The sequence below is a fragment of the Paenibacillus segetis genome, from assembly GCF_014639155.1.
GTDB classification, from domain to species: domain Bacteria; phylum Bacillota; class Bacilli; order Paenibacillales; family Paenibacillaceae; genus Fontibacillus; species Fontibacillus segetis.
Map to the genome: position 1 here is coordinate 1,960,833 of NZ_BMFT01000001.1, position 57,671 is coordinate 2,018,503.

Here is a 57,671-nt window from a genome sequence, read left to right on the forward strand (position 1 = left end):
TGGACATATGTGGATTCCAGCCGAATCCCTCCCCTTGTGGCAATACGCCATCTTGGTAGAAGTATACATAACCTTTCGGTATAGGCAACTCATAGAAGACTTTGAGATCCAGCTTCTCGAAAAGCGGTCCAGCAGGTTCCGGAGTAACGCTTGTATACATCCATCGGGCTTCCTCCAATGTGGCCGTATTGACGAACAAATCCCGAAACAATGTAAACGGAAGCATGATCGTATCATCCTTCGAGCTGGCCCTAAGTTGCTCGAATCCTTGTCTCGTTTGAGGCGGTAACTCGTCGGCAACAGATTCCCCATCTTTCAGTACGAAAGCGTCCCAGAAGACGAGTCGCTTGATGCGATCCGGTATCTGTTCTGCAACCTTTTGGATTACACTCCCACCGAAGCTGTGCCCGACGAGAACAATGTTGTGTAGATTGTGTCTCGTTATAAAATCAACGACGGACTTTGTGATCATCGCATGCGTGACATTTTTGTTCGGATCATTACCGTGACCTGCGTACTCCGGCGTATAGACGATATGCCCTTGACTACGTAGCACCTCCGCTACGCCGTCCCAGAAATGGGCATCAGCCCATGAACCATGCACAAGCACGAAGGTAAGCTGTTGCTCTGTGGGTAAACGGTAGCTTTCATCCGATTTGAGAGTACCGTTGTTCCAGAACCACCCTCCTTCATAATAAGGAGACTCATAATAACTGCGGGGCATACAACTATAAGCTGGATAAGGGAAATGATGAATATCTTGCTGATAAGGATACATATACCAGACATCCTCTCGAAGTAACATATATTATCAGCTTATGCCCATTGCATTTTAGAGGTTCTTGATTAGAACTAAACGACTCAAAATCGGTTCACAGCGGCCATTTTATATTACTCTTCTCTACTTGTATCTTCTAAAATTAATAATGATATTTTCGTGGCTATAGTCTCTTTGTCTAATGATGATTTATCAAAAGCCCATAAATAACCAGCCTCAAGAATAATGTTGGCGTAAATCGGTGCGTAAAAATTCTTCTCTACGTCTGTACATATGTTATCTAAACTTTTCGATAAATATCTTTTTAACTCAACTAACATTTTGTTCTTCAATTGCGGGATTAGACTTAAATAACTGGTACGACATTGAAAATTCGGTTGTTGATGATAGTCGCATACGGCTAGAACGAGCGCATGTATACTTTCTTTATCGAATTTCACAACACCTAATGTGCGGTTTTCGATGACTGTCGAAGCAGATTGATCAACAATATAGTCCAACATTTCGTACTTATCATTAAAGTGCGCGTAAAACGTAGCACGATTCACTTGAGCCCCTTTTGTTAAATCAGCAACTGTGATTTTATCAAAATCCTTTTCATTCACTAGATTAACAAAAGCATTAATCAAAGACTGCTTAGTTTGGGTCATACGTATATTCCTTACTTTTGTCCCCACTTCATTCTCTCCTTTAACAATTTCTCAATTTTGTTGTTATCGCAACATTCCCTACCTCATTGTTGGTTGTTTCGTTTAGATATTCGATGTATTTTTATTAAAGCAACACGTGTTTGTTTAATGTATCACGAAATGAGGAGAATAACTATGAAAACAATGCTTGTAACAGGTGGAACAGATGGAATCGGAAAAGGGATCGCTACTCACTTTTTAAAAAAAGGCGACCGTGTAATCGTTATCGGTAGTTCAACTATTAAAGGAGAACTTTTCTTAAATGAGGCTAGACAGTTAGGAGCAGAGGAACGAGCTGTTTTTATGCAAGCGAATCTTAGTCTAGTTAAAGAAAACAAGCGCATTATAGAAGAAGTGAAAAATCGGTTCTCTTGTTTAGATAGGGTTGTTTTTTGTGCAACCAATCACAAGACTAGAACAGAATATTCGGAAACTGAAGAAGGATTTGAATTTAATTTTGGGTTAGCTTATTTGAGCAGATTTGTACTTAGTTATGGCTTAACAGAGATTTTGGAGAAGGCTGACTATCCTGTTATTCTTAATGTTTGTGCACCTGGAATGAATGGAACGGTTAACTTACATGATATCCAGAACAAAAGTAACTACAAGGGTGCAAATGTAAAGTATCATGGAAGCCGATTAAACGATCTGCTAGGTGTTGGCTTTGCGCACAATAATGTTGTTGGAAAAATTAAATATATTCTCTTCAACCCTTGGGCTGTCCAAACCTCTGGAACCTTTGAAGCAATTGAAAATCCTTTGATGAAGAACATCATGAAGTTGATTTATAAAACAATAGGTAAACCTGTAGAAGAAGCAATTGTACCGATTATTGAGTTGTTGGAGAATCCACCTATCTCCTCTCTATCTGCTTACAAACAGAGAAAAGAAGTTAGTCTAGCAATGACAACTTTTGATAAAGATAATGCTCAAAAGCTTTATAACAAAACAGTTCAACTATTGAAATGACTTCAGCTTATATATAGGCAACATTTTGTGTGAACAATTGCGTGATAAATTTATATACCTTTTTTGCGGATGGAGAGGTGGTTTCGTAGGAAGGAATAGCAATGCCTATCGGGTTATTCGATGAAACTTGTTCTTGGTTCAACTTATCTTAAGGGGCTACCAATCACATAGATAGCGGCGGTGGGATTAAAGTGGCCGTTCGAAATCGTATATGCGTTATGTATCCTCAAACACGCCAAATTTACCGGGAGCGGTCGGCCATGTAGTGGAAACGTCTGCAGACCGATTTTGATTAACAGCATTAACATTCGTGATATTTCACCTTTATTAATGCGCGACATAGGCTATATGTAATGAACCATCAAGGAGGGTTATTATGATCTATCGTTGCCCCATATGTGGGAATTGGCGCAAAGATCGTACAATCATTGACGAATGGAGTACCGTCATCGCCCCACCTGCGCCCGAGTTAGCAGCAATCTGTATTGACCCATGTACTAGCGCGTTTCTAATCTTAGATATGGAGAATTCTATATGCAATAATTATCGTTGTATAGCTTCTATCTCTAAGATTAATGAACTATTGGCGAAAGCGCGTGAACATGGAATGTTAGTTGTCTATAGTCTTACACATACAGGAAATGTTGCTGATATTGCCCTTCAGCTAAGACCTTCTCAACATGACTTTGTTGTAAAATCTAATGTTGATAAATTCTACAGGACGGATTTAGAAAATATTTTACACGAACATTGTATAAAAACTGTTATCATTACTGGTTATGCTGCAAATGGTGCCGTCCTTCACACTTCCACCAGCGCTGCATTCCGCGGATTTGATGTTGTGATTCCTGTTGACGGTATGTCGGCTAGTAATCCATATGCGGAACAGTATACAGCTTGGCATATGCTAAATAGTCCTGGGACCCGAAACCGCGCAACCTTAACGAAGAAGGATTGGATTACTTTTTGCTAGTGCCCCCTCTTCTTTTACCCTAAAGCAATTGCGTGAAGTAGTCTTTTCACCTATTCATTTTCGTACCAAGGGTTTAAATGAACTAAAACTTCTTCTACCAGAGGATTTAAGTCTCTTACAGCCTCTTTAATTTTTTTGGAAATATCATGACCATCTTGAATAGTTAAATCTGCCGAAATTCCTACCCTGACATCGACAATTAAATAGTGACCATGTTCTCTAGCTCTAATACGGTCAATTCTCTTCACTTCCGGAATAGAACGGATTAACTGCAATATCTCGCCCATTCTTTCCTCGTCAATATTCTTCTCCATTAGTACATCAACTGAGCTCCGTCCAATATGAATTGCCAATTTGAGGACAAAATAAGCTACTATAATTCCTGCTAGAGGGTCGCCATACTTCAGTATTTGAATGTTATAATGTTCGCCCATCATTGCTAGGATGATTCCGATAACCGCTGCGAGAGAGGCATAGACATCAGCTAAATGATCATAAGCAGTTGCGATGAGTCCACTACTATTAGATTTTTTCCCAACTCGCATAGTATAAATATAAAGCCAAAACTTCCATATTAATGAGATACCAGCTGCGATAAGAACGAGTACAGATGACTTATGGGGTTGTTCCGTCAAGGCCAGTATAGAGTGATACCCCATGAAGATACTCGCCAATACTAAGACGATCGCGACGATCCCAGCTCCAATCACTTCTGCTTTTCCATGACCATAGGGGTGATCTTTATCCGGTGGTCGCTTTGATATTCTCATCGATACCAAAGCGGCAGCTGATGCAAATACATCTCCAGCATTATGAACTCCGTCCGCAATAAGTACCTGGCTATTAAAAAGTAGTCCGATAACTAGTTTAATTGCTGTTAATGCGACATTACTTATCAGGCTGATCAAAATTGCAAAATTTGAACGTTTATTTGTTAATTCCATTTAAGATGATCCTCCAGCCTGGTCCATAGTAATTATTTCTAGGATCATTATTATATATAACATTATTCGAGTGGGTCTAGAGAAACAGTCTTGCCATGTACAACGACTATTAATTACCACCAAAAGAGTTTGAACGTTTCAAATATGTTGCTTTTGTGCAACCCTATTATCACTGTTAGAGGTCTCTTCTTTGATCAACGCAAAAACCCGTCTAAATTTAGACGGGTTACTTTCATCTTAATAGCTATTCTTTATCCCATTCGATACAGCCGTTTTCGTACTTTCCTTCTTCTAATAGTTCCGATAAGTGAACTAGTTTCAACTGTTTATAAAAATCATTAAATCCATTATTAAATGCATTGATAATCTTTTGCTCACTTTGTTTAATATGCTCCTCATTACTAAACAAGTTACGTGCCAGTTCTTCCGATGTATATGTGAATTGTTTACTTTCAACGGCCTCATATAAATCAAACAATGTAATAGTTTCAATTGATTTAGCTAATTGATAACCACCATCTTTAGACGCGCTTGATTGTACAAGACCAGCAACAACTAACTGTCTTAATATTTTCTTTAAATACGAATCTGAAACTCCTAGTTTTGTGCTCAAAACACCACTTTTAACAGGAGTATGATTTTTTTGCAGAGCAAGCATTAATGTAACAAATACAGCTTGTTCTACACTTTTATTGATTTTCATAGTTTCACCCTTTACTTAGTGAGAAGTTGTGTTACGAGTGAGGATGCTACCTCTTCAACTTTCACTGGTTTCAATGATCCTGAGAAAAGACCTAGAAATTTAAATATAGGAACCATCTTCGATAAAGCATCATTGCGATCTGCACCATAAACAAGAGTTGGTTCAACATATTTTACAGGAATAGAGCTACCTTTTAACATCGAAATGATTTCTTTTTTTATAGATGTAAACGATTTGGGTCCTAATACACCGCCAACAAAACCCATTGCTTTTACCTGTTTTTCCTCGGCAATTGCTTTCATAATTTTAGCTGGTTCTATATTGATTTGTTTTAATTGATCTGCATCTTTTTCAGGACGCCCAACGAAATCGACAATGTAATCAATTTCTTCAGGTATTTGGTTTACAATATCCATCGATAAATCACTAACTTTTAAATTATGAATACGCGGATTATTTAATTTATTTGCACCTGAACGTGAAACGATATAAAAGTTAGCCTTCGGGTCTTTCTGTAACCATTCTTTTGTGACGGCTCTTCCAATATATCCATTCCCACCTAATAATACAACATTCATTGATATAGTCCCCTCCCTATTTTCAAACCACTTCATAGACAAATAATATCCATGGATAAATGATATCTTCGAATTATTTATTTGTCAATCTGTGAGAATTCATAGGGTTATCGTATGTGGTTCTACATCAGGATCATGATTCGCCAAGGCATCGATGCAGTTTTGCTGATTGGCCATTTCCTTTACCCATTTGAGAGATTGTAGGGCATGTTTTTTATTTATGCTAATGCCTGGAATAATTAGTTTTTTCCATGATTTTCTTGCATAACCTGTGTCAGCGACAAGTAGCACGTATTCGTCACATTCATTTCTTACCTTTAATGAAGTAAGACCTTTACTATGACCTGGTGTCCATATCAACTGTAGACTTCCGTCATTAAATAAATCAAAAGAACGTCCCATTGGTCCAATTCCAGAATTTTCGAAGTCAAAAGGTTGTAATTTAATGCCTTCCCAAAGCTTCGAATTGTATCTTATTGTTTTACTCCAGCCTTTGCTGGCTTCCAACTCTTCTCTACTGACTAGAACATTCTTCGCATCCTTGACCAGTTGCAGCCCACCGGCATGATCACCATCTAGGTGACTAAGTATGATGTAATCTAAATCTTTTGAAGTATACCCTAACGCTAATAGCTGTTCATCGATTGCTTTACCTGTCGGCAAATCAGCTACACTAATTTCACCAAATATGACATTTTTCTTCGCTTTCGTTACATTTCGAACAGAACTGCTCCATCCAGTATCGAACAAAATGAGTCCTTTAGGGTGCTCGATTAAATAGACCGACACCGGCATCCAAATTTTATGGTCCTCAGAACGGAAAATTCCTGTAAAGCCTAATGGATTTAAGGAGTTTGTATGAAACGGAAGTGCTTCATCAACTTTGACTTTTCCAGTTTGCAGAACATGAATTTTAATCTTTTGATGCATTTTTATTCCTCCACTAGGTAACTTATCATTGTTATCTACTACAAACTTCAATTATTTCTTGAGCTAACTGATATACTCTTATCGGGTTATACATCGATTTGACCGGTAGCTTACTCATCACTTCTATAATGGGAACTAATGCCTTAACTTCTGGTTATCACCATAAATTGGCTTGGTCTTAACTGTAGTAGACATGGTTTCATTACTCTTCCGAAACTGGACATTCATCTTGAAAATCAGTGATAAATGATTCTATATTATTGAAAAGGTTAATCAGGTTAAATATACCGCTCTTGGTAATATCTAAATAATAAAAATTCATGGTCCCCTCTCTATTCACTCCAATTAAATTTGCTTCTTTTAATACCTTCAGATGATGGGATACTGCTGGACGAGATAAATTAGTCTTTTTGGTTATTTCACCAACTCTTATTCCTTGTTCGCAGGTATTTTCACTATTCATGAGAGCTAGAATAATGGATTGACGCGTTTCATTACCAATTGCTGCTAAGGCTTTTTGAGTATCACTGAATTCCTGTGCTAACAATATCAACCTTTGTTGTCTTTCCATATTACACTCCTTGGTTTAATGGTTTAATTATTTAATCTAACTTACGAATCATAATACTATACAAATGAATAAAAATTTTATTGGTAAAGTAAATCGAGACGATTAATTTTACCCAGGTTGAACAGCAAAAAAAGGGCTTGTAAGCTAAAATCTAGCTCTCAAGCCCTTTTGATAAACGATACGATATTATTTGTTAATTGCTTTGTGCAGATGTAACGATGCCTATCGTATTTGTTTTTGCATCGAATGTAATTGTTATGCCAAGTGCGTCTGCAAGATCACGAAGCTTAAAGTAGTTGTTTCCACCAATCGTATATGCGGTAAGTTGAATCTCCTCATCATCAAGGAAAACTTTTGAAGTTGATAATGTTGCCTTCTTGTCTTTTGGATTTGAGGATACGGCCAGTTCTCCACCTTGGGCGGTATATGCTTCATCCGACGTCAGACTTATCGCATTATTCTCATTGTCAAAGCCCACTTCAAAGCTCTTAGCGGTTCCGTTCACTGCCATAGCAATGTCACGAAGCTTAAAGTAATTGCTATTGTTAATGTTATAAGCCTCAAAAGGAACTTGCTTGCCATCAATTACAACCTTCGATACAGAAGCTTTGGCTGTTGCTGTTACGAGTGGTTTAACTACAGGCTTTATAGTTGGTTCAGTAGGTTTCGTGGTAGGTTCTTCAGGTTTCGAGGCCGATTCAGCAGCGGAGTCCGAACTCGATGCAGATGAGTCATCGGAAACCTTGTAAATGAGAGAAGTGGATTTACCACCCTCACCAAAGCTAAATACGTAATAAAGATCACAAGTAAAGCCACCATATCTTTTGTAAAGTTTTACGGTTGCTGTTTTATTTGCGCCAACATCACTAACGCTTTGTTCTGAACCATCTATTGTCCAGGATAGAGCACCACCATAGCTTCCATCTTCCAAATAATAATTTACTACAGCAGGCATTTTTTCCTTAGGTGTAAATTTAATTTCAGCGCCTTCTTTAACGAGAACAATTTTATAATTTTGTTCGGCAAGAATATCTCTAAACTGTTGGTTATCATCATATTCTTCAATATCAATTTTTTTAGATTGCGAACCTGCTTCACCAGTTAATGAATATGTATACTTGTCTGTAGGAACCCCTGAAGCAAAAGCAGGAACTGAAGTGAATACCAACATGATGACTGAGAGCATTAGAGCTAAAGAAACAAAAGTCTTTTTCCTCATAAAACTACCTCCCATAAAATTGTAGTGTTGTTCATAAACACCACCATAATATGGTTGTCTTTCTCTCTTGGTCAATGACTATTACTTCATTCGAGTAAAAAATAGGTAGAAATTTGAATAATATGTGTATGCAAAAATATTATTTAATGTAAATAAAAGTGGTTATATGTAAACCATTTATTAATTAGCTTAATATTGGATTAGTTCTCGGAGGTTCTTAGGAAGGTTTTTGACAACCATATCGTAAGAGTGATCAATCATTACAAAAATATCAGACTCTGGCAAGGAGCCATCCAGTGTAATCGTATTCCAATGTTTTTTGTTCATGTGGTACCCTGGTCGAACGTTCTCATGTTGCTCTCGTAAATTTTCCGCAATCATGGGGTCACATTTCAGGTTTATGTAAGAATAGTTCTCTTTGTTCTCAAAAATAAGCGCGAACATTTTACCTGCAACTTTGATCACTAATGGATCGGGTCCGAAGGGATAATCCTTTGTTGCTCCTGTTTTCATTAAACAATATTCAATGATATTATCCATCAAATTAATACCTCACCTTCCCTGATAACATTTAAATACTTACACCTTTATTCATTATTATAACTTAATGTATCCGGATTCTTGATACTAAAAAAGCTGCCGGATCCAACCGACAGCTTCATTGAGATCGTTCATTAATCACCTGCTCAAATACATGCCTGTAAGTGAGTGTTCAGCACTTAAAAGCTGTCTTGGGGTGCCTTCAAAGATGACTTTACCACCATTTGTGCCACCTTCTGGCCCCATATCTATGATCCAATCCGCGTTCCTGATAACGTCTAGGTTATGCTCGATTACAATGACTGTATTTCCGGCATCGACTAGACGATTCATAATCTCCAGCAAATGGGTGATATCCGACATATGCAGTCCGGTCGTCGGCTCGTCCATGACGTAAATACTTCCCTTTTTATGGAGTTCACTGGCCAGTTTGATGCGTTGGCATTCACCGCCCGATAGCGTGCTGAGCGGCTGGCCGAGGGTCAGATAATTCAGTCCCACATCACTCATGGCTTGGAGCTTGCGGACAACTTCTTTGATATCAAAGAATTCGAGTGCTTGTTCAATGGTCATCTCCAGCACATCGGCAATCGATTTACCGTCCAATTTGTAAGCGAGTACCTCTTCTTTGAACCGTTTGCCGCCGCATACTTCGCAGGTTGTTTTTACACTATCCAAAAAAGCCACATCGGTATAAACAACACCAAGACCTTGGCAGTTTTCACAAGCACCCTTGGAATTGAAGCTGAACAAACCGGCATTCACTTTGTTGGCGGATGCAAAGGCCTTGCGCACATCATCCATAATGCCCGTGTAGGTGGCCGGGTTCGAGCGGGTCGAGACACCTACTGCCGACTGATCGATCACGATCGCATCAGGATGCTTTTGCAAGAACACCTCGTTAATTAATGTGCTTTTTCCAGAACCGGCAACGCCTGTCACTACTGTTAATACTCCGGTTGGAATATCTACGCTCACATTGTTCAAGTTATGCAGACTAGCGTTCACGACGGATAGTTTACCCGTGGCTTGTCGAAAATGCTCCTTAATTGGCATCGCCTGCTTCATATGATTACCCGTTAGTGTATCAGACTCTAGCAGCCCAGAAAAGCTGCCTTCGTACATAATGGTCCCACCTCGGCTCCCAGCATGAGGACCGACATCGACAATATGATCGGCCACTTGTATCACATCGGGGTCGTGTTCCACGACAATGACCGTATTGCCTTTATCACGTAATTTTTGCAGCAATTCATTAAGGCGGTGTACATCACGAGGATGTAAGCCAACGCTCGGCTCATCAAAAATATAGACCACATCCACCAGACTACCGCTCAGATGTTTGACCATTTTGACCCGCTGGGATTCTCCACCGGATAAAGTGTCAGTCTCACGGTCAAGACTGAGGTAATCCAGACCAATATCAACTAGGTGCTGCAATCTATCCGTCAATGCTTTAACTATAGGCGCGGCTACTGGATCATGAATATCCTTGATAACCCCAATCAACTGGCCTACTTCCATGGAAGAAAGTTCTGCAATATTGTTGCCGTTGATTTTACAGCTTAGAGTCGCTTGGCTGAGCCGAGCACCGTGGCAAAGGTGACAGGGTCCTTCGATGATAAACGGCTCTACCTTTTTCTGGGTGCGCTCCGACATCGATTTTACATCTCGCTTGATGTACTTGTTGGTAAACTTTTCGATGAAGCCTTCCACTGTAATATTGATGGTCTTCCCACCGAATTGCGTCCCCACTTTTTTGGCTTTGCCATAGAGTAGTTCATCTAGCTCCTCATCAGAAAAATCGCTCAGCTTCTTGTCTAGATCATAGGAGCCTGCCTGCACGGTCATGGTCCAATCCATACCGTTCACCGTAGCGTCCGGAAGCATGATTGCCCCTTCATTTAGCGATTTTGACATATCCACCGCCTTGCTCATATCTACGCCCATACTACGACCGATCCCGTTGCACTCGGGACACATACCTTGCGGATCGTTAAAGGAGAACATGTTCGCTTGGCCAACGTGTGGCTTACCCACGCGAGAGAAAAGAAGACGAAGAATGGGCGAAATATCTGTAATCGTACCCATGGTCGAGTGAGCACCGCCACCTAAGCGCTTTTGGTCAACGATCACGGCCATACTCAGGTTTTCAATCGCATCAGCATCCGGCTGCGGTACACGTGGCAGAAAGGTACGAACGAAAATGCTGAAGTTTTCGTTCAGCAGACGCTGGGATTCAGCGGCGATGGTATCGAAGACGATCGAGGATTTACCAGAACCGGATACGCCGGTAAAAATGGTGATTTTGCGCTTGGGAATGCGTAAGGATACATCTTTAAGGTTATTTTCCCGGGCACCACGTATTTCAATATACTCTTGGGTCATTTTGATATCATCCTATCCTTTAATTTTGGTATGTCCAATATATGATAAAAACAGATCACTTGGGCAATAGATACCATGAAGTGATCTGTTTTGTAGGGCATTCAAACCGTTTAATGTGACATTCATCATATGTACTATTTTCTGTCATGTCAACAACATTGTCAAATTCAAAATGGAGTAAATTGTTTAGCATTATCCCCATACATATCAGTTCTCCGTTCTCCCAAACTTGAGAGAATATTTAAAAATTTCATCCACTGCCTGAGAATAACCACCTGATTTGTGTAAGGATTCCTTAATAGAGCTAACAGCTACCTGGAAAGTTGAGTGATGTAGCACTTGCTCTACGGATTCACGAAGTTGATCAGCAGTCAAGTTGTGCATTTGTAAGGTAATCCCTGCCCCGATACGGGTGACTTGCTTCGCGATGATCGGTTGATCTGCACTTTGTGGGATGACGATTAGCGGAACGCCGTAATAGAGACCTTCATGAGTACTGTTCATTCCGCCATGGGTAATAAATAATTTCGTGTATTGCAACACATCCGTTTGCGGAACTACATGTTTGACGATGAAATTTTCAGGTATTTCTCCGAGATCAGAAATATGCGTGTTGTGCCCGATCGACATGAGCACTGTATGATCTCTGTTCCCCAATGCCTCCAAACAAAGCTTATAGAAATCTACCGCTCGGTTAAAAACTGTACCCAGTGAAATGTAGATGATCTTTTTCCCTTGGATTGCCGAAAGATCGAAATGTTCTTGATAACCTCGCGAAGAGATCGATGGCCCTACAAATTTATAGGTTGAATCGAATGCTTCGCCTTCAGGTTGAAACTCTCTTAAAGTATACACGATAGTAAGGGGTGCAGGATTACAATAGACCTCATAAGGAGATTGGATCTTCACATCATATTTATCCATGATACTTGCAGTTAGACTTAGAAATTTATCATGGATCGGTTGAACTATGTTTGCAGGAACCTCGGCATAAAATTGTTCCAAGAGACGATCGAATGACTCTTTTGATTGGGCAAAAGTACTACAAGAACTGATTGCAGGTAGCTGAAGTATTTGAGCCAAAATACGCCCACAACCAAACATCGAATCATGAATGATGTAATCAAATTTCTCACCTTCGATTTGTTCAAGGACACTTGGTATGATGATATCTGCCGTATGCAAAAGACCATTGATTCTTTCGAGCATATAATCTCTACCACCGGAGATAAAGGCTTGTATAAATTTGTGTTCGTCAAAGGTTCGTACAGTAGCTCCGGCATCTTCCATACGCTCCCGAAAAGCTTCGATACACAAGTACACGACCTCTTCCCCACGCGAAACAAGCTCTTGTACAACGCCAATCGTCGGATTGATATGACCCTCTGATCCACCATTTATGAATAACACACGTGCCATTTCTATCCCTCCTTAGGAATCTAAGATTGTTGTGTGATATATCACTTCGACTATTCCTCTTTTAAATTTTCCATGCTCTTTAGATTGTCCAATAACTAAGCATACAACTTTTCTCCAGATGATCCAAGCAACCGTTGGCTACTATCCCTGTTCCCCTTCATCAAGTCAAGGCACAGCTATTGATTTTATTTTCAGCGCAAAAAGACGCTGGGTTCCTGTATGACCTAGCGCCTTTTTGTTTTATATGAAACTGATACTTCACTACATCACCATTACCTGCATAAATCTAGCCATCCGTTCCAGCGCTTTCTCCAAATCGATGAGTGAGGTTGCATAAGAGCAACGAATATAACCCTCCCCACCCGATCCGAATACATGTCCTGGTACGACCGCCACCTTTGCTTCCTTCAGCATCCCAAGCGCAAACTGCTCAGATGACATGCCAGTACAAGTAATGGAAGGAAAGGTATAAAAAGCACCCTCAGGCTCGTGACAAGATAGCCCGATTGCGTTCAGCCCATCCACAAACAGCTTGCGGCGTTCATTGTAGCTAGCCATCATTTCATCCTTGGTATCCAAGCCATGGCGTAATGATTCGAGCGCGGCAATCTGTGCAATCGTGGGAGCGCACATGGCTGTGTATTGGTGGATTTTCAGCATGCCAGCGATCAATTCGCGCGGACCACAGGCATAGCCGATCCGCCAGCCCGTCATCGCGAATGCTTTAGAAAATCCGCTGATAACAATCGTACGTTCCTTCATGCCCGGCAAGGAGGCGATACTGACATGCTTTCTCCCATAAGTCAGTTCGGCATACACTTCATCCGAGATGACGACCAAATTATGTTTGATAATGAGATCAATAATCGGAAGCCAATCCTCTTCTGTCATCACTGTTCCGGTTGGATTACAAGGATAATTGATCATCAAAACCTTCGATTGAGGGGTAATCACCGCCTGTAATGCTTGCGGAGTTAGCTTGAAATTCTTCTCCGCCGCAGTCGGAACCTCCACGATTTCACCGCCATGTAGATGGGTAATTGGTTCATAAGCAATATAGCTAGGTGCCGGAACCAGTACCTCATCACCTGGATTGATCACTGCTCGTAGCGCTAGGTCGACAGCTTCACTGCTCCCTACGGTTACGATGATTTCCTGCTCGGGGTTGTAGGAGAGTGAGAAGCTACTGGACAAATAAACCGCAAGCTCTTCCCTCAGCTCCATCATGCCGGCATTTGAGGTATATTTCGTCTGCCCATCGCTTAATGCTTGAATGCAAGCTTTACGTACCTTTTGGGGCGTAACGAAATTGGGTTCTCCGACACCGAGAGCAATGATATCATCGTCTGCCGTATGCAGATCAAAAAAAGCGCGAATGCCTGATGGCCGAATATTCCGTACTAGCGAGGATAAAAACTGCCCTGAATCCGGTATACTATACATTTTGCACCATCCCCCATTCCTGTTTCCGCTCATGAAGAGAACTATCAATAATCCGGTCCAATAGCTGTGTAAAGCTCAGACCTGCTGCCGCTGCGCTCTTCGGAAGCAGACTGTTAGCGGTCATCCCCGGTAAGGTGTTTACTTCCAGTACGTATGGTACTTCCTGACATAGAATCATATCGACCCTTGCATAGACCTTGCACTGCAGAAGCCGATAGCTGGCAAGTGCAGCCTCGCGCACACGTTGCTCAATTGCAACTGGCAACTGAATCACTTTCTCCTCAGCACCGTTAACTTCATATTTTGCTTGATAGTTGAACCATTCCGAATGCGTGGAGCGAATGCCGATAATTGGTAATACTTCGCCATCCACGATCGAGCAGGTAAGTTCCGTCCCTTTCAAATAGGACTCAATCAAGATCACTTGATCCAAGCTGAATGCCTCCTGGACAGCTGGAAGCAACTCCTTCTCATTCTGTACAAGCTGGATGCCGATGCTTGATCCCCCCATATTCGGTTTTACTATGACCGGGTAGCCCAGCTGATCGACTTTCTTCGGATCATAATCGTCCATTCCTCGCCAACAAAGTCCTTCAGGTGTATACACACCTGCTGCTTTCAGCAGCATCTTGGACAGCAGCTTATTCATGCACAAACTACTTGCAAGTACACCGCTACCTGTATATGGAATGCCTAACGTCTCAAGTGTTCCTTGCACCGTTCCGTCCTCACCGTACTGACCATGCAGCGCTAGTAGGACAATATCGATGTCTGCTTGCTTCACCATTGCGATTAAATCTGCACGCTCTTCTATCACAATTGGAACGATCTCATACCGATTGCGATCCAAATAATGAATCATTTCTTGGCCTGTTTGTAGTGAAATCTCACGTTCAGAGGAAATGCCACCCATAATAACACCAATTTTCATCCTAACACCTCATTTTTATGAAAAATCGTTATGATTTCAAAAATTCACGCACTTGTTTACCGATAATTTGAATACCCTGCTCGATATTCTCATCCGTTACTCGTGAAAAGCCAAGCCGCAGTGTATTTATCCCTTCACCTTTTTGAATAAAAAATCTGTCTCCCGGTGTAAAAATAACACCTTGTTCTGTGCAAGCTTCCAGCAGCTGGTGTGTATTTACATCTGATGGGAAGGTGAGAAACACATGCAATCCCCCGTCGCCAGACAGCTGTGCTTCAGGGATATGCTTTTCACAGCATGCCTTTGTCAGTTCATACTTGCGCTTATACTCCGTACGTGCTTTTTTTATATACTTATCGAAGTTACCGTTCAGTAAATATTGATATAAAATCGATTGATCGATGGTTGAGGTATGGATAGTACGTGAACGTTTTATGCTTTCTAACGAATCTATCAGCGTTCGGTCTCCAAGCACCCAGCCAACTCGTAAGCCGGGGAACAGTACTTTGGAAAAGCTACCAATATAGATGACGCCGTTACCTTGGCCTGCCGTCGCTATTAAGGGTGCTACATGCGCTCCTGAATAGCGCAGTTCCTCATTGAATCCATCCTCGATCACTGGAATCTGATAGCGCATCATTAACTTCATAACGGAGATGCGTTTTTCTGGAGACATGACTATGCCAGTCGGATTGTGATAGGAAGGCATCAAATAAGCCACATCAAAGCTATTCGTCTGCAATATGTTCTCTAGGCGTTCCACATGAATACCATCACGATCCATTGGGATGCCGGTAATCTCGAATCCTTGCAGCTTCAAGTTTTTGAGCGCGGTATGATGGGTCGGATTCTCACAGATCGCCGCTCCACGGCGTGTGGAAGGTCGCAATGCCGACAGCACCATGTCAAAACCTTCTGTAAAACCACTTGTAATCAGCATATCCTTGCCTGATATATCAACGCCCTTGTTCTCCATATAATGCATCAGGTAATCAATCAGCGGTTTGTATCCCTTGGCATAGCCGTAGTTGAGCAACACTTGCCCTTCAATTGCCATCCGATCCATAAAAGCTCGCCTTACATCCGATAGATCAAAGAGTTGCTCATCTGGAGCAATGCTTGTGAAGGATATCGTACCTTTTGGGGCGCGAATCCCCTGTTTCATTAAATCCAACTCTACAGCTGATATAGCATATTCATTCATTCTTTCTTTCCAGTCGATCTGCCAGGAAGCTCCGCCATTATCTAATGCCAAATGGTTCACCTTTGAAGCTACATAACAGCCTTTTCCTGAAATGGTATAAGTAAATCCGTCATCCTCTAGACCTTCATAGGCTGAGATAACTGTATTGCGCCCCACCTTTAGCAGACCACTCATTTCTCGTGTGGAAGGTAGCTTCTGATCTGCTTGAAGCGCCCCTTTGATTATTAATCGTTTCACATATTCTTTCACTTGTATCGAAATCGGTCGATCACCGACAAGTATGAAATCCTGGAACATTCTTCATCGCCCCCAGCTATAATGATGGCACAGGAATGAAGATAAAAAAAGAACCACCGCTCTGGATTTTTCATCCGTCGGTGGTTCTTCCGTGTCAGGTGGGAGCCTTAATTGATTCCAAACGGCTCTGTTTGAGTACTCTTTACTACTTTTTTTGCGCTAGCATTTTCAACAACACAGTCACCGCTTCAGCTCTAGTCGTTTTTTCGCTTGGAGCAAATTGGTTCATGCCTTTGCCTTCAATAATGCCTAGATTTTTCATGGCTGCTACTGCGCCTTTCGCCCAGTCTGGAATGTACCTGTCGTCCTCAAATCCCGTTGCTGTCACTGACTCGAACGACTGAGCCAAAACTTTGGCAATCATCACTGCCATTTCCGGGCGTGTAATTTCGACATTCGGACGGAAAGTGTTGTCATCATAGCCAGTAATGAAGCCTGCATTCACCGCTTGCATAACCGATTTCTGAGCCCATGTGCCGATCTTTGTCTTATCGACGAACGTTAATGCCACTCCATCTCCTTGTGGCTTGAGAGCATTCATCAGCATGACCGCAAATTCGGCGCGTGTTATTGAATCGTTAGGCTTGAATGTGCCATCTGGATAGCCGCTGAGAATGCCAGCGCTTACCGCTTGTTTGATGTTCGCCTCCGCCCAGTGTCCTGAGATATCACTGAAATTTGTCGGTTGCTTCGTATTTTCAGTAGCATCTGAAGCTTGCCCAATTGCGAATACCGCATATTTCGTGAGGTGATTAACTTTTACGGTGATGGTATTGCCGTTTACCTCTCCACCGACTTTTACCCAAACTTGCTTCAATTCGTCATAGTAGAATACGACAGGCACTTGATTACCCTTTAAACTATTCGGATCGAAGGCAAAGGTCATCGTAATTTCCTTACTGAAATTCTCCGAGAAGTTCTTCAGTATTTCGAATATTGGGCTTGACAGAATATCGTTTTGAGTGAGCAGATTTTCTGTGTCTGCCACTTTTTCAATCGTTAAATTCAATTCTTTCCCAGCAGCATTGGCAGGAATCGAAATCTTGATCGCATCACCCAAGTTAACCTCACCGGTCTTACCGACGGGCAGTGTAAGTTTGCCGTTTGTCGAGGTAACGGTATCGCTTGAGGACGTCGATGATGAACTACCACCGCTACTAGCTGATGAGCCCCCGTCGTTACTTGAGGATGCCTGTGCGCGTGTTACTGTAACTGTATATGTTTTCGTTGTGCCATCTTGCGCCGTTACTACGATACTGATCAAGTTACTGCCTACATTTAAATGGATGGAGCCGCTTGCCTGACCACTTAAAACCGGCTCTCCGTTCACTGTCACCGTCGATAAGCTATCATAAGTGCTAGGCGTTACGATTATGCTGGATGTATTATTAGCGACATTAGCCTTGTAGGAAGTTGTGCCTGCTGAGAATACAGGAGTTAGCGTGCCGCTCGATAGTCTAATTCCGCTCAAACCCACATTATTCAGTGGGTTTAGCACGTTCAACGTCTGTGTCAGCGATACGCTATCCTTGATCATATCGGTGCCTCGATAAGCGGCTTGAAGCGTATACGATCCAACTGAAAGTTGAGGTAACTTAAAATAAACTCGACCATTTCCGTCAAGATCGGACGAAGCGACCGTCTGATTATCGATGATGATATCAACGGTACCTGTTGGCACGACATTGCCGAGCGTGACGACATCTACATCCGCCCCAAGTGCATCACCAACTATCGTAGATAGTGGGACTTTTACGTTAATTATGGACCCTATTTTATCCACGGATTGAAGTACGCTCTGTGAGGAAGCCGAATAATGACTGTCTCCACTGTAGTTCGCCGTAATGGTATGGCTTCCTACTGATAAAAGTGGTGCAGACCATTGAGCGGTACCATCTGTCCCAACAGGTACAATCCCTAATAGATTGGTTCCATCATTAAATGTTACGGTACCTGTGATAGGAATATTATTTATGGAAGGTACCTGAGCTGTGAATGTTACACCTGTACCGTAAGCTACTTGGCTTGAACTGGAGGTCAGACTCAGATTAGACAAGATGGCATTAACCGTATAATTTAATGGCGAGGATGTGCGAGATTCGAAGTTATCATCACCGGAGTAACTTGCAGTGATCTTATGAACACCAAGTGCAAGACTTGCCGTTGAATAGACTGCCGAGGTTATATTACTTCGCCCTACCTCTACTGTCCCATCGTAAAAAATGACTTCACCGGTAGGAACAAGACCGCTTACAGAGGGCACTACCGCTGTAAATGACGCACGCTCCCCATATACAGATGAGGCCACGCTGCTCGTCAATGACACGGTTGGAGCAGTTTTGGGGACATTGACTATAAATTCCAAAGATTCATTATCTGCATGTTGTTGGCTATCACTCGAAACATATTTCGCCTGAATGACATGACTCCCCACAGATAGAACTGGAGTCGTTAACGAAGCGGTGCTGTTAGCTGCTTTCAGGTAAGAGAAGCTTAACTCTTTTTCTTTATTACCCTGTCCCCAGAAAGTTACCATCTGGGTATTGTTATTCAGCGTGATATCATACAGGTATCGAAAATCCGAATCAACAATGTCTTGGTTGACAATGTTCCCTTTTCCATCATATTGAACAATATTAAAATTATTATTATTATCGTTATCACTGTATCCCCAAAATGTGTACTCTCCCCATTTCAGGACAGGACAATCAGGAGCTCCGACTGGATTATTATTTCTTCCGTCAATCATACATGCTTGTTTGTAACCACTTGGTACACTTCCAGGGGGAGATACTACTCTGATGATCTCAGGACTTTGCGGCACTAGTGATTGAGGTCCTATAATGACGGAGCCATTATCATAAAATGTAAGTGAACCCACAGGAACACGGTTGCTTCCTTCCGTATTATCCGTAACGGTCGATTTCAACGTTACACTTTGTCCATATGTAACCGTATTTGCGCTGCCAGTGAGAGATACTTCCACAGTATTAGCCGCAAAGGCCACTCCCGAAAAACTACTTATTAAAAATACGATACCAGATAAAAGGCAACACTGCGCATATAGCCTCTTTCTAGTAAATAAAGAACTCACTCCCATTTTCATTCCTCCAAATTTCATATGCCAAGCTCATTTCGACATATATTCGACAAAAATATGTGCACTTCCTGCCAAAAGATATATAGACAAATAAAAAACATTTCTAAAAACTTCATTCCCCAGAGCACGATCATATTCGGCTTCATGAATAAAATTTAATCAGGATTAGAAGTATATTTCATAAGATTAATTATCTCAATTTCATTTTACAAAGTACGACATTAACGTTAACAATCAACGAACAATGTATTGTTATGATAAAAATTCCGACTTACATATCTACAACCAAGAGGAGAGTACACAATGTTTATGAAGTTTAAAAAAGGGTCAGCAACAATTCTATCAGTTGCACTAGTTCTCGGTTTAGCCACTGTCCCATCAGCATTGCCTGCCTATGCTGAATCGTTAGGGAACACAAGTAATGAGATTAGTAAAATTACGGCTACATTTTATGGCGACACCACAAGTTCCAAAGGATTTACCTGGTATACTTCTAAAGTTTTTACAGGCAGCACAGTACAAGTAACAAAAAAAACGAGTTCTAATGCTGATTTTACGAATGCTATCGAATTTGAAGGTACATCCTCTCTATCGACCAATTCTGGAGAAGAGCTTGTTCATAAAGCAGTAGCTACAGGACTTGAAGCGAACACTACTTATTATTATCGTGTAGGTGACAAAGAGCGTGGGACATGGAGCGAAACAGGTACGTTCCTGACTGCTCCTAAGAGCGGTGAATTTACCTTTATCGATATAGCTGATACTCAAGCAAAAAGCGAAGATGAAGCCATATTGTCTGCAGAGACGCTCGAGAAAGCACTTCAAACTGTAGATAATGCTCAATTTGTCGTCCATAACGGAGATATCGTAGATACGGGTACGAAGGAAGAACAGTGGAACTGGCTACTGGGTCATTCACAAGAAAGTTTACTGAATACAACCATTGTTCCTTCAGCGGGTAATCACGAAGATGAGAACTACGCTTTTTATGAGCACTTTAATATTAACGCCCCTGCGGGCTCTGCTACAGAAACAGGAGCGTATTATTCCTATGATTACAGCAATACTCATTTTATCGTTCTGAACTCCAATGAGGATTCCGAGAAATACGCCAATTTCTCCGAAGATCAAGTTGAATGGTTAAAGAAAGATGCTATAGCAGCCAAAAAGGCTGGTGCAAAGTGGATCATTGTTAACATTCATAAAGGTCCCTACACTACGTCTAATCATGCATCAGATGATGACATCATGAATGACAACGGCGTTCGCAACCAAATTGCACCACTCATGGCCGAGCTTGATATCGACTTTGTTATGCAAGGTCACGATCATATTTATGCTCGAACCAAACCAATCGCACAAGATGGCAAAGCAACAACGCCATCAAAAGTAACTGAAACATTAAATGGAGAAACCATTGAATATAGTGTTGATCCTGATGGAAGTATTTATATTATTCCCGCAACGGCAGGACCCAAAGTTTACTACAAGAACCCAAGTGAAAAGCTTGGAGATAGCTACTACAACCTCTTTGAACGAGCTGAAGAGAATCATGCGGCACCCTATGGCCCAGATCCAAATGATGATCGTAGACCGAAACGTTCACAGATACAGAACTTTGTTGGCATCACCGTAGATGGAAACAAACTTACAGCCGTTACGTATGAAATCGATCAAAGTAAATATGATGCCAAGCCATATATTGTTGATCAATTCGGTATCATCAAACAAGATGCAGAAACGCCTCCAACGAGTGTAGAACCTACTGTGTCTCTGAAAGACATCTCCGGACATTGGGCGAAAAGTGCTATTGAGGCCGGTGTTGCTGCAGGATACATTTCAGGTTACAGTGATCAGTCATTTAAACCAAACGCGAAAATTAACCGTGCTGAGTTCATTTCGATGCTTGGTCGTGCTCTACAAATGAATGAAACAACGATTTCACTGACATTTACAGATTCAAAGAATATACCATCATGGGCAACCTCTTATATTTCTCAAGCTGTAGAAGCAGAAATTATTAGTGGCTATACAGATGGCACGTTCAGAGCAGATAAACAACTCAATCGTTCAGAGATTACAACATGGATGGTTCGTGCTGCGAAGCTTAAAGTCAATACAAAAGCACCGCTTTCCTTCTCCGATAAGAACTCTATCCCGACGTGGGCTGTACCTTATGTTGCGACAGCCGTTGAGGAAGGACTTGTGACTGGTGTTAGTCAGAACCGATTTGCCCCTGAGCTAATGGTTACTCGTGCAGAAGCAGCAGCCTTTATCTCAAAATTGTTGAAAGTAACAAACTAACTACGTTAACCATATATTTTTTACTGAAAGACCTCCCTCTCATTTGTGTATGAGAACGAGGTCTTTCTTTATTTTCCACTCACATGTTTGGTAAGTAGAATTTTTCGAATCTAACGTTTGTTGACTATAGTATCAAGTTTGTTGTCTAGAAGCACCCGCTTCTCCTCTTATACAATGAACTTAACAAGTTCAAAACAAGCGATAAAACACCATAAGGAGTGACAGATATGAGCTCTAAAGCCGAACAAAAAGAAAAACGTAAGCGCTTACCTTTCCGTTGGCATAAGCAAGATACGGAACTTACCCTCTTGGCATTGCCGACGACGATCTGGTACATCTTGTTTTGTTTCTTACCTATGTTCGGGATCATTATCGCCTTCAAAAACTTTAGAATTAGCGGCGGGTTCTTGAGCAATGTGTTTAAGAGTCCATGGGTAGGATTTAAAAACTTTGAGTTTCTATTCAAGTCAAATGATGCTTGGGTCATTATTCGTAACACCATTGGCTACAATATTATTTTTATCATTCTGGGTATTGTGCTCCCTGTTCTATTCGCTATTATGATCGGGCTACTCCACAGCCGTAAAGCAAGTAAAGTCTATCAGACGATGATGTTTCTCCCTTACTTCTTATCATGGGTCGTCGTATCTGCTGTGGGTTGGGCGTTCCTAAGTTTTGATAAAGGGATTGTCAATTCAATGCTCGTCAATATGGGAGGCGATCCTGTTAACTGGTATATGGAACCGTCATACTGGCCATTCTTTCTGATCTTCTTGAATGTCTGGAAAGGACTAGGCTATGGAATGGTTATTTATCTGGCAACCATCACAAGCCTTGATAGCACTTATTATGAAGCTGCAATTATTGATGGTGCTTCTATATGGCAGCAGACGAGATATATAACATTGCCAATGCTCAAACTAGTTATCGTCATGATGTTCATTTTATCAGTTGGACGTATATTCTACACCGATTTTGGTTTGTTCTATCAGGTTACACGAGATTCCAATTCTCTGTTCAACGTGGCTACCACCATCGATGTCATGGTCTATAAACAATTAAAAACCGCTACCGTGGGGATGGCATCAGCAGCCGCCTTTGTTCAGTCCGTACTAGGTTGTGCAACTATTCTAACCGCTAACTGGATCGTACGCAAAATTGATTCTGATAGCGCGATGATGTAAGGAGGTATGACGATGAGAATTAAAACTACTATTTCTGACTCTGGTCTTGAGAAATTTAACCGTACTAGCAATGTCACCAACCTCTTTTTCAATCTGGTCTTTATCTTCTTAGCGCTAGTCTGTGTCATTCCTGTAGTTGTTGTTCTCTCTATTTCATTTTCCAGTGAAGCTTCCATACGTGAGACAGGATATCATTTATTACCGACTGTTCTGTCAGGTGAAGCTTACGGCTATATTGTCAAGCAAGGAACGATGATTCTGCGGGCGCTCGGCGTATCCGCACTTGTAACAGTGGCTGGTACTGTACTCGGTGTATTCCTTACCACCTCCATGGGATATGTAATTTCTCGCCCAACATACAAGCTGAAGGGCTTTCTAACTTGGGTGGTATTCATCCCCATGGTATTCAATGGTGGTTTGGTATCCAGTTACTTCATTAATTCAAATCTATTAGGACTAAAGGATAGTGTCTGGGCACTTATTCTGCCGCTGGCTGTCTCATCGTTCAACGTTATCATTTGTAAGACCTTCTTCAAAAGTACGATTCCCGATGGGTTGGTTGAATCTGCTGAAATTGATGGCGCTAGCCAGCTACGAATCTTTTTCTCAATCATTCTACCGATCTCCTTACCGGTTATTGCTACAATTGGACTATTTCTCTGCTTCGGTTACTGGAATGACTGGTTCCAATCGATGCTCTATATAGACAACCAGAACCTATATTCTCTGCAAGCATTACTGAATAGCTTGATGAGCAATGTTGATGCACTCGCCAAGAATGCCGCAAGTATGGGCGTTAGTTACGCGGTACTCGTCGCAACGATGCCGAAGGAATCTGCCCGTATGGCTGTAGCCATTCTCATTGTTCTGCCTGTAGCTTTCGCCTACCCTTTCTTCCAGAAGTATTTTATTTCTGGTCTAACGGTCGGCGCTGTCAAAGGTTAATGACGAAATAAGCCAAGCAAACTTGGTTTATGATAAATCACTGTAGAACTATTACGGTGATATAACTTCAAAAGGGGGAAATCAAATGAAGAAATCTTGGAAGTTTATCTCTATGCTGTGTGTACTGACACTAATGTTGACTGCTTTAGCAGCCTGTGGTGGCTCGAATTCTGCTTCAACAACAGATGAATCTACGAAGGCAACAGACGCACCAAAGGACACAACAACGGTCAGTAAGGATATTCCGACTTTGGTCTGGTGGACCATCGGTGGTCAAGTACCTAATAACTTCAGTAAAGCTATTGATGCTATGAATGAATACACCGCTGAGAAAATTGGTGTGAAAATTGACATCAAGGTAGCCAGCTGGGGTGAATGGGATACAAAAATAAACACGATTGTGAATACTGGCGAACCCTTCGATATTATGTTCACGAACAGCGGTAAATACAGCAAACAAGTAGCTATGGGTGCTTTTGCCGATATCACGGATCTGGTTCAAAGTGAATCACCTGACTTATACAAAGCGATTCCTGAAAAAGTATGGGAAGGCACAAAAATTGGCGGTAAGTATTATTCCGTTCCTACCTACAAAGATTCAGCCCTAACACAGTATTGGGTATTCGATGATAAATATGTGCAAAAGTACAATATCGATATCAACAATATTAAAACACTTCAAGATCTTGAAAAGCCACTGCGCGCTATGAAGGCTGAAGGCAAGAATTTCTACCCAATGCCAATGACTCAAGGTGATGGCTTGAATGGTTTCTTTAACGAATATGACGATTTAACACTAGGCTTCCCTCCTATTGGCGTAAAAGCTGACGATGCATCGCGCACAGTTGTCTCTGTTCTCGAGCAGCCTGATATTATGAACAACCTAAAAATCTTGCATGGATTATATCAAGATGGCATCATCAACCCTGATGCTCCGACGAAAACGGAGAAAGATAAAGGCCAAGCATTCTTTTCAGCTCAGGCGTTTCCAGGTGCAGAAGTAAGCTGGCAAATCAATGATGCTGTAGAAAAGTATACTATGTTTCAGCACTATGGACCTATTTATACAACGAGTACAATTCAAGGCTCCCTCAATGCGATTTCTGCGAATTCAAAATATAAAAAAGAAGCCTTGAAATACCTTGAATTAGTCAACACAGACCCAAAATTGCGTAATATGCTAGCATTTGGTGAGTTAGGTGTAGACTACCAAAGTGTCGATGGTGAAAAGGTAATCGAGCGTACTTCCGATACTTGGCCACTAGCTGCCTACACACAAGGTACATTCTTTGATCTAGCGGTACAAAAAGGTGCCCCTGTCGATCAATGGGATCAAGTTAAGAAACTGAATGATGCAGCGACCTCTTCCTCTATACTTGGTTTCGCACTGGACATCAGCGATCTTCAGACTGAAGTAGCAAATTGCCAAGCTGTATGGGATAAATACAAATATGAAGTCATTACAGGCGCATCCGATCCGGAGAAAATGGTTCCGAAAATTACAGCTGAATTAAAATCCGCTGGTATGGACACGATTATGAAAGCTGCTCAAGAGCAAATTAATAATTACTTCAAGTAAGATTACATTCATGAGCATCCCCTATTGAGGTACTCGATACGGGATGCTTTTTTCATGCTATCTATGAAGCTTTGCGTAAATCTGTTAAAGTGGAATAGTAAGCGCTTACTTTAAGACGACCTATTGTAATTGAGGTGTCGTATGAGCTCTTTTTTACAGATCAAAATTTATCGTCACAAGTTTATTGCCTATGTCATCTTCGTTGTAACCATTGGTCTCGCGCTAGCCATTTTGACCTGTGCGATGCTGCTGAATCAATGGGTTGGTGATGCCCGTATAGAGGCTGCTAATGCTTTTGCTGGTGTAGAGAATGAGCTACAGTATGATGCCGATCGAATTGAGGCTTACATGCAGCGAATATACTCTAATCCTAGTCTGATGAATGATGCTCGTAGCTTTCTAAACAACAGTGCTGAAGACTACTTAACTAGTAGACTGCAAAACAGTCAATTCTCTCAGCCGTTGGTCTCCTTCCCAGAGGATATCAAAACCTATTTATACAGCTGGGCGCAAGGTGAAATTACACAGATTAGTCTGCATACCAACCAGTATGGGAATGTCGTACGTTTTAACGATAACGGAATTGAAAGTTTTATGTTCGGGCTTCCAAATACAGACGAAACCTTTCACGATACCATTCTAAAAGGATTCGTATATCGCAAGAAACTATCGGATGTGGCACAGGGTTCTCAAGAATTCGGGGAGCTACGTTTCTTAGTCAGTAGTGATCAAATCTTTAAATCCATACAAAATTATCGATTAGGTAAGGCTGCTGCAGTCAGTGCTTCCGGTGACATATACTTAATCGGTAATGGTCCAGCCCAAGAAATGAAGGAACTATCCCGACTTGCGGTGGAGAATGAACGCAGTCATGGTTTTATTTCGAAGGGTCTATTTAAGCACAACTATTTTGTCACCTTTCCCTCAACCAAGTTCAATTTCAAATTCGTTAGCATCATTGATTTATCTACGCTGATCCAACAGCATGCTAGGATGCTACAGACCATCTTTCTGATCGTATTAGCGACGATGATTTGTGTACTGCTACTCATAGTGTACAATTTGCGGGATGATGCCCTCTTCCTCCACCGCATTATTCAGTCGATTGGACGCGTGAAAACAGCCAATTTTACCCCTAATCGCCCTGCTCGTTATCGTCGAAATGAATACGGCATGATCGCAAGGGAATTAGACGATATGATTCAACAATTAGATAAGCATATACGTAACGAATATTTACTGAAGATTAAGCAGCAGGAAACTGAAATGAAAGCACTCCAACATCAAATTAACCCTCATTTTTTATACAATACGTTAGAGGTTATCCGCTCTACCGCTCTTGTTAACCAGGACAGGGATACGGCTGACGCAATTGCTACTTTAGGGGCGCTCTATCGTGAAATTGTCAAAAAGGAGAATATTATTTCGATTGCCAGTGAGCTGGAATTACTTCAAAAGTACTTAGAAATTATGGAGTTTAAGTATCCTGAACGTTTTTATTATCAAGTTAATGTAGAGCCTGCGTTACTTAAGGTCCCTACCGTGAAATTCTGGATGCAGCCTTTGGCTGAGAATTTTTTCGTCCATGGATTTAGCGCTAGTAATGAGTTTAATTTGTATGTAGTTAATGGCTGGGAAGCTGATGACCATTATGTATTGGAATTCGTGGATAATGGGCGTGGTATTCATGAAGAGCGTTTAAATACAATTCGAAGCACACTCTCTAACAATGATGATACTTCATCCAAAAGTATCGGTTTACGGAACGTCAACACGCGACTTCACTTCTTCTATGGGAACAGCTTTTCAATGAAGATTGAGAATAATGAGGAAGCTGGAGTAAAGATATCTGTAAAGATTTCAAAAGAGGTGACCTTAGAATGTACAAACTGCTGATAATGGATGATGAACCTCAGATTTTGGAAGGAATGAAGCGAATTCTGGACTGGGAACAATACGGCTTTGGTATGATCGAAACCTGTGAATCTACGGATGTGGCCATCTCAAAAGTTGTAGACTTGCTGCCAGATGTCGCAATTTTTGATGTCTGCGTTGGTCAGAATCTTGGATATGAAGCTATCCGTACACTCAACAAGCTCCATATCCCTACGAAATATGTCATTATGAGCGGCTATAGTGAATTCAAGTATGCCCAAGAAGCCATTCGCTGTGGTGTCAAAGACTATCTACTCAAGCCTCTAGAACGAACAAAGTTGCAGCAAGTTATTGAGAAGATTATTGTTGAAGATCTCCATGGTACGATAGGTAATATTAGCAGCGAGCATTTAAACAAGGATCCGGTTCTGGGTGTTAGCTATGACAGCTTATCCAAGCTGGTCAACCGCATTCTGCTGATGATCAAAACGGAGTATGCTCAGAATATTACCTTGAAATCAGTGGCTGAGCGCTTTCAGATGAACAGTACTTACCTTGGACAATTATTTCTTAAAGAAACTGAAATGAAATTTTCAGAATACCTCATGTCTTACCGTATGCTCCTTGCCCAAGAACGAATTCAATCGACAAGCGAGAAGATTTCTTATATCGCGTTTTCCGTTGGCTACAACAATCTCAATTATTTCTATACTCACTTTCATAGTTTCTTTGGAAAATCCCCCTCTGATCTTCGGGGAAAAGATTAACAACGAACTCGGTAGAAAGGAGAAAATTTCGATGCTAAAGCGCTCTAGACACAGATATATTTTCATGACAATCAGTCTTATTCTGTTACTCACAGCGAATATGACGGGTTGTTCCCGGGAGCCTAGCATAAATAATTATGATACATTTGGGGGTGAGCCTGTAAATCTAATTTATTACACGATTGGAGAGCCCGACAAAGATTTGCAGCTCGTAAACGATAAAATCAATGAAATCATGGCTCGTAAAATCGGTGTTACGATCACCTATATCAAGGTAGGTTGGCAAGAATATGAAGATCGGTTGAACACGCTTATCTCTGCAGGAAGTACTTTCGATATAGCTTTTGCATCCAATTATGCAACCACAGCTATGCGTGGGTCTTGGCTGAGACTTGATGATTACCTTACGAGTATGGGTAAAGATTTGTACAACAACGTTGACCCCATCTTTTGGCAAGGGGTACGAATGAACGATGGAAGTATTTACGGTGTACCCACCAATAAAGAGCTGGCCGTACGTGATCATTGGATGTACCCTGCTTCAATAGTGGAAAAGTATAATATCGACATTACAAAGTACAATACGTTAGAATCGCTCGATCCATTGCTCCGGATGATTAAACAGGAAGAACCTGCTTACATCCCTATGGAATTAGATCGGGATTCACACAATTTCTTCGCTCTCTATGGTTACGAATATATTGTAAACAATAAAATTCCCTTGATGGTTAAATCCCTTGACCCAAACGCCGAGGTCGTGAATATCTTCGAGACAAAGGAAGCTCGACAAGTATTAGACACTTTACGTCATTATTATAAGGAAGGCTACATTAACAAGGATGCAGCGCTACGAGAGCCAGGAGGACTTAAACGTGGGGCTAAAGTATTCTGGAAGTCCTCAAGTGGTGGCCCACTCCCGGAAACTTCATGGAGTAAAGATCGTGGCTACAAGGTTGTATCGAATCCCGTAACCCCTACCGTCGTTACTACGGAATCCGTCCGTGGAGGAATCATGGCAGTAAATGCCAACACCAAGCATCCTGTTGAGTGTATCAAGTTTCTAAATCTACTGAATACTGATCCTGAAATACGTAACTTATTTAATTACGGAATTGAAGGAGTGCACTACACACTGGATGAACAAGGGCAAGTAGCCCTAATTCCTACCAAAGATAGCCACGGTGACCTGATCCCTGATGCACCAGCTAGATATACAGGAGTACAATACACACAGGGTAACTGGTTTATTCTGAAAACCATGGGCGGTGATAACCCGGAACCCCTCGATAAATGGGATCAGTTCCGCAAATACAACGCCGATGTAATCAAGTCCACTGTGCTCGGATTTACACCTGATCTATCCAAGTTTACTGTCCAAACCGATAATTTCGAGATGATTTGGAAGAAATACTATCCAAGCCTTATGACGGGTTCCGTCGATGTTGATACGATCCTCCCCAAGTTTAACGAGGAGCTAAAGCAAGCAGGCATCGACGAGGTGCGACAAGAAGTGCAAACGCAGTTGGATGCGTGGCGGGACTTAAAGAGGTAAACGCAATAGCGGCTCCCTCTTCCCGCTAGCGTCTTTGTTCCCAGTGACTAGAATCTCTCACCCGCAAGATTATAGCGGAGCCCCCCACCTCTTCTTCCGCTCCGCCTACCTCTTATTTGGCGCTTAGCCGCCCCGTCCGAAACCGGGTTACGGAATACCCAACGTCTTCAACGTCTTCAATGCCCCCTTGAACTGTACCAACTTCTCCATATGACCCATCCACTTTGGAATTGATATGCTGTGATGGAAGAATAAATCATCTATAAGAATGCCACTATAATAATGGACAAGTTGCCTGGTTTAATTAGGAGGCTGAGGATAATAAAAACTAATATTTCGTTTGCTCAATCCATCATGATTATTATGCTAAGCACAGGACTTCTGAATCATGTCATCATCATTCCTATACTTCTGGATGCGGCAAAGCGAGATGCCTGGATCTCAGTGCTACTGGCTGGTGCATGTGCCTTGATTTGGATTGTGATTCTGCACATCGGGGTCACCAAAATCAATAAGCAACATCTATTCGAATGGCTAGGAAAAGCTTATCACCCCCTCGTGAGCCGTTTATTAGCAGCAGTCGCATGCGTTTATTTGTTAGTCATATGTACGATTACAACCAGAGACACCGTATATTGGGTTCATCTAACCTTCTCTCCCGAAACACCAATCCTTGTATTAGCTATCATACTGCTGCTAATTTCGGCAGTAAGTGCTTACTTGGGTATCCATTCCCTCGCCAATACCGCCGGTATTTTATTACCTTTCGTGATTATTTTGGGCTTTTTCATCATGTTTTCTAACACACCCCATAAAGATTATTCTTTATTGAGGCCGATACTTGAACATGGCATGCAGCCTGTTTGGGGAGGTGCTATGTACGCTGGAGCTGGTTTTGTTGAGGTCATCATGTTGTTCTTTTTACAACACCACATCAGGTCTCGTTTGTCATATCTGTCCTTCCTGATTATGATCTTACTTCTCATAGGTCTCACGATGGGGCCAATCATTGGTGCCATTGTTGAATTTGGACCGGATGAGGCTGATAAGCTCAGATTTCCTGCATATGAGGAATGGAGATTACTAACGATCGGTCGATACATTGAACATCTAGACTTTTTTAGCGTGTATCAATGGTTCAGTGGTGCATTTCTGAGAATTTCACTGACCATGTTCCTAATTCTCGATATATTTCAAATTCAAAGCAGAAAAGTGAAAATGCTAGTGCTTGGCTGCATTTTTTTAATCATCGTTGTGGTCACTGAAATTCCTTTTGGGGACCAATTATTTCTTAAAATACTGTCTTCCTATGTCCTTCCGTTTTCTTTGTGGGGAGTGCTAGTTTTTTCCTTAATTATTGCGGGGCTGATCAGCTTGGCTCACCGAAGGGGGAAAGTTACATCATGAAGAAGTCTGACCAGAAAGAATCTCCAAAGTTCGACGATTTGGTTTCGAGATTATTCGGTTCAAGTTCAGATATCAAGAGAAAGACCGTCCCTTTGTCGGATTCGAAATTTGCCGTACAACTGGTTTATTGCCAAGGGTTGTGTGATGTAATCAAAGTGGAGCAATTCATCATACCCGAATTGAAAAAAATTACGGAACCTCTCCTCTTATCGGATGAACTAGATCTTCAGCAAAAGGTTCCATTTCTGATGTCATCCCTCCAATCGGAGGAAATGGAAAGTTCGTTGAGGGAGGCCGTGTTGGGGGGGAATCTATTTCTTCGATTTACACCTTCGAATCAATGTTACTCCGTGGCATTGGCCGATCCTCCCAAACGACAACCGGAGGAACCGAATACGGAAGTGTCAACAAGAGGGCCTAGGGATGGTTTTACGGAAGAGTCATTTACCAATATTGCTCTTATTCGAAAACGGCTTAAGACCGATTTATTAGCGGTTGAAGAATTCACGATTGGATCCAAAACAGCTACTGGGGTTCATCTCCTATATCTCAAAGACACGATCAAGCCTCATGTTCTTCAGGAGATAAAGACTAGACTGTCCGGTATTCAAGTTAAAGGACTTGTGAGCAGCACTCAGCTTGAAGAAAGTCTGACCGGATTTTCCTTATTTCCATTATTTTCGTATACGGGAAGACCTGACTATGCTGTGAATTCACTGCTCCATGGCAAATTTGTGCTTTTGACAAGTGGATCACCTACAGTGATCATTGCACCGGTGAGCTTTAACTTTTTGCTAAATACTTCGGAAGATGTCCACATGGTGAATGTCTTTGTTGCTTTTACGAGATTATTAAGAGTATTTGGAGTGTTTCTTTCCCTCTATTTACCTGGATTTTGGATCGCGCTCACTACGTTTCATCAAGATCAAATCCCTTTTACGTTACTTGCTACCTTAGTTAATTCGCGACAGGGAGTACCACTTCCGGCGCCCCTAGAGGCAATTGTGATGCTGATCTTGTTTGAGATTTTCCGGGAAGCGGGTATGAGGTTACCTTCTTCTTTTGGCCAGACATTATCGGTAGTGGGAGGTCTAATTATCGGTCAGGCGGCCATTAGTGCAGGTATTGCTGGTCCAGGTACTATTGTGGTTATAGCGATTTCGGTACTGGCTACCTTTACTTTAGTGAATCAATCATTGGTCAGTATCGTCAGCCTGATTCGAATTATTGTACTCATAATCAGCGGATTTCTAGGACTATTTGGTACGATGGTAAGTTTACTTGCTTTGATACTCTTTATGGTCAATTTAAGATCTTTCGGCACCTACTATCTTGACCCGTTATCTCCGCCGCATTTCAAAGAAATGTATAAGATTCTGTTCAGAATGCCATGGGGTAAGGGAAAGTTCACTGAAAATTCAGGGATTAAAGGACGAGAACACGAATGAAATTGATCCGATGCATTCTTGTCACCGGTCTGCTCTCCATGCTGCTCACGGGTTGTTGGGGAGCAAAGGAAATCGAGCACATGATCTATGTGAATACAATGGGAGTCGATTATGTAAACGACAAAGTCGTTGTTTATATCCAAATGGTTAACTTTAGTGGTGTTGCCAAGAAAGAAGCAGGTCAGGCCCAAGAACAGAAAACATTTGTAGGTAAGGCTGAGGGTGAAACGTTTGATGCTGCGATATTCAATTTGTATGCTTCAAGCCCTCAAATGATCATATGGAGTAATGTGAAAACGATCGTATTTAGTGAAGCGGCTCTAAGGGAAGACGTAATCAAACAAGTATTGGAAGTGTGGGATCGATATTATGAATTTCGTTACACCGTCTGGACTATGGCGACCAAAGAACCTATGGAAAAACTGCTGAATACTACGTCGATCACCGATTTATCCGTGATTTACTCGCAACTAAACAGTCCGATGCGAACATATGAACAAAGCTCTATCATCGCTCCGCTCTATCTATATAAGTTTATATGGAAATGGAAAGAGAAAGGTGAGACGCTTCAATTACCTTATCTAAGAATTGTGTCAGGCTGGACTAATAATGAAAAGCCTTCTCCCAACGTTAGTATTTCCGGGATTTGTTTTCTGGATAATCAGCAATTTCGGGGCGCCCTTGAGGCGAAAGATATTTTAGGGCTTCGGTGGCTAGAAAAAAAGACGAAAAGAACACCCCTGGTTATCAAAGATGAAAATAAAGAAATCGCTTTGATGGTCATGAACAAAATTAAATCATCTATTCGTCCCAAGCTGAAGCATGACAAGCCCGTCTTCGACATTGAAGTGTCTATGCAGGCCACACTTACTGAGATGAGTACAGGCTTAAATAAGAAAGATTTTGAACTTCATGCGATAGAAGAAGTGAAAAAACAAATTATGGAGACTTACCTAAAGGGTCTTGATAAAAAAATTGATATATATGGTCTTTCGAGTATTTTCTATCGCGATATGCCAAATGAGTGGAACAAACTAAGTAACGCGGGAAGAATCCCTCTAGATTCAGACAGCATCGACCAGTTTGATATCAAAGTGAATTTAAATAGTGGTGGTATATCCAAGTTAAAGTAATATAAATAACAGGCGTCCTCAACTATGGAGGACGCCTGTTATTTTTTAAGCTTCGTTTACGAGCTATCCAATGTCATAAATCTTCTATTTACTCAATCTATGCTGATGTAGAACTTTGAAATTCTAAAATTCCTTTTTTCAGACGCTGTAATCCATCCTCTAGTCGCGCTTTAGGACAAGCATAGTTCAATCTAATGAAATAGTTACCGTTTCCACCAAACATGGCACCATCTGAAACATACAAACCAGTTTCTTTCCTTATGAATTCACATAAATATTTTGTGTCATTAGTCACAGTCCCACAATCAATCCATGCTAAATAAGTTGCTTCTGAGTGAATGACTTGAAGCTGTCATGTTCATTTCCTCCTTGATGATTGATACGTTTATACCTTACAACTTAAAGTTCACTTAAAGTCAAACGGTGGAAATCAATTTATATTGAGCTCTCATCCATCACAACTCTACTTTTGCATAAGTTCAGTTTCTTTCCCTAATAATTTTCCGTTGTAACCTTCAATTTTCCATTCTAATCTTTTAATTATTTTATCAATCTGCTTTCGTTTTTCTATTTGTTTTTCTCTTTCATCAGCCAGAATTTTTTTTCGGGCTTCTATGGTATGATCTCCTTCCATAAATAAAGTTGTATATTCAATTAATGCCTCTATCGATAATCCCGCATCTCGCATACATTTTATAAATTCTATCCAGTTGATATCATCTTGCTTGTAATCGCGTATACCACTTTGTGTTCGGTTAACCGGAGGTATCAAACCTATGCGTTCATAATATCTCAATGTTGAAGGTGCCACACCAAATTGGTTTGCTACTTGCGTAATATTCATGATCTTCACCTCTCTTATCTCTTGAAATGAATCTATCACTTAAAGTTGACTTTAAGTCAATGGCACACAAATCCATATCTTCTATATATTCATGATGACTTGCCTTAAAGTGTACTTTAAGGTCTATACTTCGTCTTGTACTAAAATAAAAATGGGTGGAGGTACTAAAAATATGGCTGAGAAACAAACAGCGGGACGAGACTTGCTAGGAGAATTTGCCCCGAAATTCGCAGAACTGAATGATGATGTCTTATTTGGTGAAGTATGGTCAAGGGAGAAGGAATTATCTCCTCGAGATCGCAGCATGATTACTGTCTCCGCATTAATTGCTGGTGGAAACTTCGAACAATTAACTCCACATCTTCAAAAAGCGAAGGCAAATGGAGTAACAAAAGATGAAATAGCGGAGATCATCACTCATCTTTCGTTCTATGCAGGATGGCCCAAAGCCTGGTCCGCATTTAACATCGCGAAAGAAATTTATAAAAATTAATCAGAAGAAGGTATATTCATATGGAAAATGAACATTTAAACAACAGCACAATCTTTCCACTTGGACAAAAAGTTGAAGCAAACTTTATCGGCGATGCATACCTGCAAATGGTGTTTACTGACCCGACACCACTAAATGCTCCCATCGGAAATGTGACTTTTACTCCAGGAGCACGTAATAACTGGCACTCTCATAAAATCGGACAAGTATTATTAGTTACAGGTGGTGAGGGCTGGTATCAACAAGAAGGAAAATCAGCTCAATTACTTAAAACTGGAGATGTAGTGAATATCCCTCCGAATATAAAGCATTGGCATGGCGCTACAAAAGACAGTTGGTTTGTACAGCTGGCCATATCACCGGGAGAAACAGAATGGTTAGAACCAGTTGATGATGAGCTTTATAATAAATTATAAAAGAATAACGCATCGAATCTATGGATTCGATGCGTTATTCTTTTATTAGATTATCTTGTTATCAATATTATTAGATATCATATTTAACATTACCAAGCCATTTCACCATATCAGGATCATTATGTGAGAAGAACATACTTTTTTTCGTATCCAATGCAGCAATCGATTCCATATCTTCTATGTTTAATTCAAAATCAAAGATATTGAAGTTTTCAATGATTCTTTCCTTTCGAACTGACTTAGGAATCACTACCACTCCCCTTTGTGTCAGCCAACGTAAAATTACCTGCGCTACAGACTTTTTATATTTTTCGGCAATAGATACTAATACTTCATTCGTGAAGATGTCGTTTCTTCCTTCCGCAAAAGGAGCCCAAGATTCAATCTGAACATGGTTCTCTTTCATAAGGTTAGCACTTTCAATTTGTTGACAAAAAGGATGAGTTTCAATCTGGTTTACTGCAGGAACGATTTCATTATGAGTAATGAGATCTACCAGACGATCCATTTGGAAGTTACTAACTCCGATCGCCTTGGTCTGTCCTTCACGGTACAATTCCTCCATAGCACGCCAAGAACCATACACATCACCAAATGGCTGATGAATTAAGTATAAGTCGATATATTCCACTTGCAGTCGTTTCAGTGATTTATCGAATGCTTTCTTTGTGCTCTCATAACCGGTATCTTGAATCCATAGTTTGGTAGTAATAAATATTTCTTCTCTTGGCACACCGCTCCGCTTGATTGCTCTACCAACCGCCTCTTCATTTCGATAAGCCGAAGCCGTATCAATCAAACGATAACCTGCCATAATAGCATCATAAACGCTCTGTTCACATTCATTTGCGTCTTCAATCTGGTAAACACCAAAACCAAGGATCGGCATCTCAACACCATTATTCAAAATTACATTTTGCATATGAAAACCTCCTATTTTGTAGTACGTGTCGGATTACTAGTGTTCATCCTATTTACAGCTTCTGTTGTTAGGATTACAATTATTAGCCTATCAGGTTCGAGTAACACGAAGTCAAGAGGAGACGAAGAATTTTGATATACAATTTCTGAGGAGGCTCTACAATGTATTCTGTGAAAGAAGTAGCAAAGCTGCTTAATCTGACCGAACATACCATTCGTTACTACACGGATAAGGGGTTAGTTCCAACTATCCAACGAGACAAAAATAATAATCGGCTTTTTGATGACGAATCAATCAATTGGCTAACAGGTGTAAAATATCTGAAACAATGTGGTATGTCCGTAGAAGCAATTAAAAACTATGTAGACTTGTGTTTGTCTGGCGATTCTACCATTCAGGAACGTTATCAGATCATTTTGGAACATAAAGCTACTGCTCTGGCTCAATTGGAGGAAGCAAAACTCAAAGCCAAATATATGGAAGACAAAGCAAAGCACTACCTAGACATTATCAATCATGTGATTCCAGATGATACGAATCCAGCGAAATGGGATAAACCGAAGCAGAATAACTCTATAAGGAATTGTGAATAATTAACGGGGAAATGGAGCAGAAAGGGAGTTGAACAGCTTAATGAAGTCATATTTTAATCATATACCTTATATAAGAGATAATTGGGGAGAATTACAAACCATGTTTACTGAGATTCAAGTTCCCCCAAAGACAATTCTTTTAAGAGAAGGAGAAATAGCGAGTCGTTTATACTTTATAAATCAAGGTTGCTTGAGATTATGGTTTAATGATGACGGAAGAGATATTACCTTTCAATTTTTCTTTGAACAACAAGAGGTATCTTCTTTTGAAAGCTTTTACAATAATGAGACGAGTTTATTTAACATAGAATCGGTTGAATGCTCACATCTTATAATAATTGAGAAAGAAAATTATCTAAAAATGCTCAAAATGATTCCTCAACTAAAGGAATATTCATCAGAAATATTAGCTGATAGATTTGTGAATTATACGAAACTATTTCTTTCTCGAATAAAAGATTCTCCTCAAAAGAGGTATATGGAGTTATGCTCACAAAACCCTCAACTTTTAGAACGCGTTCCTCACCATTATATTGCGTCGTATTTAGGTATAACATCTGTTTCTTTAAGCAGAATTCGCAATAGAATTTCAGCTGATATTAACAATGGTTAATGCGTCTTTCTGACATAGGGAGTTACAATCTCATAGTAAATATGAAATCATGAATTGGAGGATATTTATTATGAGAGTTGCCATTGTGTATAATCATCCTTATGAAGGAAGTTATTGTCATGCTATCTTAGACTCAGTTAAAAGGGGTCTTTATAAAGCAGGTCATGAATTTGACCTCATACATTTAGATCGTGATCAATTTAATCCAGTCATGACAGCAGAAGACTTATTAGCCTTTAGAAATAAAAAATCTATCGATTCACAAGCTCTGGAATATATACAGCGAATAAAAGCAGCAGAACATCTGGTTTTTATCTTCCCTATTTGGTGGGAATTGATGCCTGCTCTACTGAAAGGATTCATTGATAAAGTCATCTTTCCTGGAGAAACCTACGACTATACAAGCTCAGGTTACGGAATGGTTACTTTGCTAAATAATCTAAAATCTACAACTGTGATCACCACGATGAATACACCCTCAATTATGTATAAGTTAACGTATGGTAATGCTATAAAAAAGTCACTCATAAGAGGAACTCTAAAGAAATCAGGTATCAAAAATGTGAAATGGTTGAGCTTGAATATGGTAAAGTCCAGTTCTAGTGAAAAAAGAACAAAGTGGCTTGAAAAAATAGAAAAAAGATTTACAGGTTTAAAGTAGAACATGATTATAAGTGAAATACTCGCTTGGCTTGCAGTGATATTTACCGTTCTGTTAGCACTGAAATACATTGCACGCATTAGTAAACATCGTCAGTTAAACCGCCTATTCAGGAAATTCCACAAGCACTTGGGAATATTGATGATTACCACTGGCCTTCTGCATGGTATTCTGGCTGGCAACGAGGAAACTACAAACCTTTTTGATATGCAATTTATGTCTAAACTATTTACTCTTAATTTGGGTAGTGTCTGCCTCTTTGTCGCTATGCTTCTAGCGCTTACCTATATGTTTCGTAAAAAGTTAAAGAAGCGCTGGATGTTTTTACATCGGTTGTTGACGATAATCCTTCTAGTCCTTTTAGTACTCCATGTACATGAGGAGATTGATCGTCAACATCACAATAAAGAGGTCAACTTTCCCGAAATTTCAGAACAATCATTGAACCAATTATGGGATGTCTCCATGATTGATAAATAAATTATATAAAAGCTATCGTTTTGATCAACTTTATTCAAAACGATAGCTTTTTATATGCAGTAAAACTTCCCCCTCTATCTACTCAACCTCTGCTGGAGTATAACTGCCAGTTCTTCGACGGTATCCCAAACCATTGGCCGAATATCTTGTAGTTGCACAACAAGTTTATCGGCTTCGCTGCGGTTCACGGTCCATATCACAGGAATGTTCAATCCAAGCGCATATCCCGCCGTGAAATATACCCCTGGAGATTGGCCCGTTAAATCCGCAATAATCAGTTTATTATCCGCAATAAACTCCAAGGAATAATCCTCATAACTTTGCGTTTTTGAATGTGTAACTACACGTGGAAGATACCCGCACTGCTCTACTTTTGGCAACAGCTGCTCCATCCACTCCGTGCGTAAATCTTCATCATCTGAGATGAGAACAATACATGGTTTTAATTTTTTTCCTCCGGTGCTGGCAGCCGCTACACTCCATCCCTCATCCGTAAGCTTAAAGGTAATGCCTTCCCTGATAAGCAGCCGCTCGTTACTCAGCTTATCAATGATATACACCAGTTCTTGGAGATTTGGAGAATACGTTAAGTTATGGTTCCTAGACAGGGGTTGAATGACAATCGGTTCCCCAGGAGCATCGGAATGTCTGTACAGATATTGCAATAGACGGTTTCCTTTATCTTCAACGGTCACTGGAATATCCGGAGAATTTACTATGGATTCCAAATCATCCGCTGATAGAGTGACCTTTTCATCACAATCTGTCAACTCTCTTATATATGCGGATATTACATGGAGCATTTCACGTTTCTTTTGATGCGGTAGCAAATGAATAGGTTTATAACTGTCTCTCAGGAGGTTATAGTACCTGCCGGGTGAACAGGAACAGCCAATAAATCTATCGTAATCGCCATGCGCCTCAATGGAAACAATCTCATCGCAAAATAAACAATGTTTCTTAATCATGACAACTTCTCACCTCTTATCAAAGGATATCTCACTACCTTAACAATATTATTTTGAAAAGTAGACATGAAAATATTTCCTTATGCACTGAGAATGGACGTGAAATGATCAAGAAAAACTAAATACATACTAGACCGCTTCTCTATTCTTTTCGATATTGAAACCAATCATAATAAGCGGTTGTTCGATTTGCAGAGAAGTTATACATCCCAAAGAAAACTCCTGTAAAACCGCCCGCCACTTCAGTAGAGATCAAGTGTGTCTCAGCTTCGCCTAGTTGATGCCATAACTGATCGGCACCTCGATAGAAAAACATATATTTCTCTGGTAATGCTTGAATTCTTAAGTCTACAACTGTCCCTTCGAACGGCGGCGAATACTTCATGTCACTTATACTTCCCACCTGTCTGCGTACCGAGATAACATTTTCATCTTCAATCCGTGTTAACCCAATTGCGTAGTGATACTTCTGATCCATAAAAACGACAAGACCCGCTTCATCGCCTTCAAGTGGGTTAAATTCCAGTTTGGTGGAGATTTCACAATCCAAGTGCCGCTGCCTACAACCAATAAACGCAGGTGTTCCACTTTCACTTAATCTCACGTCAGCTCCACGTAATGCTAGCCATCCAGCTCGTTCCTGCAAAGACCAATCGACTTTTTTAGCATTGCGAAGAAAATTCCAGCTCATTCTTAAATCAGAGTGATTAAAATCGTCGGTCTCAGGCTCGTCTTCCCATAGCACAGGTGACGGTGTGTCAGCTTCCATTTCTAATCCGACGACTCCGTTATCTCCAATCATCGGCCATCCATCCTCGCTCCACAGGACCGGAGCCAGGAATGTTTCCCTGCCAAGATGATGACGGTAAGGATATCCTACTGGCCGATTTCCCAGAAAAACTGCCCACCAACTGCCATCCTGCGCTTCAACTAAATCGGCATGCCCGGTAGCTTGAATGGGGTAATCTGAGCTTCGATGGCTCAAAATCGGATTATACGGAGAAGATTCGTATGGCCCATAGGGTGTTCTACTTCTTGCAATTGTCTCCATATGTCCATATTCTGTCCCACCTTCAGCACACATCAAGTAATAGAAGCCATTTGCTTTATAAAGATGTGGTCCCTCAGGAAATTTTCCTCCACTACCTGTCCAGATCAAGTGTGTATCGCTCAGCTTCTGGCCGGTTTCGATATCAATCTCACTTTGGTAGATCCCAGTCCCCTGTGCAGTTCCAGTGCTTGTAAAATAAACCTTCCCATCATCAAAAAATAAGGATGGATCTATCCCTTCTTGATTCACATAGATTGGGTCCGACCATTCACCGGCAGGGTCAACCGTCCAAACATAAAAATGTCCACCCTTGTCCTGATTTGTTGTAACCATATAAAATCGACCGTTATTATATCGCAGGGTTGGTGCCCAAACACCTCCAGATACCACAGATTCATCAAATTGAAGCTGATTCTCACGAGTTAAGCAATATCCGAGCTGTTTCCAATGCACCAAGTCCTTGCTATGCCAAATGGGGATTCCAGGAGAATAGGCGAATGAACTGTTAACCAAAAAATAATCTTCACCCACTCTGCAAATGCTCGGATCTGGATAAAAACCAGGTAAAATTGGATTGCTATATTTCATGAAACATCCTCCTTTTCAACTACTTAAGACTGAACTTATTCAAGAATTATACTGCACGAACTGAACAGCAAGCCTTGATTATTCAGTCCAAAAATAGCATGATATAGACATTCATTTAGTCATGCTCGGAGGGTTACGAATTGAGTGAATTTTATTTAAAATGGTTTACATCTGATCGACAATTTCCATTTTTTATTCAATATGGCTATCACGACGAAGACACCGATCTGCATAGACATGTAGACTTTTCGGAGCTCGTCATCGTATTGAATGGTAAAGCTACACATATTGTTAATACCGAAGAATCGTTTATCAAGAAGGGAAATGTATTTGTGATTAACGGTTCAACCCCTCATGCTTTTAAAGATCCTCAGGATTTCAAAATCTGCAATATCATGTTTCAACCTGAAATGCTTTCGACAGCAGGAGCGGATTTGCGGACATCCAACGGCTTTCAAGCATTATTTGTATTGGAACCTCTATATCGTCATAGACATTCCTACGCAAGCAAACTCAGCTTGTCGATTCCTAATCTGGAGTATGTCTCATTGCTCATTGCCGGCATGATTGAAGAATATCATAACAAGCTACAGGGTTATCAGACGATGCTAGGTTCCAAGTTTATGGAACTCGTCGTTTATTTGTCCAGACATTATGACAAACAGGAGAAAGGATTTCAGGGAAATCATCTGATGCATTTGGCGAGCGCAATCTCTTATATGGAAGATCGATATCTTGAACCACTGACATTGGATCAAATCGCTAAATACTCCGATATATCGGTAAGACACCTAAATCGGATGTTTCGCTCTTACTATCAGACGACTCCAATCGCTTATCTCCATCGATTACGCCTTGAGCGGGCTTGCGGATTATTAAAGCATTCCAGCCTCAGTATTACTCAAATATCACATGAATGCGGGTTTAGTGATAGTAATTACTTTACCCGACAATTTACTAAATCCTATGGTACGTCACCAACTGCATATAGGAAAAAGCTTTAAAGAAAAAGTTTTGCACAACAAAAATCCCTCGTAACCGTAACGAGGGATTTTTGAATACTTATTAATTAAAACCAATGATTGGATGCGGTACATAAGGTTCTTCCAAGAAATCAATATCTTGAGGGGTTAACCTAATGGATAGTGCACCTACGGCATCTTCGAGATGAGATATTTTTGTAGCACCAATGATAGGAGCTGTCACCGGTTCTTTCTGCAGCAACCAGGCAAGAGCGATATGAATTCGTGGAACATCATATTTTTCGGCGATAGTAGCAACCCGTTCGACGACCAATCGATCCGTATCTGCAGTGCCATCATATTTAGATTTTTGAATCTGATCGGTTTCTGAACGAGGGGTTGTAACCGCCCAATCTCGAGTTAATCTTCCAGATGCCAGCGGACTATATGGAATAACACCGATTTTTTCTTCCTTACAAAGAGGCAACATCTCGCGCTCCTCTTCTCGGTAAATCAGATTGAGGTGATTCTGCATGGATACAAATCGGGTCCAACCATTCTTTTCCGCTACATATAACGCTTTTTGGAACTGCCAAGCATACATGGCGGAAGCACCAATGTATCTTACCTTACCCGCCTTAACAACATCATGAAGAGCTTCCATTGTTTCTTCGATTGGCGTGTGATAATCCCACCGATGTATCTGGTACAGATCCACATAATCTGTTCCTAATCTCTTGAGACTCTTATCAATCTCACTCATAATTGCTTTTCGGGATAACCCAGCTCCATTTGGTCCTTCATGCATACGATTAAAGACCTTCGTCGCGAGAACAATTTCATCTCGATTAGAATAATCCTTCAGCGCTCGTCCAACAATTTCCTCACTCGTTCCGTCTGAATACACATTCGCCGTATCAAAAAAATTAATTCCGAGTTCAAGCGCTTTTTTTATGATACCTCGGCTCTGCTCCTCATCAAGTACCCATTGATGAATCCATCGTTCAGCAACACCAAAGCTCATACAGCCTAGACACAGCCGTGATACATCCAGACCGGTATTTCCAAGTTTCGTATATTCCATATAGATTGACTCCTCTCAATCAAAATAAGTTATAGAGTTTAATGTTCATATTATTTCACTTAAAGTTAACTCTAAGTCAAGTGGTTTATGTAGGACAGCTTCAAACCCTGTTCATCCGCCTTTTTCCGGTATTACTTTTGCAAATACAAAAGAACGTGTACCCAGTTTCATTGAACTGGAAAATAGAAGACTACTAAGACTAAAGGAAGAAGCTGCTGTGTAGCTATGAATGGCTATTCTTCTTGTACTCCAACTTTAACCTAATAGATAGTAGCTTCACCAGGTCAAAGTGACGGACTTTCCACGCCATAATAAACTCTTACTTGATTTGTGCATGGATGAATCATCAATTGAAATTTGAGGTCATCACAAATAATAAATAACAGAAATTGGTATGCTATAGGTGATGAACGGCAATAGATTCAACATGGAGGGTACAAACATGCACAATAAATCAAAGATCATTCTGATTCTCTTGCTATCCATCCTGCTGCTAATATCAGGGTGTGGAAAAGGAACTACGAAACCGGAAAACAATGCCGGTACGGACAACACAGCAGAACAAAACAAGGATAAAGAAAAAGAAGATGCGACGTCGAGTGCGTCCATGGCGAATTATACGCCACTTGACGAATTGAAAGACACCTACGATATTGCAATCGTAGGTGCAGGCGGCGCAGGTATGACTGCTGCGCTTGAAGCGAAAGCTGCAGGCATGAGTCCGGTTATTTTCGAGAAAATGCCGTTTGCAGGCGGCAATACGAACAAATCTTCTTCAGGGATGAACGCATCCGAGACGAAGTTTCAAAAGGAACAAGGTATATCGGATCGTAATGAATTATTTTACGAAGAAACCTTACAAGGTGGCCATGGTACTAATGATAAAGCTCTACTTCGCTATTTCGTAGACAATTCGGCGGGTGCCATAGATTGGCTAGATTCCATCGATATCCGATTGAATAGTCTCACGATCACGGGCGGGATGAGCCAGAAGCGCACCCACCGTCCTGAAGACGGTTCCGCTGTGGGTCAGTACCTCGTAACGGGATTACTGAAGAACGTCCAAGCTCAGGGTATTCCCATATTCGTTAATGCCAATGTCAAAGAAGTTACGAAACAAGACGGTAAAATCAACGGCCTTAAAGTGGTCTTCAAACCGAATGAAGAAAAAATGATATCGGCAAAATCCGTCGTGATTACGGCCGGTGGATTTGGTGCCAACATGGAACTCATCGCCAAGGTTCGACCGGATCTGGAAGGTTATGTGACGACGAATCAGGAAGGCAGTACGGGTGATGGTATTCAAATGATTGAAAAAATGGGCGGAACCACGGTTGATATGAATCAAATCCAGGTTCATCCAACGGTACAGCAAGAAAACTCCTACCTTATCGGGGAAGCGGTACGTGGAGAAGGTGCAATTCTCGTAAACAGCAAAGGTCAACGGTTCATCAACGAAATGGGTACGCGTGACAACGTAACCCAAGCAATTACGAAGCTACCTGAGACAAATGCTTTTCTTATTTTCGATTCCGGAGTTAGATCACGTGCGAAAGCGATCGAACAATATGAAAAATTAGGATTTGTGAAAAAAGCAGATACGATCAAGGCACTAGCTGAAGATATTGAATTACCAGCGGATTCATTACAGAAGACGATCGATACTTGGAACGGTGCAGTAAAAAATAAAAATGACACTGAATTCGAAAGAAAGACGGGAATAGACCACGAACTGTCTGCTGCGCCATACTATGCCATCAAAATCGGCCCAGGAATTCATTACACCATGGGTGGTGTGGTCATTAATACGAATACAGAAGTTTTAGACAAGGACAACAAACCAATCCCGGGTCTCTTCGCGGCAGGTGAAGTAACCGGAGGGTTACACGGTGAGAACCGAATCGGTGGTAATTCTGTCGCAGAGATCATCATCTTCGGCCGTCAAGCGGGTATCAAATCCTCTGAATTCGCCAAATCCGTAAAATAAGCGTGGTAATACCAAATCACAACAAAAAGATAGCTTCACTTCCGCACTATCGTGGAAGTTGAAGCCATCTTTTTGTTACTTCTAAAGAAACCTTGCATCTGTGTTTTTTTACATTAAAACTACCTATCTTCACGAAATCACGAAATCACAAACTCCCAATCAAAAAGGAAATCGATTGTTGGAGCATTCATGAAACATCCTCCTGAAATGCTCGCTTAAACTGGCTATTATAAAGCTCGTGATAGACGCCTTGCAGCTTAAGCAACTGTTCATGGCTCCCCTGCTCCACAATTCGTCCACCTTGGATGACAAGGATACGGTCAGCATCTTGGATCGTACTGAGCCTGTGGGCAATAACAAAGCTAGTACGTCCTTTCATCAAGGTTGTCATCGCTTGCTGGATATGCATTTCCGTTCGCGTATCAACACTACTGGTAGCTTCGTCTAGAATTAGAATGGCTGGATCAGCTAGGATAGCACGTGCAATGGTCAGTAACTGGCGTTGTCCATGGCTCAGATTTCCACCCTCTGTGCCCAATATCGTTTCGTAACCGTGAGGGAGCCTCATAATAAACTTATCGGCATTGGCAAGTTTTGCAGCCACCTCCACCTCTTGATCAGTCGCATCCAGGCGACCGAAGCGGATATTATCTCGTATGGATCCAGAAAATACATGCGCATCCTGAAGTACCATCCCGAGCTGGCTGCGCAGCGCGTTTTTGTCCAACTCCCGGATGTCCCGGCCGTCGATAGTCACCACACCGCCATTGATCTCATAAAATCTTGTCAACAAGTTGATAATTGTTGTTTTTCCTGCCCCCGTTGGTCCGACAAGCGCGATTTTCTCACCAGACTTCGCTTCAAACGTCACATCGTTGAGAATAGGCGAATCCGGCTTGTAGCCGAAAGAAACGTTGTGAAATACGACGTTCCCGGTAAGCCTTGGCAATTCTCTATGCTGTTCATCACCATATTCGGACGGCATATCCATGACTTCAAATACGCGCTCTGCCCCTGCGATGGCCGATTGAATAAGGTTGTACTGGTTGGCGAGTTCAGCAATCGGTCGACCAAACTGTTTGGAATAGTTGAGAAAGCTGACGATCACCCCTACCGTGGCCAAATCATGAAAGGCCATCCAGCCCCCAACACCCGCAATGAGTGCAAAGTTAAGATTGTTGATCATGTTCATGACCGGTCCAACAAGTCCAGAAACGATCTGCGCTTTAATGCCCGACTTATTCAGTTCGCCACTGATCTTGTGGAATCGCTCGCCTTCTCTTTCTTCCATACGATACTGCTTGACTACCTTTAATCCGCTAATCGTTTCTTCGATAAACCCGTTGAGCTCTCCTAAATGACGTTGTTGATTTTTAAAATAAATCCGACTCAAGCCACTTATTTTACGGCTTGCCAATAAAAAGAGCGGGATTGTCAACATAGCAACGACAGTTAACGGTATGTTCAGCGCTAGCATGATGACCAGTGAACCGCTGAGTGTAATTAAGCTGTTCAGCAGCTGGGTCACACTTTGATTCAGCGAATTGGATACATTTTCGATGTCGTTGGTTGCCCGACTCATCAGTTCCCCGTTGGAGTGCGTGTCAAAAAATTGAACAGGCAGTTGCTGATATTTCGCAAACAGGTCGCGCCTCAGCTCGAACACGGTATTTTGAGAAACACCGGTCATAACATAGGCTTGCACCCAGGCAACTGCGCTTCCAAGCACATAAATACCGAGAATAAGCAGGCAAAATCGCACCAATCCAGCGTAGTCACCGGGAATGACTGCAGTATCTATCGCCTTACCAAGCAGGTATGGACCGATCAACGATACCACTGCGTTAAGTACAGTAAATACGTACACTAAGGTTAATCCTAATCGTTGACGGTTTAGATAAGACCAGATTCGTTTAATTGTAGCTCCCCGATTCTTGGCTCGCACCTTCGGGACAGCCCCACGACCAGCTCCGTGCCCCATTCCTTGCGGTCCTCCCCCAAAACCGGATGGACGTCCGGGAAACGATACTGGTGTACGGTTATTAAGACTCGACATAGGATGCCTCCTCTCCCTTTAGCTGTGACCGCCGGATATCCCGGTAGATTTCACTGCTTCGCAGAAGCTCTTCATGGGTACCTTGGGCGACGATCTTACCGTTATCCAAGATTAGGATGATGTCGGCATCTATGACGGATGAGACCCGCTGGGTAATCAAAATGTTGGTGCTACTTTGCATCTGTATTTTCAGTAATTGTCTGATCCGTGATTCGGTAGTCGCGTCAAGCGCGCTGGTGCTGTCATCCATAATTAGAATGGTTGGTTGGATTAGTAGGGCTCTCGCAATTGATAACCGCTGCTTTTGGCCGCCGGATAGGTTGATTCCACGCTGACCAAGAATGGTGTCATACTCCTGTGGAAGTCTAATAATGAAATCATGGGCTTCCGCGGTTATGGCTGCCTGCTCCACTTCTTCGGTTGTGGCATCCGGTCTTCCATAGCGGATATTATCACGAATGGTTCCACTGAACAGAATCGTCTGCTGCATGACAAGCCCAATCTGGCTACGTAAATGATCTAGTCCAATTCCGCGAATGTCAGTACCGTCGATCATAATAGAACCTGACGTAACCTCGTAAAGCCTGGGGATAAGACTGACGAGCGTCGATTTCCCGGCACCAGTTGCACCTAATATCGCAACCGTTTTACCCGGTTCAGCAATAAAGTTGATATCATTTAGTACGAGGTTCTCATCATCTTTGTGGTAAGCAAATGATACACTTTTGAATTCAATTCGCCCTTTACGAATCACATGATGATTAGCGGAGGGAACATCCATAATTTCACTTGTAGTGGCAAATACCTCGTTCACTCGGTCCGCTGAAACCTTAGCCCGTGACACAAAAGTCAGCGTATTGCTAAGCATTAACATGGACATCAACAGTTGGGTAACATAATTAATAAAAGCGATCAAATCACCAACCGGAAGTCCGTTATTCCAGCTTTGAATCCCCCCGAACCAGAGCACGGCAACAATACTTGCGTTCAGTATGAACATCATGAGCGGTAAATTCAGTGCCATGAGTCGTACTGCCTTGATCGCTGTCTGGGTATATTCCGTGTTTGCAGAATCAAATCGTTTCTGTTCTTGTTTAGCCCGAACAAAGGCCTTTATTACACGAATGCCAGAGAGATTTTCTTGAAGTACGGTGTTGACACCGTCCAATTTGTTTTGCATTTTCGCAAACAAAGGAAAAGAAAGACGGATTAGCACATACAAAATGATAAATAGTAATGGAACGGAGATTAGCAGGATAAGGGTTAGAGTTGGACTGATCCGAATGGCCATGATCAAGCTACCAATTAGTAACAATGGAGAACGTACAAACGAACGTAGAATCATCTGTACAAATGTCTGTAGTTGCACCACATCGTTCGTTAACCGGGTAATTAGCGATCCTGTTTTTAACCGATCAATATTTTGATTAGAGAATGATTCAATATGCTCAAACAGCCGTATCCGCAAATCGTTACCAAAATGTTGGGATGCAATACTCGAAAAAACAGTGCAGCCTACCCCGCCGATCAAGCCGATAAACGCAACGCCCAACATGGTTAGCCCAGTCGAAACAATATGCGACAGATCTCTTGTCATGATGCCTTCATTCACAATGCTTGCCATGAGTGTAGGCTGCAATAAATCCATAAACACCTCGATAACCATTAACAGCGGCGCTAGCAAACACCACATCCAGTACGGTCTCAAAAAACTCTTAAGTTTCCACATTCGTTCACCTTCACTTCTATACACAATTCAACGTACTGAACATCATCCAACCAATTCGTGTTTGTATTATGCTAGATACGTAATTTTGGAAGCAATCGGTGTTCTAGGCTTGGCATTTGGAATTTCCGCTGGATATCCAACCCCAAATACACCAATTACATCGTGATCTTGTGGTACACCAAGGATTTCACGATTGTGCGGTAACGCCCCCAAAGAAGCCCAATATGCCCCTACTCCCGCTTCATGCGCGGCTAACAAGAAATTTTGAGCGAAACAAGCGGAAGCCATGACGTTCTCGTCACGTTCAAACGATGTTGCGGCAGGCTTGGATATTAACGCAAAAACAATAGGCGCGCTGCCGAAATCCGTTTTATGATTCAACTTCGCTCTAGTCTCTGATCCAAGGAATAGGAGTTCCCATGGTTCGGTCATACGATGATTAGGTGCGTAACTTGCAGCTTCGAGCCAGATCATTAGATCGCTTTCACTAATGAGATCAGGTTTAAACATTTTCACATTTCTGCGTGTTTTAATTAAATTAGTTGTTGTCATTTTCCACTTCAACTCCATCATTTTTTTGTTCATTCTCAGATATTGCTTCGCGAATCTCAAACGCATGAATAAACTCCTGAATAATCGCATCGGTTGCTTTCAGTTCACCGCTGATTACTTGTTTTATGGAGTCAAATTCCGGCTGGTCCAATTGCTGTAGTAATGTCGAACGCTTGATATTCAACCTTTCTAGAAAGGCAATCGCTCTGCCTCGACGAAACGTTTGAGCGCTTTTGTGATGGTGATCTAAAGAGTCTTTTCTATCTTTTTTATTTATTTCTTCAAAATCCCTGTGCTCCCTATGTTCTCTATGACCATGTTTGCCTTTATGTCCTTCGCGCATATGGGTTCCTCCTTTTATTATTTCGTATACATTTGTATACGCTATTTAACTGTATACAAATGTATACGAAATAAACTCTTCTTGTCAAGATTTTCTTTGGGAATATCTCCTTGCCCTATGGTAATAACTTGGAAAATTAACGTCCTTAAATAAAAAAAAGATCCGCGCTAGGCGCGGATTATATTAGGCAAATGTGCTTAACCCTATTTCTTATTATTGTGCTTTAAGAAGCTTCTTAATCGTGATTCCAAATAACATGCAGCAAGTCAATGCCGCAGTAAAATCGGCGATAGGTTCAGCGATAATAACGGCATCTGCTTTTGGGCTAATCCATATTGGGAGCAGGTAAACCAAAGGAATTAGCAAAATGATCTTACGCAAGATCGCTATGAAAATAGAAACTTTAGCTTGCCCAAGGGCAATAAAGATTTGTTGGAAAGCTAATTGAATGCCAAAAATACATGTGCCTAAGAAGAATATCTTCATTAATCTAGCTGTCAGCTCTATCAATTCCGTATTATTGGTAAAAATGATAATCGGAATTTTCGGAGCGAAAATGGCTAAGCTCCACATCGCTAGACCAAAAGTTGCACAGAATATGGTGCAGTATATGATGGTAGTTTTTACACGGGCAAAGTTTCGAGCTCCAAAGTTATAGCCAATAATCGGCTGTGCTCCTTGTGCAAAACTGGATAATAGTAACGAAAAAATTTGGATCAGTGTTCCCATGATACCCATGGCGGCAATATACAGATCACCCCCATATTTGGCGAGGGACGTGTTAAATACAATTTGGATCAAACTTTCCGTTGACTGCATAATGAACGGGGAAAGTCCTAAGGCAAGGATACTTACAGCAACCTTTAGGTTAATTCTCAAATTAGTCATTCGTAAGCGCAGATGGGCACGTTTGGAGGTTAAAAATTTCAATACCCAAATAGCAGATATGAATTGTGCTATAACCGTAGCTAATGCTGCTCCTTTGATCCCCATATTCATTCCAAAAATGAATATAGCGTCGAGTATGATGTTAACGATCGCCCCAATACATATCGTAAACATGGCAGTTTTAGCATATCCTTGTGCTGCAATGAATGGATTCAGCCCCATAGATACAAGTACAGCAATAGTGCCGATTAGATATATACCCAAGAAATCGTTGGCAAACGGTAGAGTTTCTGGACTAGCACCGAATAATGTTAGCAGTGGAGACTTAAGGATAAGAAATACTGCTGTCAGAATAATAGATACAATAAATAACATAGAGAAACAACTACCAAGTAATTCTTCCGCTTTTTTATGTTGACCTTCACCCATTTTAATAGATGCTAGCGGAGCACCGCCAACACCGATAAGTGAAGCAAATGCTGATATCACCATAATGATTGGAAAAGATATTCCTATAGCGGATAAAGCTAACGTTCCATTCTCAGCCATTCTTCCAACAAACATTCGATCAACTAGACTGTACATGGCATTAATTAACTGCGCTACGATAGCTGGCGTAGCAAGCGCAAACATTAATTTTGGGATACTCTCGTTGGCAAATCGATCGTTCATTTGAGCTTTCATTACAATGGTCATCCTTATTCTTTTGACTTGAAATCATAGTAATTATAACTATCGAAGTTTATAAATTTGCTCGCATTAGATAAGATTATCACACTAGTGTCAGGTTTGAAACACGGTTTTTAAGGTGGTTATGCGCCTCTGTAACCGACATAAATCAATCATTTGAATTCCTTACTTAGAAATAGCTAAATCTCCTTAAAATCATTTTTAGGAGGTTTGAGCAATAGATTGTTTTCAAATAAAAAATCCGCACAGAGTGCGGACTCTAAAAGGTGTATTTTCTTGTTCAACGACTTAATTTAGTCCCCATTTCCCCCGAACGCTCTCTGCCTCTTGAACCATTCTGTCGAACAGCTCAGCGACTGTGGGAACATCGTGAATCATTCCGGTTACCTGTCCTGCCCAGCCGAAGCCTTCTTCTTTGATACCATCACATATCCAGCGCTTGTTAGCTTCACCGCTAATATATTTCTTGAGCGCTTCATAGGTAGGCGTCACACGTTCGATTTCGAGGATTTGATCGATAAAGTTGCTTCGTAATACCCTGGCAGGAGCACCGATGGAACGTTTGATTACTGTGGTATCCGACTCAGAACTCTCTACTAATGCTTCTTTATATGAAGCTGAGGCATCAATACAGTCCTGGGTGGCGATAAACCGTGTACCCATTTCAATTCCCTCTGCTCCAAGAGCATGTGCTGCCATCCAGCCGCGGCCATCTCCAATCCCACCCGATGCAACGACCGGGATATTTACAGCATCGACGACTTGAGGAACAAGCACCATGGTTCCAACATCATCACGTCCTAGGTGTCCCCCGCCTTCTTGTCCAACGACAATTACCGCGGAAGCCCCTAGTTGTTCAGCTTTTTGCGCCTGTCTACGTGAGGATACAAGTACAAGTGTTTTTATATTCGTGGGTTGCATTAGCTCTAATATTGCGGAAGGGTTCCCCCCAGTAATAGTAACAACAGGTACTTGCTCATCTATTGCTACTTGTACCCGATCCATGTAATTTGCACCATACATACCAATAGCAAAATTGACTCCGAATGGTTTGTTAGTTAAGCTGCGCGCACGTCTAATTTCTTCGAGTAGGGCATCTGCATTCGGGAGACTCATGGCTGTAACCTGGCCAAGTCCTCCTGCATTAGAGACAGCAGCAGCGAGGTCTGCATAGGCTAAATAAGCAAGTCCTCCTTGAATAATAGGATACTTGATTTGCAACAATTTTGTGATACGAGTATTCCATTTCATCGTCATACTCCTAGATTCCCCCAACTTTTATAAGTAGCATGGTTATCGACATGATCATGACAATTCCCCCTGCTTGATAATCAACTCGTTGTAATTTCAATAGCTTATAGGAAGTTCTCCCCTTGCCATTACCATAAGCACGTGCATCAATCGCGAAGGTCAACTGCTCAGCACGTTGAATGATCGTGATTAGCAAGGGAATGAGAATTGGGATATATGCAAAAATCCGTTTAGGAAGTGTTAATGTCTTAATATCATATCCTCTAGCCTTTTGAGCTAAAAGAATACGTTCCAGCTCCTCTATAATGGTCGGAATAAACCGAATCGCAATGACGATCATTAAGGAGAATTGCTCAATAGGAACGTGTAATTTAGATAAAGGTGATAGCAACTTTTCTAGTCCTTGGGATAAGCTTAGTGGTTTTGTGGTCAATGTTAAAATGGAGGCAAGTAAGACGAATAACATAATACGCCAGACAAAGCGTATCCCGTTTTGTAGTCCTTCCTCAGTTAATTCGATAAATGACCAAGACCAAATCACATTTCCTTTTGTGAATATGACGTGATATAGAAAGGTGAAGATCAGAATAACCAAGATCGGTCGAATGCCTTTCCAAAAGAAACGGAATGGTATTTGCGATAACAACAAAATACCCAATATGATGATAGATGCAACTGCGTAGCTAATAAACGTCTCTAGCGTTAGAAAGCTCAGCATCATCATGATCAAACTTACAATTTTTGTGCGTGGATCGAGTCGGTGTAATAAAGAATCTCTATCTACGTATTGTCCTATTAATACGGAATTAGCCATTATTGAAGCTCCTTGTATGCCAAATGGGCCACACTTTTTCGAAAATATCCTGCTCTCTGCAGCTCTCCACTTGAATGGATTGGCCGGATAATTCCTCTATCAGATGTAAAAGTTGTACGGGCTCTGGCAGTGATAATCCAACTTCCACTAGTAAATCTGAATGCTCTAGGAATAAATTATTGACTTCATAATGTCCCATGAGGCGTCCTTCGTGAAATACGATGACTTCATCTGAGTATTCAGCAACATCATTCATTTGATGAGAGACAAAGATAACGGTACGATTGTCTTGCTGCTGCCAATCTTTAAGCTGACTCAACAGAGATAATCGACTTACGGGATCCAGACCTGCTGTTGGTTCATCTACAATCAATAGTTGTGGATTCATCATTAATACCGAGGCGACCGCTACACGGCGTTTTTCACCACCGCTTAACTGGAATGGTGCCATTGGAAGAATCTCCTTGGACAAACCTACTTGTGGTAATATGCTGTCAATCATCTCTGTTATCTGAAGATCTGAATACTGCTGTAGCTTTGGAGCAAAGGCAAGCTCCCTGTATACGTTTCTTTCAAATAATTGATGCTCTGGGTATTGAAAAACATATCCCACATGAGGAACTACTGTTGGATATCCATGGGCATCTCTAGCTATAGGCTGTTGATCCATGCAATAATCTCCGACAAAAGAGGGAATCAATCCTTTCAGCACTTTGACAAAGGTAGACTTACCAGCGCCTGTTTGGCCAATAACGGAAATCCACTTACCGTCTTGAATCGTGCAACTGACGTTTTGCAATACCAGCTGATCGCCATAGCTTACGCTAACCTGACTTAATTGATAGACCATTGAGACGAAATCATCTCCTTCCAATCAGCCAGAAATGGCGTCTTTTGTTGGAGCATTTGATATAACCGCACCCCAAAGGGGAGTTCTAATTGATAGTCGGTCACGGGCATTGTTTCAAAAAAGACCAACGGATCGCCATCAAATTCAAGCCGACCTTGATGAATGAGCAAAATACGCTCTGCAGACAGCACATCCTCCATATGGTGGGTGATGTGAATTATGGTCATACCCTGACGGTGTAGTTCCTGCATAATAGAAAGGACTTGCCTTCTTCCTTGTGGATCAAGCATCGACGTAGCCTCATCAAAAATAATGATCTGAGGGCGCATCGCCACAATAGCCGCAATTGCAACACGTTGCTTTTGCCCTCCTGAGAGTTCATGTGGCATCGAATGTAGGTAATCCTCCATTTGAACAGCTCGAAGAGCATGATCCAGTCGACTACGCATTTCTTCACGGGGCACTGAAATATTTTCTAATCCAAATATAATCTCATCTATTACTGATGTCGTGATAAATTGATCTTCCGGGTTTTGGAATACAAAGCCTATTTGCTTATGAATCTTATGGAGTTCAATAGGGCTTGATGTGTCTAGATCATTAAATTTCACATGCCCTTCCTTGGGAAGCAGTAATCCATTGATGAGCTTGGCTATCGTAGACTTACCGCAGCCGTTGGCGCCGACAATGGCCACAAACTGCCCTGATTCTATCGTAAAGCTCATATTCTGGATGACAGGCTGTCCTTTTTTATAATAAAAATGAACGTGATCGAATATAAGCATTTATTCTCTTCCCTTCTGATGTTTCCATGTCTTGAAGAAATCTTCGATGCTATTTTCGGATAAGGAAGGTGCAGGCCTGAGCCACTTCGTAACCTTTGTACCGTTGACACCAAATATTTCACCGGTTAAATCGGCATCAGGCTGTGCCAATAATGCAACTACGAATCGAGCAATATCATCCGCCTCACCCACTTGCCAGAACTTAGGAAATAACTCTTTACGACTGGCGTATTTAGCCATCATGTGCTCGATGACTGGTCTAGTCATATCTGTTAATGCCGCTGGATTAATGCCATTTACCCGAATCCGGTGTGACTGAAGTTCAGCTGCTAGCGTCCACACGATTCCGAGTATTCCGGCTTTAGCCGCACTGTAGTTCACTTGCCCGACGGAACCCATTAATCCGGCAGTCGAAGTCATCAATAGAATGTCTCCACCATTCGTTTGCATATGAGGTAGTACTCGTGAAATACAATAAAAAGCGCCATTTAAATGGACATCAAGTACGGATTCCCATGATTGATCGCTCATGCGATTACATTTTTGATCATGTACATTGCCCGCGTTATGAATCAATACATCAATACAGCCATACTTTGCTATTATAGCATCCACCATCGAAGTAACTGCGTTGGAATCTGCAACATTGGCACAGTAACCGAACGCTTCTCCATCGATACGATGAATCTCCTCTACAACTTCATCAATCAGCGCTTGCTTCGTCCCGTTCACCATCACTTGATATCCAGCTTGTCCTAGATGAAGGGCTATGCTGCGCCCAATCCCCCTAGTCGCTCCTGTAATTAAGGCTACTTTATTCAATTCACTACCTCTTTTACGGAGAAAGTACCCGAAGCAATCATTTCTCCAGATTCACCTCGAACGGTAACTTCGATATCACCTTCGTTGATCTCAAAGTGAAAAATAGCAACCGTATCTACTAATAGTGGTTGCAGAAATTTCATGCGATAGGTTGTAATCCATTGTGTTGGGTGCTGAGCTAAATACAATGATTGTGCTAACCCCATGATATACATGCCATGTGCAATCGGACGTTTATATCCAGCTTTTACTGCGGCTTCCTCGTCCAAATGAATGGCAGCCGTATCTTTAGAGATTTCGGCATATTTACGGATTGTCTCTGCTGAAATTATTTTTTTCATATGTTCTCCCCTACAGAGATTAATACGGTTTCCGCGGTAACGATAAGATCACCCTCGTTGAAACATACAAGGGAATGTGTATACAATATCAAATTTCCATGACGGCTTGTCTTGTTCTCGATCTGCGTTAATGAAAGTTCACAATCTAAGATCATTCTTGCAGTAATAGGTGCTTCGTAAGAAAAATGCTGCTTGCCATGAATTAAAGGATGATCCCCTTTGAGCCAAGGGATATCAAATGCTTGCCAGAATATAATGGGCATGGTTGATGGTGCGACAAGTTTCCCTTGTAAAACTTGTAACGGAGCATCAATGCTTTGAGCATAATCTGTAATCCATTCCGCAGTGATATGAATCTGATGCTGAATAATATTCATTCGATTGCCTCCACTAGTGTAGCCAGACCGATTCCACCACCGATACCCAGTGTGGCCAGTCCTCGTTTGTATGGCTTGAATAGCATTTCTGCACATAAACGTGTCATTAAAATAGCTCCAGACGCACCATATGGATGCCCGATGGCAAGTGCACCGCCTCCAAGATTAACTTTCTCCTCTGGAATATGTAGCTCTTTCAATGAAGCTAAAACTTGGGAGGCAAAGGCTTCATTGAACTCTACTATATCTAGATCAGCGCTCGACAGCAACTGACGACTTAACACTTTTTGAACAGCTGGCACCGGACCTATACCTAAATAATTTGGATCTACACCAACCGCTTGAGCATCCACTATTCGTAAAATAGGCTTGAGGTTAAGTTCCTTACATCGTTCATGAGACATGATGAGCACAAGAGCCGCCCCATCATTGAGCGGACATGCATTGCCGGCTGTTACAGTACCTTGTTTCAGAAAGATCGGTGGTAATTGCTGTAGCTTAGCGAGGCTTGTATTATCTCTTGGACATTCATCTTCGTTAATCCATTCGCCATGGACTTGAATAGGAACAATCTCTTGCTGAAAACGACCTGACCGCTGTGAGTTAATAGCTTTCTGATGGCTTTTCAAAGAATATATATC

General features: G+C 41.4%; 53 protein-coding genes and 1 pseudogene (2 of these 54 cut by a window edge). 21 read left to right on the plus strand and 33 right to left on the minus strand.

Annotated elements, in window-relative coordinates; all coding sequences use genetic code 11:
- Both IEW05_RS09090 and IEW05_RS09095 read right to left on the minus strand, forming a co-directional pair.
- Nucleotides 1-805 carry the 5' portion of an alpha/beta fold hydrolase gene (locus IEW05_RS09090; RefSeq protein ID WP_229753314.1) on the minus strand. It extends 110 nt beyond the left edge of the window, so 805 of the gene's 915 nt are visible here — the first part of the coding sequence; the start codon lies at nucleotides 803-805; its stop codon lies beyond the left edge, outside the window.
- Nucleotides 806-891: 86 nt separating this feature from the next.
- Nucleotides 892-1,455, minus strand: coding sequence for a TetR/AcrR family transcriptional regulator (locus IEW05_RS09095; protein WP_188537911.1), 564 nt, complete (start codon nucleotides 1,453-1,455; stop codon nucleotides 892-894).
- A gap of 147 nt (nucleotides 1,456-1,602) precedes the next feature.
- Here IEW05_RS09095 and IEW05_RS09100 point away from each other — a divergent pair, with 147 nt between their 5' ends.
- Together IEW05_RS09100 and IEW05_RS09105 are read left to right on the plus strand one after the other, a co-directional pair.
- On the plus strand, nucleotides 1,603-2,436 hold the full coding sequence (locus tag IEW05_RS09100) for an SDR family NAD(P)-dependent oxidoreductase (protein ID WP_188537913.1): 834 nt from the start codon (nucleotides 1,603-1,605) through the stop codon (nucleotides 2,434-2,436).
- A 376-nt stretch (nucleotides 2,437-2,812) separates the two neighbouring features.
- Nucleotides 2,813-3,409: a cysteine hydrolase family protein gene (locus IEW05_RS09105; RefSeq protein WP_188537915.1), complete on the plus strand. Its 597-nt coding sequence runs from the start codon at nucleotides 2,813-2,815 to the stop codon at nucleotides 3,407-3,409.
- A gap of 50 nt (nucleotides 3,410-3,459) precedes the next feature.
- Here the strand turns inward: IEW05_RS09105 and IEW05_RS09110 are convergent, their stop codons facing one another.
- The 13 genes from IEW05_RS09110 to IEW05_RS09170 all read right to left on the minus strand — a co-directional run bounded on the left by IEW05_RS09110 (nucleotide 3,460) and on the right by IEW05_RS09170 (nucleotide 19,676).
- Nucleotides 3,460-4,353 carry a cation diffusion facilitator family transporter gene (locus IEW05_RS09110; protein ID WP_188537917.1) on the minus strand — a complete coding sequence of 298 codons (894 nt, stop codon included), beginning with the start codon at nucleotides 4,351-4,353 and terminating at the stop codon, nucleotides 3,460-3,462.
- Between the two features lie 244 nt (nucleotides 4,354-4,597).
- A complete protein-coding gene (locus IEW05_RS09115) occupies nucleotides 4,598-5,056 on the minus strand; it encodes an RrF2 family transcriptional regulator (protein WP_188537919.1) in 459 nt (152 codons plus the stop codon).
- Between the two features lie 11 nt (nucleotides 5,057-5,067).
- On the minus strand, nucleotides 5,068-5,634 hold the full coding sequence (locus IEW05_RS09120) for an NAD-dependent epimerase/dehydratase family protein (RefSeq protein ID WP_188537921.1): 567 nt from the start codon (nucleotides 5,632-5,634) through the stop codon (nucleotides 5,068-5,070).
- 99 nt (nucleotides 5,635-5,733) lie between these two features.
- Complete coding sequence (locus IEW05_RS09125) at nucleotides 5,734-6,564, minus strand: N-acyl homoserine lactonase family protein (protein ID WP_188537923.1); 831 nt, start codon at nucleotides 6,562-6,564, stop codon at nucleotides 5,734-5,736.
- Nucleotides 6,565-6,766: 202 nt separating this feature from the next.
- Nucleotides 6,767-7,135 (minus strand): ArsR/SmtB family transcription factor, encoded by a 369-nt coding sequence (locus IEW05_RS09130; RefSeq protein WP_188537925.1) that lies wholly within the window; start codon nucleotides 7,133-7,135, stop codon nucleotides 6,767-6,769.
- Nucleotides 7,136-7,328: 193 nt separating this feature from the next.
- Nucleotides 7,329-8,354, minus strand: a complete 1,026-nt coding sequence (locus IEW05_RS09135) for a stalk domain-containing protein (RefSeq protein WP_188537927.1) — start codon at nucleotides 8,352-8,354, stop codon at nucleotides 7,329-7,331.
- Between the two features lie 189 nt (nucleotides 8,355-8,543).
- Nucleotides 8,544-8,897, minus strand: coding sequence for an MmcQ/YjbR family DNA-binding protein (locus IEW05_RS09140; protein WP_188537929.1), 354 nt, complete (start codon nucleotides 8,895-8,897; stop codon nucleotides 8,544-8,546).
- 135 nt (nucleotides 8,898-9,032) lie between these two features.
- Nucleotides 9,033-11,282, minus strand: coding sequence for an ATP-binding cassette domain-containing protein (locus IEW05_RS09145; RefSeq protein WP_188537931.1), 2,250 nt, complete (start codon nucleotides 11,280-11,282; stop codon nucleotides 9,033-9,035).
- 207 nt (nucleotides 11,283-11,489) lie between these two features.
- Nucleotides 11,490-12,701, minus strand: coding sequence for a macrolide family glycosyltransferase (locus tag IEW05_RS09150; protein WP_188537934.1), 1,212 nt, complete (start codon nucleotides 12,699-12,701; stop codon nucleotides 11,490-11,492).
- A gap of 261 nt (nucleotides 12,702-12,962) precedes the next feature.
- Entirely contained in the window at nucleotides 12,963-14,144 is a 1,182-nt protein-coding gene (locus IEW05_RS09155; RefSeq protein ID WP_188537936.1) for an aminotransferase class I/II-fold pyridoxal phosphate-dependent enzyme, read from the minus strand.
- Complete coding sequence (locus IEW05_RS09160) at nucleotides 14,137-15,075, minus strand: D-alanine--D-alanine ligase (RefSeq protein WP_188537938.1); 939 nt, start codon at nucleotides 15,073-15,075, stop codon at nucleotides 14,137-14,139. Before IEW05_RS09160 ends, IEW05_RS09155 begins: the two co-directional genes overlap by 8 nt.
- A gap of 28 nt (nucleotides 15,076-15,103) precedes the next feature.
- The gene (locus IEW05_RS09165) at nucleotides 15,104-16,576 is read right to left on the minus strand and encodes an aminotransferase-like domain-containing protein (RefSeq protein WP_188537940.1); all 1,473 of its coding nucleotides are present in this window, start codon (nucleotides 16,574-16,576) and stop codon (nucleotides 15,104-15,106) included.
- Nucleotides 16,577-16,721: 145 nt separating this feature from the next.
- Nucleotides 16,722-19,676: an Ig-like domain repeat protein gene (locus tag IEW05_RS09170; RefSeq protein ID WP_188537942.1), complete on the minus strand. Its 2,955-nt coding sequence runs from the start codon at nucleotides 19,674-19,676 to the stop codon at nucleotides 16,722-16,724.
- A gap of 303 nt (nucleotides 19,677-19,979) precedes the next feature.
- Between IEW05_RS09170 and IEW05_RS09175 the strand changes: the two are divergent.
- The 11 genes and pseudogenes from IEW05_RS09175 to IEW05_RS09220 form a co-directional block, all read left to right on the plus strand.
- Nucleotides 19,980-21,407: pseudogene (locus IEW05_RS09175) on the plus strand (purple acid phosphatase family protein); the annotation flags it as partial.
- 36 nt (nucleotides 21,408-21,443) lie between these two features.
- The gene (locus IEW05_RS26070) at nucleotides 21,444-21,980 is read left to right on the plus strand and encodes an S-layer homology domain-containing protein (RefSeq protein WP_373285826.1); all 537 of its coding nucleotides are present in this window, start codon (nucleotides 21,444-21,446) and stop codon (nucleotides 21,978-21,980) included.
- Nucleotides 21,981-22,207: 227 nt separating this feature from the next.
- The gene (locus IEW05_RS09180; RefSeq protein ID WP_188537946.1) at nucleotides 22,208-23,164 is read left to right on the plus strand and encodes an ABC transporter permease; all 957 of its coding nucleotides are present in this window, start codon (nucleotides 22,208-22,210) and stop codon (nucleotides 23,162-23,164) included.
- Between the two features lie 12 nt (nucleotides 23,165-23,176).
- A complete protein-coding gene (locus tag IEW05_RS09185; protein WP_188537949.1) occupies nucleotides 23,177-24,109 on the plus strand; it encodes a carbohydrate ABC transporter permease in 933 nt (310 codons plus the stop codon).
- Nucleotides 24,110-24,194: 85 nt separating this feature from the next.
- Nucleotides 24,195-25,688, plus strand: coding sequence for an ABC transporter substrate-binding protein (locus IEW05_RS09190; RefSeq protein WP_188537951.1), 1,494 nt, complete (start codon nucleotides 24,195-24,197; stop codon nucleotides 25,686-25,688).
- 141 nt (nucleotides 25,689-25,829) lie between these two features.
- Entirely contained in the window at nucleotides 25,830-27,584 is a 1,755-nt protein-coding gene (locus tag IEW05_RS09195; RefSeq protein ID WP_188537953.1) for a sensor histidine kinase, read from the plus strand.
- A complete protein-coding gene (locus tag IEW05_RS09200) occupies nucleotides 27,569-28,330 on the plus strand; it encodes a response regulator transcription factor (RefSeq protein ID WP_188537955.1) in 762 nt (253 codons plus the stop codon). Before IEW05_RS09195 ends, IEW05_RS09200 begins: the two co-directional genes overlap by 16 nt.
- Nucleotides 28,331-28,361: 31 nt before the next feature.
- Complete coding sequence (locus tag IEW05_RS09205) at nucleotides 28,362-29,882, plus strand: ABC transporter substrate-binding protein (protein WP_188537958.1); 1,521 nt, start codon at nucleotides 28,362-28,364, stop codon at nucleotides 29,880-29,882.
- 282 nt (nucleotides 29,883-30,164) lie between these two features.
- Nucleotides 30,165-31,289 (plus strand): GerAB/ArcD/ProY family transporter, encoded by a 1,125-nt coding sequence (locus IEW05_RS09210; protein ID WP_268238724.1) that lies wholly within the window; start codon nucleotides 30,165-30,167, stop codon nucleotides 31,287-31,289.
- Entirely contained in the window at nucleotides 31,286-32,737 is a 1,452-nt protein-coding gene (locus tag IEW05_RS09215; protein WP_188537960.1) for a spore germination protein, read from the plus strand. Before IEW05_RS09210 ends, IEW05_RS09215 begins: the two co-directional genes overlap by 4 nt.
- A complete protein-coding gene (locus tag IEW05_RS09220; RefSeq protein WP_188537963.1) occupies nucleotides 32,734-33,870 on the plus strand; it encodes a Ger(x)C family spore germination protein in 1,137 nt (378 codons plus the stop codon). The genes IEW05_RS09215 and IEW05_RS09220 overlap by 4 nt, the downstream gene beginning before the upstream one ends.
- A gap of 463 nt (nucleotides 33,871-34,333) precedes the next feature.
- Here IEW05_RS09220 and IEW05_RS09225 read toward each other — a convergent pair whose 3' ends face one another.
- A complete protein-coding gene (locus IEW05_RS09225) occupies nucleotides 34,334-34,714 on the minus strand; it encodes a MerR family transcriptional regulator (protein WP_188537965.1) in 381 nt (126 codons plus the stop codon).
- A gap of 172 nt (nucleotides 34,715-34,886) precedes the next feature.
- On the opposite strand from IEW05_RS09225, the gene IEW05_RS09230 reads away from it, so the two are divergent.
- The gene (locus tag IEW05_RS09230; protein ID WP_188537967.1) at nucleotides 34,887-35,207 is read left to right on the plus strand and encodes a carboxymuconolactone decarboxylase family protein; all 321 of its coding nucleotides are present in this window, start codon (nucleotides 34,887-34,889) and stop codon (nucleotides 35,205-35,207) included.
- A gap of 20 nt (nucleotides 35,208-35,227) precedes the next feature.
- Entirely contained in the window at nucleotides 35,228-35,623 is a 396-nt protein-coding gene (locus IEW05_RS09235; RefSeq protein ID WP_188537969.1) for a cupin domain-containing protein, read from the plus strand.
- A gap of 70 nt (nucleotides 35,624-35,693) precedes the next feature.
- On the opposite strand, the gene IEW05_RS09240 is transcribed toward IEW05_RS09235, so the two are convergent.
- Nucleotides 35,694-36,545 (minus strand): aldo/keto reductase, encoded by an 852-nt coding sequence (locus IEW05_RS09240; protein ID WP_188537971.1) that lies wholly within the window; start codon nucleotides 36,543-36,545, stop codon nucleotides 35,694-35,696.
- A gap of 161 nt (nucleotides 36,546-36,706) precedes the next feature.
- On the opposite strand from IEW05_RS09240, the gene IEW05_RS09245 reads away from it, so the two are divergent.
- The 4 genes from IEW05_RS09245 to IEW05_RS09260 all read left to right on the plus strand — a co-directional run bounded on the left by IEW05_RS09245 (nucleotide 36,707) and on the right by IEW05_RS09260 (nucleotide 38,892).
- Complete coding sequence (locus tag IEW05_RS09245) at nucleotides 36,707-37,138, plus strand: MerR family transcriptional regulator (RefSeq protein ID WP_188537973.1); 432 nt, start codon at nucleotides 36,707-36,709, stop codon at nucleotides 37,136-37,138.
- Nucleotides 37,139-37,178: 40 nt separating this feature from the next.
- Entirely contained in the window at nucleotides 37,179-37,751 is a 573-nt protein-coding gene (locus IEW05_RS09250; RefSeq protein ID WP_188537975.1) for a Crp/Fnr family transcriptional regulator, read from the plus strand.
- A gap of 70 nt (nucleotides 37,752-37,821) precedes the next feature.
- On the plus strand, nucleotides 37,822-38,412 hold the full coding sequence (locus IEW05_RS09255) for an NAD(P)H-dependent oxidoreductase (RefSeq protein ID WP_188537977.1): 591 nt from the start codon (nucleotides 37,822-37,824) through the stop codon (nucleotides 38,410-38,412).
- A 3-nt stretch (nucleotides 38,413-38,415) separates the two neighbouring features.
- On the plus strand, nucleotides 38,416-38,892 hold the full coding sequence (locus tag IEW05_RS09260) for a ferric reductase-like transmembrane domain-containing protein (RefSeq protein ID WP_188537979.1): 477 nt from the start codon (nucleotides 38,416-38,418) through the stop codon (nucleotides 38,890-38,892).
- Nucleotides 38,893-38,966: 74 nt separating this feature from the next.
- On the opposite strand, the gene IEW05_RS09265 is transcribed toward IEW05_RS09260, so the two are convergent.
- Nucleotides 38,967-39,860: a hypothetical protein gene (locus IEW05_RS09265; protein WP_188537981.1), complete on the minus strand. Its 894-nt coding sequence runs from the start codon at nucleotides 39,858-39,860 to the stop codon at nucleotides 38,967-38,969.
- Between the two features lie 142 nt (nucleotides 39,861-40,002).
- Nucleotides 40,003-41,499, minus strand: a complete 1,497-nt coding sequence (locus IEW05_RS09270) for a glycoside hydrolase family 43 protein (protein WP_188537983.1) — start codon at nucleotides 41,497-41,499, stop codon at nucleotides 40,003-40,005.
- A 140-nt stretch (nucleotides 41,500-41,639) separates the two neighbouring features.
- On the opposite strand from IEW05_RS09270, the gene IEW05_RS09275 reads away from it, so the two are divergent.
- Nucleotides 41,640-42,503, plus strand: a complete 864-nt coding sequence (locus IEW05_RS09275; RefSeq protein ID WP_188537985.1) for a helix-turn-helix domain-containing protein — start codon at nucleotides 41,640-41,642, stop codon at nucleotides 42,501-42,503.
- A 61-nt stretch (nucleotides 42,504-42,564) separates the two neighbouring features.
- Here IEW05_RS09275 and IEW05_RS09280 read toward each other — a convergent pair whose 3' ends face one another.
- Nucleotides 42,565-43,545: an aldo/keto reductase gene (locus IEW05_RS09280; protein WP_188537987.1), complete on the minus strand. Its 981-nt coding sequence runs from the start codon at nucleotides 43,543-43,545 to the stop codon at nucleotides 42,565-42,567.
- A 442-nt stretch (nucleotides 43,546-43,987) separates the two neighbouring features.
- On the opposite strand from IEW05_RS09280, the gene IEW05_RS09285 reads away from it, so the two are divergent.
- Nucleotides 43,988-45,532, plus strand: a complete 1,545-nt coding sequence (locus IEW05_RS09285; protein ID WP_188537989.1) for a flavocytochrome c — start codon at nucleotides 43,988-43,990, stop codon at nucleotides 45,530-45,532.
- Between the two features lie 187 nt (nucleotides 45,533-45,719).
- Here IEW05_RS09285 and IEW05_RS09290 read toward each other — a convergent pair whose 3' ends face one another.
- The 13 genes from IEW05_RS09290 to IEW05_RS09350 all read right to left on the minus strand — a co-directional run.
- Nucleotides 45,720-47,588, minus strand: a complete 1,869-nt coding sequence (locus IEW05_RS09290) for an ABC transporter ATP-binding protein (RefSeq protein WP_373285789.1) — start codon at nucleotides 47,586-47,588, stop codon at nucleotides 45,720-45,722.
- A complete protein-coding gene (locus tag IEW05_RS09295) occupies nucleotides 47,575-49,317 on the minus strand; it encodes an ABC transporter ATP-binding protein (RefSeq protein WP_188537992.1) in 1,743 nt (580 codons plus the stop codon). The genes IEW05_RS09290 and IEW05_RS09295 overlap by 14 nt, the downstream gene beginning before the upstream one ends.
- Before the next feature lie 66 nt (nucleotides 49,318-49,383).
- Nucleotides 49,384-49,869, minus strand: coding sequence for a nitroreductase family protein (locus tag IEW05_RS09300; protein ID WP_188537994.1), 486 nt, complete (start codon nucleotides 49,867-49,869; stop codon nucleotides 49,384-49,386).
- Complete coding sequence (locus IEW05_RS09305) at nucleotides 49,856-50,212, minus strand: hypothetical protein (RefSeq protein WP_229753316.1); 357 nt, start codon at nucleotides 50,210-50,212, stop codon at nucleotides 49,856-49,858. Before IEW05_RS09305 ends, IEW05_RS09300 begins: the two co-directional genes overlap by 14 nt.
- Nucleotides 50,213-50,425: 213 nt before the next feature.
- Nucleotides 50,426-51,784 carry an MATE family efflux transporter gene (locus IEW05_RS09310; protein ID WP_188537996.1) on the minus strand — a complete coding sequence of 453 codons (1,359 nt, stop codon included), beginning with the start codon at nucleotides 51,782-51,784 and terminating at the stop codon, nucleotides 50,426-50,428.
- 294 nt (nucleotides 51,785-52,078) lie between these two features.
- A complete protein-coding gene (locus IEW05_RS09315; RefSeq protein ID WP_188537998.1) occupies nucleotides 52,079-53,041 on the minus strand; it encodes an NAD(P)H-dependent flavin oxidoreductase in 963 nt (320 codons plus the stop codon).
- A 10-nt stretch (nucleotides 53,042-53,051) separates the two neighbouring features.
- A complete protein-coding gene (locus IEW05_RS09320) occupies nucleotides 53,052-53,855 on the minus strand; it encodes an energy-coupling factor transporter transmembrane component T family protein (RefSeq protein ID WP_188538000.1) in 804 nt (267 codons plus the stop codon).
- Complete coding sequence (locus tag IEW05_RS09325) at nucleotides 53,848-54,705, minus strand: ATP-binding cassette domain-containing protein (protein ID WP_188538002.1); 858 nt, start codon at nucleotides 54,703-54,705, stop codon at nucleotides 53,848-53,850. Before IEW05_RS09325 ends, IEW05_RS09320 begins: the two co-directional genes overlap by 8 nt.
- Nucleotides 54,690-55,490 carry an energy-coupling factor transporter ATPase gene (locus IEW05_RS09330; protein ID WP_188538005.1) on the minus strand — a complete coding sequence of 267 codons (801 nt, stop codon included), beginning with the start codon at nucleotides 55,488-55,490 and terminating at the stop codon, nucleotides 54,690-54,692. The genes IEW05_RS09325 and IEW05_RS09330 overlap by 16 nt, the downstream gene beginning before the upstream one ends.
- Nucleotides 55,491-56,312, minus strand: coding sequence for an SDR family NAD(P)-dependent oxidoreductase (locus tag IEW05_RS09335; RefSeq protein ID WP_188538007.1), 822 nt, complete (start codon nucleotides 56,310-56,312; stop codon nucleotides 55,491-55,493).
- Nucleotides 56,309-56,653, minus strand: a complete 345-nt coding sequence (locus IEW05_RS09340; RefSeq protein ID WP_188538009.1) for a MaoC family dehydratase — start codon at nucleotides 56,651-56,653, stop codon at nucleotides 56,309-56,311. Before IEW05_RS09340 ends, IEW05_RS09335 begins: the two co-directional genes overlap by 4 nt.
- Entirely contained in the window at nucleotides 56,650-57,030 is a 381-nt protein-coding gene (locus IEW05_RS09345) for a hotdog family protein (RefSeq protein WP_188538011.1), read from the minus strand. Before IEW05_RS09345 ends, IEW05_RS09340 begins: the two co-directional genes overlap by 4 nt.
- Nucleotides 57,027-57,671: the 3' portion of a thiolase family protein gene (locus tag IEW05_RS09350; protein ID WP_188538013.1), read on the minus strand. It continues 507 nt past the right edge of the window; only the last 645 of its 1,152 coding nucleotides appear in the window; the start codon falls outside the window, past its right edge; its stop codon occupies nucleotides 57,027-57,029. Before IEW05_RS09350 ends, IEW05_RS09345 begins: the two co-directional genes overlap by 4 nt.

Bases quoted from the DNA above. Each gene is read 5' to 3' on its own strand.
- IEW05_RS09100 (WP_188537913.1), top strand. From the start codon at position 1,603: ATGAAAACAATGCTTGTAACAGGTGGAACAGATGGAATCGGAAAAGGG.
- IEW05_RS09105 (WP_188537915.1), top strand. From the start codon at position 2,813: ATGATCTATCGTTGCCCCATATGTGGGAATTGGCGCAAAGATCGTACA.
- IEW05_RS09110 (WP_188537917.1), bottom strand. From the start codon at position 4,353: ATGGAATTAACAAATAAACGTTCAAATTTTGCAATTTTGATCAGCCTG.
- IEW05_RS09115 (WP_188537919.1), bottom strand. From the start codon at position 5,056: ATGAAAATCAATAAAAGTGTAGAACAAGCTGTATTTGTTACATTAATG.
- IEW05_RS09120 (WP_188537921.1), bottom strand. From the start codon at position 5,634: ATGAATGTTGTATTATTAGGTGGGAATGGATATATTGGAAGAGCCGTC.
- IEW05_RS09125 (WP_188537923.1), bottom strand. From the start codon at position 6,564: ATGCATCAAAAGATTAAAATTCATGTTCTGCAAACTGGAAAAGTCAAA.
- IEW05_RS09130 (WP_188537925.1), bottom strand. From the start codon at position 7,135: ATGGAAAGACAACAAAGGTTGATATTGTTAGCACAGGAATTCAGTGAT.
- IEW05_RS09135 (WP_188537927.1), bottom strand. From the start codon at position 8,354: ATGAGGAAAAAGACTTTTGTTTCTTTAGCTCTAATGCTCTCAGTCATC.
- IEW05_RS09145 (WP_188537931.1), bottom strand. From the start codon at position 11,282: ATGACCCAAGAGTATATTGAAATACGTGGTGCCCGGGAAAATAACCTT.
- IEW05_RS09150 (WP_188537934.1), bottom strand. From the start codon at position 12,701: ATGGCACGTGTGTTATTCATAAATGGTGGATCAGAGGGTCATATCAAT.
- IEW05_RS09155 (WP_188537936.1), bottom strand. From the start codon at position 14,144: ATGTATAGTATACCGGATTCAGGGCAGTTTTTATCCTCGCTAGTACGG.
- IEW05_RS09160 (WP_188537938.1), bottom strand. From the start codon at position 15,075: ATGAAAATTGGTGTTATTATGGGTGGCATTTCCTCTGAACGTGAGATT.
- IEW05_RS09165 (WP_188537940.1), bottom strand. From the start codon at position 16,576: ATGTTCCAGGATTTCATACTTGTCGGTGATCGACCGATTTCGATACAA.
- IEW05_RS09170 (WP_188537942.1), bottom strand. From the start codon at position 19,676: ATGGGAGTGAGTTCTTTATTTACTAGAAAGAGGCTATATGCGCAGTGT.
- IEW05_RS09180 (WP_188537946.1), top strand. From the start codon at position 22,208: ATGAGCTCTAAAGCCGAACAAAAAGAAAAACGTAAGCGCTTACCTTTC.
- IEW05_RS09185 (WP_188537949.1), top strand. From the start codon at position 23,177: ATGAGAATTAAAACTACTATTTCTGACTCTGGTCTTGAGAAATTTAAC.
- IEW05_RS09190 (WP_188537951.1), top strand. From the start codon at position 24,195: ATGAAGAAATCTTGGAAGTTTATCTCTATGCTGTGTGTACTGACACTA.
- IEW05_RS09195 (WP_188537953.1), top strand. From the start codon at position 25,830: ATGAGCTCTTTTTTACAGATCAAAATTTATCGTCACAAGTTTATTGCC.
- IEW05_RS09200 (WP_188537955.1), top strand. From the start codon at position 27,569: ATGTACAAACTGCTGATAATGGATGATGAACCTCAGATTTTGGAAGGA.
- IEW05_RS09205 (WP_188537958.1), top strand. From the start codon at position 28,362: ATGCTAAAGCGCTCTAGACACAGATATATTTTCATGACAATCAGTCTT.
- IEW05_RS09210 (WP_268238724.1), top strand. From the start codon at position 30,165: ATGGACAAGTTGCCTGGTTTAATTAGGAGGCTGAGGATAATAAAAACT.
- IEW05_RS09215 (WP_188537960.1), top strand. From the start codon at position 31,286: ATGAAGAAGTCTGACCAGAAAGAATCTCCAAAGTTCGACGATTTGGTT.
- IEW05_RS09220 (WP_188537963.1), top strand. From the start codon at position 32,734: ATGAAATTGATCCGATGCATTCTTGTCACCGGTCTGCTCTCCATGCTG.
- IEW05_RS09225 (WP_188537965.1), bottom strand. From the start codon at position 34,714: ATGAATATTACGCAAGTAGCAAACCAATTTGGTGTGGCACCTTCAACA.
- IEW05_RS09230 (WP_188537967.1), top strand. From the start codon at position 34,887: ATGGCTGAGAAACAAACAGCGGGACGAGACTTGCTAGGAGAATTTGCC.
- IEW05_RS09235 (WP_188537969.1), top strand. From the start codon at position 35,228: ATGGAAAATGAACATTTAAACAACAGCACAATCTTTCCACTTGGACAA.
- IEW05_RS09240 (WP_188537971.1), bottom strand. From the start codon at position 36,545: ATGCAAAATGTAATTTTGAATAATGGTGTTGAGATGCCGATCCTTGGT.
- IEW05_RS09245 (WP_188537973.1), top strand. From the start codon at position 36,707: ATGTATTCTGTGAAAGAAGTAGCAAAGCTGCTTAATCTGACCGAACAT.
- IEW05_RS09250 (WP_188537975.1), top strand. From the start codon at position 37,179: ATGAAGTCATATTTTAATCATATACCTTATATAAGAGATAATTGGGGA.
- IEW05_RS09255 (WP_188537977.1), top strand. From the start codon at position 37,822: ATGAGAGTTGCCATTGTGTATAATCATCCTTATGAAGGAAGTTATTGT.
- IEW05_RS09260 (WP_188537979.1), top strand. From the start codon at position 38,416: ATGATTATAAGTGAAATACTCGCTTGGCTTGCAGTGATATTTACCGTT.
- IEW05_RS09265 (WP_188537981.1), bottom strand. From the start codon at position 39,860: ATGATTAAGAAACATTGTTTATTTTGCGATGAGATTGTTTCCATTGAG.
- IEW05_RS09270 (WP_188537983.1), bottom strand. From the start codon at position 41,499: ATGAAATATAGCAATCCAATTTTACCTGGTTTTTATCCAGATCCGAGC.
- IEW05_RS09280 (WP_188537987.1), bottom strand. From the start codon at position 43,545: ATGGAATATACGAAACTTGGAAATACCGGTCTGGATGTATCACGGCTG.
- IEW05_RS09285 (WP_188537989.1), top strand. From the start codon at position 43,988: ATGCACAATAAATCAAAGATCATTCTGATTCTCTTGCTATCCATCCTG.
- IEW05_RS09290 (WP_373285789.1), bottom strand. From the start codon at position 47,588: ATGTCGAGTCTTAATAACCGTACACCAGTATCGTTTCCCGGACGTCCA.
- IEW05_RS09295 (WP_188537992.1), bottom strand. From the start codon at position 49,317: ATGTGGAAACTTAAGAGTTTTTTGAGACCGTACTGGATGTGGTGTTTG.
- IEW05_RS09300 (WP_188537994.1), bottom strand. From the start codon at position 49,869: ATGACAACAACTAATTTAATTAAAACACGCAGAAATGTGAAAATGTTT.
- IEW05_RS09305 (WP_229753316.1), bottom strand. From the start codon at position 50,212: ATGCGCGAAGGACATAAAGGCAAACATGGTCATAGAGAACATAGGGAG.
- IEW05_RS09310 (WP_188537996.1), bottom strand. From the start codon at position 51,784: ATGAAAGCTCAAATGAACGATCGATTTGCCAACGAGAGTATCCCAAAA.
- IEW05_RS09315 (WP_188537998.1), bottom strand. From the start codon at position 53,041: ATGAAATGGAATACTCGTATCACAAAATTGTTGCAAATCAAGTATCCT.
- IEW05_RS09320 (WP_188538000.1), bottom strand. From the start codon at position 53,855: ATGGCTAATTCCGTATTAATAGGACAATACGTAGATAGAGATTCTTTA.
- IEW05_RS09325 (WP_188538002.1), bottom strand. From the start codon at position 54,705: ATGGTCTATCAATTAAGTCAGGTTAGCGTAAGCTATGGCGATCAGCTG.
- IEW05_RS09330 (WP_188538005.1), bottom strand. From the start codon at position 55,490: ATGCTTATATTCGATCACGTTCATTTTTATTATAAAAAAGGACAGCCT.
- IEW05_RS09340 (WP_188538009.1), bottom strand. From the start codon at position 56,653: ATGAAAAAAATAATTTCAGCAGAGACAATCCGTAAATATGCCGAAATC.
- IEW05_RS09345 (WP_188538011.1), bottom strand. From the start codon at position 57,030: ATGAATATTATTCAGCATCAGATTCATATCACTGCGGAATGGATTACA.